The sequence below is a fragment of the Caballeronia sp. LZ001 genome (assembly GCF_031450875.1).
GTDB lineage: Bacteria > Pseudomonadota > Gammaproteobacteria > Burkholderiales > Burkholderiaceae > Caballeronia.
Genome location: NZ_JARTVX010000002.1, coordinates 109,908 through 166,032, shown reverse-complemented (window position 1 = coordinate 166,032; position 56,125 = coordinate 109,908). Strand labels below are relative to the sequence as shown.

At 57.6% G+C, this 56,125-nt stretch carries 60 protein-coding genes (2 of these 60 only partly in view); 34 read left to right on the top strand and 26 right to left on the bottom strand.

What is annotated here, in order from left to right:
- From P9292_RS03255 to P9292_RS03230, 6 genes are all read left to right on the top strand, one after another.
- Positions 1-567, top strand: the 3' portion of a protein-coding gene (locus P9292_RS03255) for a ParA family protein (RefSeq protein ID WP_309958024.1). 549 nt of this gene lie to the left of the window's left edge; 567 of the gene's 1,116 nt are visible here — the last part of the coding sequence; its start codon lies off the left edge, out of view; the stop codon is at positions 565-567.
- Positions 564-1,715: a ParB/RepB/Spo0J family partition protein gene (locus P9292_RS03250; RefSeq protein ID WP_244797330.1), complete on the top strand. Its 1,152-nt coding sequence runs from the start codon at positions 564-566 to the stop codon at positions 1,713-1,715. Before P9292_RS03255 ends, P9292_RS03250 begins: the two co-directional genes overlap by 4 nt.
- Positions 1,716-2,698: 983 nt before the next feature.
- Positions 2,699-3,178 (top strand): hypothetical protein, encoded by a 480-nt coding sequence (locus tag P9292_RS03245; protein WP_244797331.1) that lies wholly within the window; start codon positions 2,699-2,701, stop codon positions 3,176-3,178.
- A 157-nt stretch (positions 3,179-3,335) separates the two neighbouring features.
- Positions 3,336-5,918 carry an EAL domain-containing protein gene (locus tag P9292_RS03240; protein WP_244797332.1) on the top strand — a complete coding sequence of 861 codons (2,583 nt, stop codon included), beginning with the start codon at positions 3,336-3,338 and terminating at the stop codon, positions 5,916-5,918.
- Between the two features lie 103 nt (positions 5,919-6,021).
- Complete coding sequence (locus P9292_RS03235) at positions 6,022-8,676, top strand: EAL domain-containing protein (protein ID WP_244797333.1); 2,655 nt, start codon at positions 6,022-6,024, stop codon at positions 8,674-8,676.
- Between the two features lie 1,598 nt (positions 8,677-10,274).
- On the top strand, positions 10,275-11,765 hold the full coding sequence (locus P9292_RS03230) for a RepB family plasmid replication initiator protein (RefSeq protein WP_244797335.1): 1,491 nt from the start codon (positions 10,275-10,277) through the stop codon (positions 11,763-11,765).
- Between the two features lie 8 nt (positions 11,766-11,773).
- On the opposite strand, the gene P9292_RS03225 is transcribed toward P9292_RS03230, so the two are convergent.
- Positions 11,774-12,991 carry a hypothetical protein gene (locus P9292_RS03225; protein ID WP_244797336.1) on the bottom strand — a complete coding sequence of 406 codons (1,218 nt, stop codon included), beginning with the start codon at positions 12,989-12,991 and terminating at the stop codon, positions 11,774-11,776.
- A 121-nt stretch (positions 12,992-13,112) separates the two neighbouring features.
- Here P9292_RS03225 and P9292_RS03220 point away from each other — a divergent pair, with 121 nt between their 5' ends.
- Positions 13,113-13,331, top strand: a complete 219-nt coding sequence (locus tag P9292_RS03220) for a hypothetical protein (protein WP_244797338.1) — start codon at positions 13,113-13,115, stop codon at positions 13,329-13,331.
- A gap of 28 nt (positions 13,332-13,359) precedes the next feature.
- Here P9292_RS03220 and P9292_RS03215 read toward each other — a convergent pair whose 3' ends face one another.
- The 5 genes from P9292_RS03215 to xseA form a co-directional block, all read right to left on the bottom strand.
- The gene (locus P9292_RS03215; protein WP_244797339.1) at positions 13,360-14,025 is read right to left on the bottom strand and encodes an XRE family transcriptional regulator; all 666 of its coding nucleotides are present in this window, start codon (positions 14,023-14,025) and stop codon (positions 13,360-13,362) included.
- 11 nt (positions 14,026-14,036) lie between these two features.
- Positions 14,037-14,861: an HDOD domain-containing protein gene (locus tag P9292_RS03210; protein WP_244797341.1), complete on the bottom strand. Its 825-nt coding sequence runs from the start codon at positions 14,859-14,861 to the stop codon at positions 14,037-14,039.
- Positions 14,862-14,947: 86 nt separating this feature from the next.
- A complete protein-coding gene (locus P9292_RS03205) occupies positions 14,948-15,919 on the bottom strand; it encodes a 5'-3' exonuclease H3TH domain-containing protein (RefSeq protein WP_244797342.1) in 972 nt (323 codons plus the stop codon).
- Positions 15,916-16,143, bottom strand: coding sequence for an exodeoxyribonuclease VII small subunit (xseB, locus tag P9292_RS03200; RefSeq protein ID WP_244797344.1), 228 nt, complete (start codon positions 16,141-16,143; stop codon positions 15,916-15,918). The genes P9292_RS03205 and xseB overlap by 4 nt, the downstream gene beginning before the upstream one ends.
- Before the next feature lie 14 nt (positions 16,144-16,157).
- Positions 16,158-17,516 carry an exodeoxyribonuclease VII large subunit gene (xseA, locus tag P9292_RS03195; protein WP_244797345.1) on the bottom strand — a complete coding sequence of 453 codons (1,359 nt, stop codon included), beginning with the start codon at positions 17,514-17,516 and terminating at the stop codon, positions 16,158-16,160.
- Between the two features lie 120 nt (positions 17,517-17,636).
- Here xseA and P9292_RS03190 point away from each other — a divergent pair, with 120 nt between their 5' ends.
- From P9292_RS03190 to P9292_RS03140, 11 genes are all read left to right on the top strand, one after another.
- The gene (locus P9292_RS03190; protein ID WP_244797346.1) at positions 17,637-19,010 is read left to right on the top strand and encodes a phosphoadenosine phosphosulfate reductase family protein; all 1,374 of its coding nucleotides are present in this window, start codon (positions 17,637-17,639) and stop codon (positions 19,008-19,010) included.
- Between the two features lie 131 nt (positions 19,011-19,141).
- A complete protein-coding gene (locus tag P9292_RS03185; protein ID WP_309958021.1) occupies positions 19,142-19,756 on the top strand; it encodes a hypothetical protein in 615 nt (204 codons plus the stop codon).
- A gap of 189 nt (positions 19,757-19,945) precedes the next feature.
- Positions 19,946-20,662 carry a hypothetical protein gene (locus tag P9292_RS03180; protein ID WP_244797348.1) on the top strand — a complete coding sequence of 239 codons (717 nt, stop codon included), beginning with the start codon at positions 19,946-19,948 and terminating at the stop codon, positions 20,660-20,662.
- Positions 20,663-20,843: 181 nt separating this feature from the next.
- The gene (locus P9292_RS03175) at positions 20,844-21,605 is read left to right on the top strand and encodes a hypothetical protein (protein ID WP_244797349.1); all 762 of its coding nucleotides are present in this window, start codon (positions 20,844-20,846) and stop codon (positions 21,603-21,605) included.
- Between the two features lie 157 nt (positions 21,606-21,762).
- The gene (locus P9292_RS03170; protein ID WP_244797350.1) at positions 21,763-22,395 is read left to right on the top strand and encodes a hypothetical protein; all 633 of its coding nucleotides are present in this window, start codon (positions 21,763-21,765) and stop codon (positions 22,393-22,395) included.
- 93 nt (positions 22,396-22,488) lie between these two features.
- Positions 22,489-22,905, top strand: a complete 417-nt coding sequence (locus tag P9292_RS03165) for a hypothetical protein (RefSeq protein WP_244797351.1) — start codon at positions 22,489-22,491, stop codon at positions 22,903-22,905.
- Positions 22,906-22,923: 18 nt separating this feature from the next.
- Entirely contained in the window at positions 22,924-23,388 is a 465-nt protein-coding gene (locus tag P9292_RS03160) for a phage protein NinX family protein (protein WP_244797352.1), read from the top strand.
- Between the two features lie 175 nt (positions 23,389-23,563).
- Positions 23,564-24,616, top strand: a complete 1,053-nt coding sequence (locus P9292_RS03155) for a hypothetical protein (protein WP_244797353.1) — start codon at positions 23,564-23,566, stop codon at positions 24,614-24,616.
- A 174-nt stretch (positions 24,617-24,790) separates the two neighbouring features.
- On the top strand, positions 24,791-26,365 hold the full coding sequence (locus P9292_RS03150) for a DNA cytosine methyltransferase (protein ID WP_244797354.1): 1,575 nt from the start codon (positions 24,791-24,793) through the stop codon (positions 26,363-26,365).
- Positions 26,366-26,608: 243 nt separating this feature from the next.
- The gene (locus tag P9292_RS03145; RefSeq protein ID WP_244797355.1) at positions 26,609-27,256 is read left to right on the top strand and encodes a hypothetical protein; all 648 of its coding nucleotides are present in this window, start codon (positions 26,609-26,611) and stop codon (positions 27,254-27,256) included.
- Positions 27,256-27,879, top strand: coding sequence for a hypothetical protein (locus P9292_RS03140; RefSeq protein WP_244797356.1), 624 nt, complete (start codon positions 27,256-27,258; stop codon positions 27,877-27,879). Before P9292_RS03145 ends, P9292_RS03140 begins: the two co-directional genes overlap by 1 nt.
- A 47-nt stretch (positions 27,880-27,926) precedes the next feature.
- Here P9292_RS03140 and P9292_RS03135 read toward each other — a convergent pair whose 3' ends face one another.
- Complete coding sequence (locus P9292_RS03135) at positions 27,927-28,571, bottom strand: DUF6939 family protein (protein ID WP_244797357.1); 645 nt, start codon at positions 28,569-28,571, stop codon at positions 27,927-27,929.
- Positions 28,572-28,688: 117 nt separating this feature from the next.
- Here P9292_RS03135 and P9292_RS03130 point away from each other — a divergent pair, with 117 nt between their 5' ends.
- The 4 genes from P9292_RS03130 to P9292_RS03115 all read left to right on the top strand — a co-directional run bounded on the left by P9292_RS03130 (position 28,689) and on the right by P9292_RS03115 (position 31,057).
- Positions 28,689-29,069 (top strand): hypothetical protein, encoded by a 381-nt coding sequence (locus tag P9292_RS03130; protein ID WP_244797358.1) that lies wholly within the window; start codon positions 28,689-28,691, stop codon positions 29,067-29,069.
- 4 nt (positions 29,070-29,073) lie between these two features.
- A complete protein-coding gene (locus P9292_RS03125; RefSeq protein WP_244797359.1) occupies positions 29,074-29,637 on the top strand; it encodes a hypothetical protein in 564 nt (187 codons plus the stop codon).
- Between the two features lie 103 nt (positions 29,638-29,740).
- A complete protein-coding gene (locus tag P9292_RS03120; protein WP_244797360.1) occupies positions 29,741-30,244 on the top strand; it encodes a hypothetical protein in 504 nt (167 codons plus the stop codon).
- Between the two features lie 138 nt (positions 30,245-30,382).
- Positions 30,383-31,057 (top strand): hypothetical protein, encoded by a 675-nt coding sequence (locus P9292_RS03115; protein ID WP_244797361.1) that lies wholly within the window; start codon positions 30,383-30,385, stop codon positions 31,055-31,057.
- A 104-nt stretch (positions 31,058-31,161) separates the two neighbouring features.
- Here the strand turns inward: P9292_RS03115 and P9292_RS03110 are convergent, their stop codons facing one another.
- The 7 genes from P9292_RS03110 to P9292_RS03080 all read right to left on the bottom strand — a co-directional run bounded on the left by P9292_RS03110 (position 31,162) and on the right by P9292_RS03080 (position 36,056).
- Positions 31,162-31,440, bottom strand: coding sequence for a hypothetical protein (locus tag P9292_RS03110; protein ID WP_309958015.1), 279 nt, complete (start codon positions 31,438-31,440; stop codon positions 31,162-31,164).
- Positions 31,412-32,305, bottom strand: a complete 894-nt coding sequence (locus tag P9292_RS03105) for a hypothetical protein (RefSeq protein ID WP_309958013.1) — start codon at positions 32,303-32,305, stop codon at positions 31,412-31,414. The genes P9292_RS03110 and P9292_RS03105 overlap by 29 nt, the downstream gene beginning before the upstream one ends.
- A 29-nt stretch (positions 32,306-32,334) precedes the next feature.
- Positions 32,335-32,619, bottom strand: a complete 285-nt coding sequence (locus P9292_RS03100; protein ID WP_244797363.1) for a hypothetical protein — start codon at positions 32,617-32,619, stop codon at positions 32,335-32,337.
- Between the two features lie 177 nt (positions 32,620-32,796).
- Positions 32,797-33,081, bottom strand: a complete 285-nt coding sequence (locus P9292_RS03095) for a hypothetical protein (protein ID WP_244797364.1) — start codon at positions 33,079-33,081, stop codon at positions 32,797-32,799.
- A 375-nt stretch (positions 33,082-33,456) separates the two neighbouring features.
- On the bottom strand, positions 33,457-34,083 hold the full coding sequence (locus tag P9292_RS03090; RefSeq protein ID WP_244797365.1) for a hypothetical protein: 627 nt from the start codon (positions 34,081-34,083) through the stop codon (positions 33,457-33,459).
- A 105-nt stretch (positions 34,084-34,188) separates the two neighbouring features.
- A complete protein-coding gene (locus tag P9292_RS03085; RefSeq protein WP_244797366.1) occupies positions 34,189-34,941 on the bottom strand; it encodes a hypothetical protein in 753 nt (250 codons plus the stop codon).
- Between the two features lie 122 nt (positions 34,942-35,063).
- On the bottom strand, positions 35,064-36,056 hold the full coding sequence (locus P9292_RS03080) for a YqaJ viral recombinase family protein (RefSeq protein ID WP_011876205.1): 993 nt from the start codon (positions 36,054-36,056) through the stop codon (positions 35,064-35,066).
- A gap of 312 nt (positions 36,057-36,368) precedes the next feature.
- Here P9292_RS03080 and P9292_RS03075 point away from each other — a divergent pair, with 312 nt between their 5' ends.
- Complete coding sequence (locus tag P9292_RS03075) at positions 36,369-37,088, top strand: hypothetical protein (RefSeq protein WP_244797367.1); 720 nt, start codon at positions 36,369-36,371, stop codon at positions 37,086-37,088.
- Between the two features lie 123 nt (positions 37,089-37,211).
- Positions 37,212-37,478, top strand: coding sequence for a hypothetical protein (locus tag P9292_RS03070; protein WP_014194192.1), 267 nt, complete (start codon positions 37,212-37,214; stop codon positions 37,476-37,478).
- 112 nt (positions 37,479-37,590) lie between these two features.
- Here P9292_RS03070 and P9292_RS03065 read toward each other — a convergent pair whose 3' ends face one another.
- A complete protein-coding gene (locus P9292_RS03065; protein WP_014194193.1) occupies positions 37,591-38,013 on the bottom strand; it encodes a hypothetical protein in 423 nt (140 codons plus the stop codon).
- 28 nt (positions 38,014-38,041) lie between these two features.
- Between P9292_RS03065 and P9292_RS03060 the strand changes: the two genes are divergently transcribed.
- Positions 38,042-38,752 carry a hypothetical protein gene (locus tag P9292_RS03060; protein ID WP_244797368.1) on the top strand — a complete coding sequence of 237 codons (711 nt, stop codon included), beginning with the start codon at positions 38,042-38,044 and terminating at the stop codon, positions 38,750-38,752.
- A 34-nt stretch (positions 38,753-38,786) separates the two neighbouring features.
- On the opposite strand, the gene P9292_RS03055 is transcribed toward P9292_RS03060, so the two are convergent.
- Entirely contained in the window at positions 38,787-39,470 is a 684-nt protein-coding gene (locus tag P9292_RS03055) for a hypothetical protein (protein WP_244797369.1), read from the bottom strand.
- 772 nt (positions 39,471-40,242) lie between these two features.
- Between P9292_RS03055 and P9292_RS03050 the strand changes: the two genes are divergently transcribed.
- Positions 40,243-41,244, top strand: coding sequence for a DUF4238 domain-containing protein (locus P9292_RS03050; RefSeq protein WP_244797370.1), 1,002 nt, complete (start codon positions 40,243-40,245; stop codon positions 41,242-41,244).
- A gap of 538 nt (positions 41,245-41,782) precedes the next feature.
- Here P9292_RS03050 and P9292_RS03045 read toward each other — a convergent pair.
- The 10 genes from P9292_RS03045 to P9292_RS03000 form a co-directional block, all read right to left on the bottom strand.
- Positions 41,783-42,139, bottom strand: a complete 357-nt coding sequence (locus P9292_RS03045; protein WP_309958007.1) for a hypothetical protein — start codon at positions 42,137-42,139, stop codon at positions 41,783-41,785.
- Positions 42,140-42,255: 116 nt separating this feature from the next.
- Complete coding sequence (locus tag P9292_RS03040; RefSeq protein WP_244797372.1) at positions 42,256-43,329, bottom strand: PD-(D/E)XK nuclease family protein; 1,074 nt, start codon at positions 43,327-43,329, stop codon at positions 42,256-42,258.
- 89 nt (positions 43,330-43,418) lie between these two features.
- Positions 43,419-43,895, bottom strand: coding sequence for a hypothetical protein (locus tag P9292_RS03035; RefSeq protein WP_309958004.1), 477 nt, complete (start codon positions 43,893-43,895; stop codon positions 43,419-43,421).
- 18 nt (positions 43,896-43,913) lie between these two features.
- Entirely contained in the window at positions 43,914-44,360 is a 447-nt protein-coding gene (locus tag P9292_RS03030) for a hypothetical protein (RefSeq protein WP_244797374.1), read from the bottom strand.
- Positions 44,361-44,391: 31 nt separating this feature from the next.
- On the bottom strand, positions 44,392-44,952 hold the full coding sequence (locus tag P9292_RS03025; RefSeq protein ID WP_309958002.1) for a hypothetical protein: 561 nt from the start codon (positions 44,950-44,952) through the stop codon (positions 44,392-44,394).
- A gap of 168 nt (positions 44,953-45,120) precedes the next feature.
- A complete protein-coding gene (locus P9292_RS03020) occupies positions 45,121-45,711 on the bottom strand; it encodes an RDD family protein (protein ID WP_244797376.1) in 591 nt (196 codons plus the stop codon).
- Positions 45,712-45,722: 11 nt separating this feature from the next.
- Complete coding sequence (locus P9292_RS03015; RefSeq protein ID WP_244797377.1) at positions 45,723-46,565, bottom strand: DNA/RNA non-specific endonuclease; 843 nt, start codon at positions 46,563-46,565, stop codon at positions 45,723-45,725.
- Positions 46,566-46,575: 10 nt separating this feature from the next.
- Positions 46,576-47,076: a VRR-NUC domain-containing protein gene (locus P9292_RS03010; protein WP_244797702.1), complete on the bottom strand. Its 501-nt coding sequence runs from the start codon at positions 47,074-47,076 to the stop codon at positions 46,576-46,578.
- A 5-nt stretch (positions 47,077-47,081) separates the two neighbouring features.
- Positions 47,082-47,759, bottom strand: coding sequence for a hypothetical protein (locus P9292_RS03005; protein WP_244797378.1), 678 nt, complete (start codon positions 47,757-47,759; stop codon positions 47,082-47,084).
- Positions 47,752-48,774 carry a ParM/StbA family protein gene (locus P9292_RS03000; RefSeq protein ID WP_014194206.1) on the bottom strand — a complete coding sequence of 341 codons (1,023 nt, stop codon included), beginning with the start codon at positions 48,772-48,774 and terminating at the stop codon, positions 47,752-47,754. The genes P9292_RS03005 and P9292_RS03000 overlap by 8 nt, the downstream gene beginning before the upstream one ends.
- A 238-nt stretch (positions 48,775-49,012) precedes the next feature.
- On the opposite strand from P9292_RS03000, the gene P9292_RS02995 reads away from it, so the two are divergent.
- The 8 genes from P9292_RS02995 to P9292_RS02960 all read left to right on the top strand — a co-directional run.
- Complete coding sequence (locus tag P9292_RS02995; RefSeq protein WP_238551665.1) at positions 49,013-49,534, top strand: hypothetical protein; 522 nt, start codon at positions 49,013-49,015, stop codon at positions 49,532-49,534.
- Between the two features lie 1,886 nt (positions 49,535-51,420).
- The gene (locus P9292_RS02990; protein WP_244797379.1) at positions 51,421-51,720 is read left to right on the top strand and encodes a hypothetical protein; all 300 of its coding nucleotides are present in this window, start codon (positions 51,421-51,423) and stop codon (positions 51,718-51,720) included.
- A 26-nt stretch (positions 51,721-51,746) separates the two neighbouring features.
- The gene (locus tag P9292_RS02985) at positions 51,747-53,546 is read left to right on the top strand and encodes a UvrD-helicase domain-containing protein (protein ID WP_244797380.1); all 1,800 of its coding nucleotides are present in this window, start codon (positions 51,747-51,749) and stop codon (positions 53,544-53,546) included.
- 59 nt (positions 53,547-53,605) lie between these two features.
- Positions 53,606-54,058, top strand: coding sequence for a hypothetical protein (locus P9292_RS02980; protein WP_244797381.1), 453 nt, complete (start codon positions 53,606-53,608; stop codon positions 54,056-54,058).
- Positions 54,059-54,203: 145 nt separating this feature from the next.
- Positions 54,204-54,815 (top strand): hypothetical protein, encoded by a 612-nt coding sequence (locus P9292_RS02975; protein ID WP_244797382.1) that lies wholly within the window; start codon positions 54,204-54,206, stop codon positions 54,813-54,815.
- Between the two features lie 71 nt (positions 54,816-54,886).
- The gene (locus P9292_RS02970; RefSeq protein ID WP_244797383.1) at positions 54,887-55,240 is read left to right on the top strand and encodes a hypothetical protein; all 354 of its coding nucleotides are present in this window, start codon (positions 54,887-54,889) and stop codon (positions 55,238-55,240) included.
- A gap of 150 nt (positions 55,241-55,390) precedes the next feature.
- Positions 55,391-55,930, top strand: a complete 540-nt coding sequence (locus P9292_RS02965) for a hypothetical protein (protein WP_244797384.1) — start codon at positions 55,391-55,393, stop codon at positions 55,928-55,930.
- Positions 55,931-56,023: 93 nt separating this feature from the next.
- Positions 56,024-56,125, top strand: the 5' portion of a protein-coding gene (locus P9292_RS02960; protein ID WP_244797385.1) for a hypothetical protein. Its footprint extends 468 nt past the window's final position; the window shows 102 of its 570 coding nt (coding positions 1-102); the start codon lies at positions 56,024-56,026; its stop codon lies beyond the right edge, outside the window.

Below are 56,125 nucleotides of genomic sequence, written 5' to 3'. Positions count from 1 at the left end.
CCCCACCTGATTCCGGCCGAGGACTCGCTGGATGACATGGACGCTGCGCTACGCAGCGCCAACGGTTCGGACTTCCGCTACTCATTGTTCTTTGAACAGGCTCGCGCAGGGGAGATCCCCCACTGCGACCTTTCGGGGTATGACGTGATCATCATCGATAATGCGCCGGCCTCTCTGCTCTCGCGCAATTCGATGGTCGCAGCGGACTTTCTGATTTGTCCCATCCGCATGGACAAATTTTCGTATCGCGCCCTTTCTCGTCTGGCCTACAAGCTGAACGAGTTCGCAAAAGACTTCAAGCGAGCGCCTGAAATTGTCGCTATCCCGACAATGTACGTAAAAAACCGTCCCCGAATCGAGCGCAATCTGTCGCAGCTCGTCGCATTGTTCCCGGGCAAAGTGACTGAGAGCCGGCTGTTCTATTCCGAGGACTATTCCAAGAGTCTCGATGAAGGAATTCCTTTGTCTATGTGGCGCCCAGGAACCGACAATTCTCTCGGTGCAATGCGCGACGTGTTTGATGAGTTTGTCGCGAGAATTCGCGCGTTTACGGAGGGCACGAAATGAAGCAGTCTCGAAGGCTAGGTTATGATCCGCAGCCAGGCAGCAACGGCGAAGATCAGCCTAAGCATATCCAGGGCGTCAGAGTAGCCGAACTCCCGCCCACGAACATTGATCGCTCAATGTCCGAGATCCTTCGGGAAAAGGGTATCGCGGTCGATGGCGCTGCCGGTGCTGCGACGCCCGCGCCCACGATGCCCTCCCCTGCCGTGAACGGCTCGGCGCTGGAACGTTCCGACGCTCCGCAGAGCGCGGCGCCCCACGCTACCTCCGTGTCCCCCGCTCGGCCCCAAGCGAAGGGAGTAGGCCGTGCGACCACACCTGACGTGGCTCCCAAGGCCTTAAATGCGGCGGTACTGCTGGCGCTGGAGATGATTGATCCGTCCCCATATCAGCCACGGATCATCTTCGATGAGGAGGCCCTCGCCTCTCTCGCAGATACGATCTCCGACTCCGGCTTAAACAATCCAGTCATCGTTCGCCTTAAATCTGACGGGCGATATGAATTGATCGCCGGTGAGCGCCGGCTGCTCGCCCATAAATTGTTGCGCCTTCCCACGATCGCCGCATTCGTGCGCGAGCTCAGTGATGCAGACGCCGCGATCATGGCCACAACGGATAACGACGCTCGCGAGGATCTGGCTGACTTTGAGCGAGGGCGCAGTTACAAGAGGCTGCTCGACGACAAGGTAGTCGAAAACCAGCGCGAACTCGCGCGACGCGTCGGACGAAGCATGGCCACCGTCAGCCGTTGCCTCGCTTACTTCAAGCTCCCGTCCGAAGTCGTTGAGATGCTCACGGTCAATCCTCTCTTGGTCGGTACGAAGGTCGTTGCCGATTTGGTATCGTTTGCCGAGCAGGGTTACCGGCCTCAGGTTATCGAGGCGGTGTCGAAGATCGAGAAGACCAAGCTGTCGCAAGAGAGCGCGCTCAATTGGCTCAAGACGGAGGTGCGGCGGATGAAGAATCCGAGCGTCGTGCTCGCGCCTCGCAGTCTGCATATCGGCGGCAAGTCGGTTGCCGAGGTCAAGGTGGACGGACGAAAGCTAATCCTTCAATGCCCTAAGGATGTGAACCCGGAGACGCTTCTGAAGGCCATCGAGAAGATGCTTACTGGCGCCGACTTGGTCGACCTGACGCCCACATCCGAGTAGCTCTCACTTTTCACCGTGAAAACCCGCCCGAGGCGGGTTTTTTTTCGGCGGTGACATGCTCCAGAGTTTTCACCGTGAAAAATGAAATCCAGCACTTCCGCAACGGCCGACGAGACGGCGCGCACGTTGCGCCGAAGTTTTCACCGTGAAAACGCGTTCGGCAGCGACCGCGAGCGCACGGCCGACAGATCGCTCACACACACGTAGGTCAAACGCGGTACGAGCTCGCTCGCAAGATCAAACCCGCCACGCGAGATGTTATTGCCCAGTCGCCGCCGCGAACCATAGCAGCTTCCTTCGGCGCATTCGTCGCGAATGCGCTGATATGGGATGCGACGACCAATGAGCACAACGCAATGAGCATTGCGCATTGCGCATTGCTCATTACCCATTGCTGATTGCTCATTGCCCGATCTGCCACGGCCGCCCAGATCGCTCGCCGACGCCATTGTCTGTCGTGAGCGAACGTTTTCACGGTGAAAAGCCGCCTGTCCAGAAAAGGTGCTCGCGAGCATTTTCACCGTGAAAACGCAATGTCCTGCGCCCGGCGTACGATCGGGTTCGTCGCACGCAGCGCAGACTAACACCGCATGGAGACGGATGTTCCGTTTTCACCGCGAAAATTGAAAAGATGCGGGACGACAGAGGAGTGTTTTCACCGTGAAAATATCGCCACGATCTCGTTCGCTAGCAAAAGTAGAGGGCACCACCTCCGTTGAAATCAAGTTTTCACGGTGAAAAACCTTCTTTACCTTGTCACCACGGTCGGTATGCTGGCGCCGATTTGCGTATCTGCAAGAATGTGAAAACTCCAGATGGTCGGGCAGACTCGATATATAGATACTGACACCATATTGCTACGTGTTATGTATTGGTATATAACCGCGCTGTGCCTGAATACACTCTGCTGTGTTCCATATCCGGACACCAAGGCAACCCGCAAGTTTGTCTCGGCACTCACCAACCTTTCTGGAGATTCAACCATGTCGGTCGCAATCGTAATCAAGTCGGGAGAAGGTGCTCTTTTTCCGAATCACGATAAGAGCAAGCCCAACGACCCGATTCTCACGGGCTTCCTGAAGATCCCGCTCGACGAGAACAAGAAGAATGTCCTCACTCTCGATGTCGCGGTGTGGACGAAGAACAACGGCAAAGACTACTACTCACTTTCCGTCGGCGGCATTCCTGCCACGATGTTCAAGGAGGAGAAGAAGAAGGACGCCGATTCACCCGACTACGCTGGCAGCTTCGGGCTTGGCCGCGAGATGCGCATATCTGGCTGGCGCAAGCAAAAAGACGGTCGCCCGTACATCAGCATCGCGCTCGTCGAGAAGACCGGCACCCGCGCGGGTCAGGAACAGGCAGCACCTGAGCAGGTACCGACTCCTCCTCAGGAGAACGGGCAGCGTCAACCCGAGCAGGCCGACCAGTCCGAAGGTGTTCCCGGCTTCGACTTCATTTAACCCCCTAAAACACCCCATCGACTTTCGTCGTGGGGTGTTTTTTTGCCCTCTATTCCCGCAATTGCGTCGCAGGACCGCTTCGTATAATTACGTGTGGAGAAATCCAACCAATCGCGAAATTTTGAAGGCTGGGAAGACTCTGGCTGGGAAACGGGAAGTGGAAGACGGCAAAGTACGTAAAAAGGTGCGTGGGAAGAAGCCCAAGCGGATGATCATTGCCGTTGGGTTAATGTCTAGTCTTATCCTGACATCCATCGCAGGCTACGAGGTTTGCGATCGGCGGAACGACGCATACCGCGAAGCTCGATCCGACATTTCTGTCTATTCGGCAACCCTTTCACGACAGGCTGCGGATATCGTACGAAGCCAGCGCGTCGTGATTAACGAAGTAGGGCGCACCCTTCTGCGCAGCGAAGACGCTCATCAAGCACAGGATGAGACTGTGCAACGAGTGCGCGCGATCGCCCTACAGTCGTCAGTAGACAATCTCTTCCTCTACGATGCTGCCAGCAACTTCCTCTTTGACGCGTCCGAAAAGCCCTTGGACTCGCCGCCATATGCCCCGGCACTGGCGTCACTCGTGTCGGAGGGTTTGGTGTTTGAAGGGCCAACGCCAGCTTCTCCAGGACATGTCTCCGCCTCACAGGCCCTCCTGAATCGCTCAGGACGATCTCGCTGGATAGCAACGAGCTGGATTGACTTTTCGCCTTTTGAAAAGACGGTGAGCGCGGTCATCAACGACAAAGGTGTCAAGGTTGCTCTTATCACGGCTGCCGGTCGGCCTTTGATTGCTTCTTCAACCGACGGGATCGACCTGCTAGCCTTCGGTCAGGAGGCTGTCGATGCATGGGGGCGAGGCGTTTCGGACGAGCCTGCCACCGCTATATTCGCCAATGCTCCAGTGCAAAAGATCGTCCGGCAAGTGGGCGGAGCCCCGCTACTACTACATGTCTCTATCGATGATTCTGTTGTCGATGCCCGCTGGATCAGGACGGCGTTCTACATCGCCGGGTTGACTGCGGCCGGTCTGATATTGATCTGGATTCTTGTGTTCTTTGTCCTTCGTCAGGTAGACCGTCTGATTGATCTCGCCAACCGGGCAGAGAAGGGCGAAGCCACGTTTATCGAGATTCTTTCGAAGTTGGGGGATGGGGTGATCTCCACCGACCTCAACGGCCGGATTCGATTCGCAAACCATCGCGCTCTCTCCCTGCTAGGTGACACGACCGGGCTTGGACTAAGCGGGAAGCAGCTTCAATCGCTTTTGCCTCCAGTGGCACGCGATATGTTTGCAGCCTTGGTCTCGAAACAGACAACTGTTTGTCCCGCTGGAATGCATTGGGATGGCCGTCTCTTGGCTGATACCGGCAGAATGGTCGATTCTGAGATCAAGGCGTTCCTCACAGGACGCGTCCAAAAGGACGGTGTCGTAGTGACCATCCACGACGCAACCGAACAGAAGGTTCATGAGGCCCGCCTGATCGACGCCGCGACGGTTGATCCTGTCACCCACCTGTCTAACGTCGTCACCTTCAGCGGTCGCCTCGCAGAATTGTTTAATTCGGCAAAGGATACCGATGCATGTCATGCGGTCCTCGCGGTGCATGTCGATCTCGCCGCCGGTTTGCCGCTCTCGGAAAGCGTTCAGTCTCTCGCCGCCGACCGCCTGCTAACAATCACTCGCGACTCAGATTCGTTGGCATCCGACGGATTGGGACGCTTCTTTATCCTGTTGCGAAACATCGTCGAACCTGTGGATATGGCGCGCGTTGCTCAGAGAATTATCGCTGCCTATGAAGCGCCACTACACTTGGGCAATAGCAAAGTGCAAGTTGCTAGTCGAGTTGGCATTGCACTTTTCCCGTTTGACGGAACCACTGACGATACTTTACTGGCTTCTGCGAATGCCGCCGCGTCTTCTACCGACGTGAGGCCGTATAGATTTGCCAACGACGCGGTCCGCCGTCAACTCGTTCGGTTCCAGAGCCAGGCAGATACGGTCAGTGAAGCAATCAAGAACGGCCATGTCTACGCATTGTACGATCCGCTTATTGAGCTCGAGACGGGCAACGTGATCGGCGCACTCGTTTCTCCGCACATTCGGATGGCGGAGCGCAACGCGCCCCTGGACCGATTCCTCTCAATCATCGAAGAGGCCAACCTCTGCCGATTGGCCGATACGAGCGTCCTCACGGCGGTACAGCAAGACATCGCGACGATCGCTTCGGGGCGAGGTGTGCCACAACTGCTCATCCCGGTACAGCAAGACTGTTTTCTCTCGGGCGAGCTCGTCCATATGTTTTCGTCAATGAATTGGAGCGCTTCACCGACCGCTCGCGTCGGTATCTTCGTCTCAGAATTGTTCCCAAAGAAGAAACTTGACCACGCTCGAGCAACCATTCGCCAACTTCAGAAGGCAGGCTTCACCACCTACCTCGGTGATTTCGGGGTCGGGCTCGCATCTCTGACCGAACTGTTATCGCTTGGCCTCGATGGCGTCATCGTGGACCATTCCATCATCAATGCGGCAGTTGAACAGGACGACGCGTTTGCATTCATGACGGCTCTCACTGCCGCCGCGGCCGCAGGCGAAATATGTGTGATAGCCACCGGAGTCGAAAGTGACGAGACAGCTTCGATGCTGTCGAATATGGGTGTCAACCACGCGACCGGTCCGCTGTTTGGCCGCGCGCTTACAGCAAACGCACTTGCCGACACACAGCCCGTTGGACTCCCCTGAAATTGCGTGTTTTTATACATAACACGTATAATTAATTTTCTTGTTTTCGGATTCGGCCTTCACCGCACGACCAGTTCTGAAGGCCAGTGGAGTGAATACGGCTATGGTTCGCTGGGGCGGTAAAGGATCGAAGAACACGCGAGGGGTCTTCCTGCCTCTCGTGTACGTGGGAGCGGCGATTGCTGCGCTGGTCTTCAGCTTTGTCATCTACGAGATCTATGACGCACGCGCGGACACACAAGATGAAGTTCAGCGCGACCTGAAGGTTTTGTCGTCGGCCGCTGCCTCGCAGTTGAAGGACTACATGGACTCGGTCTCCGACGTGTTGTCGGCCGCGGGAATCTCGGCGCGTCCTGGTCTTCGCGCACCGCAGTCCGGCCCAGACGCTGCCCAGACCCTGGCCGCCGTTCAGAGTACTCAGATCGGCACCCCTGTGTCCTCTTTAGTCGTCGTCGACACTGCCGGGGCGCCGGTCCTCCATACCGGACCCGACCCGGTCCCGTGGTCATTCACCATCGGCAAAATCGCGATCGGTGCTGCTCGTACCGCTCACACCGATCGAATCATTTTGTTGGGACCAGTTCGCTCCGACGTGGATGGTTCTATCGGGGTGTATGCAACCAAGCGCGTCCTTGACGGCTCCGGACAATTGATTGGCGCCGTTATAACACCCCTGACCGTATCGAACGTTGCGTTCGTCGGAAAAGAAGCGATCCGCAAGACGGGCGTGTTCGTCTCCGTCATGTCTCTTGAGGGCAAGCTCATTGCTCGCTTCCCCGACCCCGGCTCGATGAAGAATCTCAAAAGCTACGGTGGCGACGCCGTACACAGAGAAATCTCCACACACGTGTCCGGCTTCGTGACCGCGACCAGCTCCATTGACGGCGTGAAGCGCTTGATGGCCTACGAGCGGGTCGCCGGCTACCCCCTTGCGATTATCACCGGCATGAACGAGCAAGAGATACGAGCTCGCTGGCAGGCAGATGCAGTCCGGTTTATCCTTATTGCCTATCTGTCACTCGCCGTTGTGGTCTTACTCCTCGTCATCATCCACCGTCAACTCAGGCAACTTTCTCGACGCACGGCCGCTGTCGAAGAAAGTGAGCAACGGTTTGATCGCGTGCTTCAGGAGCTAACCGACGCTGTATATGTACGCGACCGAGACGGACAAATCGTAGTAGCGAACAGGAAATTCGGCCTGCTGTTTGGTGCGGGGGACACACGTTCGCTGATTGGCAAAAACGTCGTTGATCTGCTTGCCCACACGACGAAGCAGATGGTCACGGAAGTTAACAACCGCGTGTTGAATTCCCACGGTGCCCCGTTGTCGCTAGAAATAGAAACAGCAACACACGACTCCGTGCTTCCGATTGAGTACACCTTCAGCGCGGTGGACATTTCCGGCCAATCCCACGTCCTGTGCCAGATGCGAGACGTAACGACCCGTCGACAATACGAGGCCCGACTTGTTAAGCAGGCCACCTTTGATGAAATAACAGGACTTCCGAACCGCAGGCTGTACATTGACCGTCTTTCGAATGCCCTCCACCGTTCAAAGCGAGACGGGACGAGGTGCGCGGTCATGTTTATCGATCTCGACCATTTCAAGCGTGTAAACGACACCCTCGGGCATCCATTCGGCGACCAACTGCTGATCGCCGCGGCACAGAGGCTCTCTGGCCTGTTGCGTCCTGGACACACGGTTGCTAGATTTGGCGGTGACGAATTCGTGCTCCTGATGTCCGACTTCACTGACCCGATGGAGTGCCGGATTGTCGCCGAAAGCATCGTCGAAGCATTTGCAGCACCCTTTGAGGTGGCCGCCCGGTCTATCTCCGTAGGCGCGTCGGTAGGGGTCTCGGTCTTCCCTGGTGACGGCACCGAACCGGACATACTTCTCCAGCACGCTGATACTGCGATGTATGAAGCGAAATCAGCTGGTCGGAGCGCGTTTTGTTTTTTCGATCACGACATGAACGCGCGGGTGCACGACATGCTCCGCATCGACGCGCGGATTCGATCCGCACTCGCACGTAATGAGATCAGCGTCCTCTATCAACCGATCATCGATCCTGTCACGCATGAAATCGTCAAAGCCGAAGCGCTTGCAAGGTGGCATTCGCAAGATCTCGGCCACGTCCCGCCGGACAAGTTCATCCCGGTCGCGGAAGAGAACGGGTCGATCGCACAAATCGGAGACTGGGTTCTGCAAGAGGCATGCATGAATGCCGCAAAGTGGTCGCGGGAGTTAACCAGCCCTATCACTGTGAGCGTGAACGTAAGCGCCAAGCAGTTCGATGATCCAACTTTCGTCGATTCCGTGTTCGCCGCCCTCGAGACATCGAAACTGCCCGCTCATCTGCTTGAACTCGAGATCACCGAGCGAGTCCTAATTTCAGACGACGAAACCGCGCTTGAGACTATTAGCGCACTCCGAGAAATTGGCGTTGGCCTCTCGCTCGACGATTTCGGCACCGGTTACTCGTCGCTCAGCTACCTTACGAAATTTCCGTTAAACACAATCAAGATCGATCGCGCGTTTGTACGAGATCTCGAGCATGATGAGCAGACGCAGAATCTCACCCGCGCCATCATCGCGATGGCAAAGAGTCTGGACCTGAAACTCATCGCGGAAGGGGTTGAAACGCAAGAGCAGGCAGACAAGCTTGTTCTCTACGGCTGCGAGTATCTGCAAGGCTTCTACTTCGGTCGTCCGATGACCTCAGGCGAACTCATCGAGCTCAGTAGCAAAAACTGATTGATTGACGCATTTCCTCTTCGCGACGATGGCGTAAGCAGATGTGCCATCTTTAGTACGTCCTGACCAGATTGGGCCGACAGAAAAGCTTCGATGACGGGCGTTCCCCCTGTTTGCAAGGCCGCGCCTGCGAATTGTGCCATGGTTAGTCAGGCCGACCTCGGCAGACACCCAAAACAAGAACTCAAATGTGCCACGGTTAGAGTGGCAGGCTGGCCGCCTCGCTGTCTCGCACCAGCAAATGTGCCACGTTTGGTGCTCCGAACTCGAAGCGCGTGAATGCCGAGCCGGCAAATGTGCCACGTTTAGTAGGCGGACCGTTTCGGGCCCGCACCGAGGCTCTCACACACCCGAAGCAAGCCCTTGTTTCTATTGGGATTAGACGAAATGTGCCATCGTTAGTACGTTCTGTACGATTTGCTCCAAGGGCCGCGCGCAGACGGGAAAACGACAAAAAACATCCCGCGGGGGCGCCCGGCAGCGTTTGAAGGAACGCTGTGCAGGCCGAAATGTGCCATGGTTAGTAGCCGTGGTCCTGTTGACGCCAAGGCTTCAAGGGGAAGTCGACAGGACTGAAAGGCGGAAATGTGCCACGTTTAGATTGCCTCAGCCCACCGCCTAGTTGCGTTTGCAAGCAGAGTCTGGCTATCTGTCATTAAGTTTTCACCGTGAAACAACGGGTAGAACGCATATCTCTTGCGCGGTCGGTCATTCTCGTTTTCACGGTGAAAAAACTAAATCCGTTTGTATTGTTTGTCCGTGTTACCGGAATCTAGCGGCGACTAGGATCGCGCGAATTGTGCCACGGCTAGTCGGTTTTCGGGACTAGCGGCCCTCCCGACGACAGCCAACACCCCAGTGAGTCGCGAAATGTGCCGTCTTTAGTGGGGGGGCATTGCACGACCACGGGCTGACACGCCCCACACAGCGACCAAATGTGCCGTGATTAGTCGCGGCGGCCCAACAGGGGGAAAGTGCCATGCTTAGTGTCTGTACGACCTGGAGAAGCCCGCTGCCACGGTGAAATCGCCGGTTTTCAGCGAATCAGCGGAGTCTGGGACAGGTATCGGTGCCTTCTATAGTGCCAAATGTGCCGCGCTTAGTATGCATGTCGCTACTTGTCCACAACACTGCGGTCCCAACAAAGCCTTACCAGATAAGGCTCCGAAGTAAATGTGCCATGTTTAGTTGCGGCCAACTCTAACGTTGGCACATCTACCTAAACGTGGCACCACGGCTTACTAAGCGCGGCACAGATCTCTACACACGGCACCCTAGATCACTAATCATGGCACGTTCACGACTAACTTCGGCACATCACCACCTGGGCATGGCACCGAGGATGGTCCTATCTATTTGATTTTGCGTAACAATTTCGGTGCGTAATGTTTACTTCAATGTTTTTTCAAAAATATACACAACAAGTTGTTGTACTTTGAAAAAGCCGAACCTTCCAACCGCCCCCTCGCGTTCAGCCTTAGAAATACACCATCGACTAAACGTGGCACATTTCGCACGAAGCTTGGAACCGAGTTTACGTTGACACTTCCCTCGGTTAACCGTAATGTGCCGCAAGCACAGATACGTGGCACATTTCGATGACAGCACAAACTGACCTCGCACTCAGCGAATCGCCCGAGGCGACCGACCTTGACGGGGAGAGCACCTCGCAAGTGAAAACTCGCCGGCAACGTCGCAAGCGTGCTGTCGTGGGTCGGACAGAGAGTTCGCGATCGAAGATGGTGGTCGTGAGGGACGAAGAAGCTGAAACTCGGGTGGAACTGCGTAAGGCGCCGGAGACGATCATCATCCGCAACATGTCGTCCAATGGCGAGATCACATATCTCCAACGCAAAGCATACAACGCGATGGTCCACATCGCGCAGAAGAACAGGAAAGGCGACGAAGTCACCTTCGAGGTATCGGTCGCTGAGTTCGCATCCCTGTGCGGGCAGAACACTCCCAACAGCAGGGACTACCTCAAGCAGATGGCGCGTGAAGTCGCCTCGATCCGTGCAGAGTTTGACTTCAGGGGCGACTCCAAGAGCGGTCGCAGCGGATGGGGCGTCGCAAACATGATTGCCGAGGTCTATATCTCTGACGACGGCCAGTCTATAAAGTTTTCGTTTCCCTCAGAGCTCGCCAAACGTGTCCTCGATCCGGAGATCTACAACCGGATCGACATGAGGATGCAGAATGTCTTCACAAGTCACTCCGCGCTTACCCTGTGGGAGATAACTACGCGATACTGGGGGTCCCCCAACCGCAGGACGTTCCGTGAACATTGGACAACGTGGAGCGTCATTCTCTCCGGGCAGAAGGAGCCGCATGCGCAGTTCCGCGACTTTAACAAGATGCTGGTTCGCGCACTTGACCAAGTCAATGCACATGAATCTCGATTCAAGGTAATTCCGCATCTGTCGAAACAAGGCCGGAAGATGGACGAACTCTGGTTCGTTCTCGAGGACCAAGAACAGCCGCAGTTGCCACTGGATTCTCTACCGGCTATGGTCAGTGAGGAACTGATTAAGCGTCTACGCGCGTTTGGCCTCCAGGACGATGAGGTCTCATCAGTTGCCCTAAGCTATGACGAGGAGTATCTGCTCGCTCAGGCCGACTACACTGACAAACGACTTAAAAAAAAGGACGATCCTGTCACGAGCCCCAAAGCGTTCTTCATGAGCGCCGTTGAAGGCAACTATGCGAAGTCACCGCGCCGTACTGCGCAACCGGCAACGCAGGCTCTTCCTCGGCCACTGGAGAAGCTGCCGGCGAAGCACGATGCAAAACAGGCGTTGAGCACCGTCAAAGATGCATGGAAAAAGGCGAAGCTAGAGGAGATCCGCGCCACGTTTGTCGTGCAGACCGACGAGAAGCAGGCCGAGATCGTCGCCGGTGTTGAAGACGACCTACGGAAGATCGCCATTGCGTGGAAGCAATACAGCAGCAAGGGGATCACCAAACTGGTCGAGACGACCGTCATAGACCTGATCTTCAAGAAAAACGTACCGGAGCCGAGCGCGGAAGAACTGCTCCAGTTTGCGCTTGAGACGGGCAGCCTTACCGCAGGTGCCGCCGCATCCACCTGATCGGTGGATCAGTTCGCGTAGGCTTGCTCACGCGCAGGCCTACGATTTCCCTCCGCGTTGCCGGCAGTGCCTCGTTGGCCCCCCAGATGCAGCTCGCCCTGTTTCTTGACGATCATAAGGAGAGCTTCTGAACTCAGGAACGGATCGTTCTTCAGCATCTGGCGCATGATCAGGGTGCAGATTGAATACGCATCACCGGCCATGATCGGGACGCCGCGAACGTTTTTCCCCTTGCAGTTCACCGACAAGTACAGCTTGCCTGCCTGATTCTCGAGTGCGAACCACTTCTCGTTGTTGGCGCCGTGCCCCTTACCTTCAAACAGGGGTAACCACTGCATCATCGTGGCGAGGACCAACGGAAGCTCCCGGCTCGATAGCTGAATCGATACCTTGTCCTTCCAGTCATATTGACGTTGACCTTTGGATTCCGCCGCCTCGATTCGGACGGTAGCCGTTCCTGATCGCGTGGTGTCCGCCGAGAAGCATGCCGCGGCCTTGCCACCGTAGATATGCTGACTCAGGTAGTCCTTCTCTTGCTGCTGCGGCACGTCTTCGCCTGGGGGCGCAGGGGAATCGTCTCGATCATCCGGCTGCCGCTGGCCGCGGGTCGCCTCGGGGGGCTGTTGGCGCTGTTGTGGCGGCGGGGGAGGACGATTTTGGCCGCTTTGATTGCTGCTGGGTCTAGACGATTGCTGCGTTTGCTGGCGTCGATCTGGTGCGGGCGCGGACGCGCTCCCATCTTGGGCGGCGGGCGTTCGAGGTCCGTGTCGCTGCTGGCGCTCGTGCGCTTGCCCATTTCCCTGACGCTGATTTGGGGATTGTTGCGGCCGGCTCGTGCCGTTGCTTTCCTCCGCCTCCTGCTGAAGAAATTTCGCCATCGTGAGGCGGACGTATCTCGAATCGTCCCCGTCCTCGCCAGCCTCATCCCATTGCTTAAGACGACGGGCGAACTGGGGCCCCTCCCGTTTCCCAATCTCCACAAGTACCTTGAGTGACGGAATCATCATGTTCCGTCTCTGGAGACGCTCTTTCAGGGTGGGCGTGACCGTAAAGAAGATTCCCCGGAGGTAGTGCAGGGCACGTTCATTGTCACGATCGCATTCCGGCACCGCCTTCGTGATGTAGTCGCCTTCGAGATCGTAGACGCCCATCAGCGTATTGCGGTCGGGTGGAGGGATCTTCAACCTGCGAAGATCAGCGGCAAACGCCTCGGTGTTCAGGGACATCCCAGTCTCCATCGTCGGATTTGCAAGAAACGCTAGAATTGAGAGGGCATGCTGGCGTTGCCAGCGGTGCTAGCATTTTGATTGATGGTAGCAAACTGCCAGTATCTTATCAATACGTGTTATGGACGCGATCGACATGACGGACGACAAACCGAACAAGGTGCCGGGTGGATTCCGGTTCAAGCAGAGTACGCTGGCGGATCTGCTGAAACTCGCTGCCTTAGAGACGGTAGCGCGAGGGGAGAAGGTTCACCAACAGACGTTGGTCGAGGAGGCCGTTGATCTCTACGTTCGGAGGCTCAAGGAGAAGCACGGGTTGGAGCGAGGGGAGAGCCGCTGAGGCTGGTTTGTTCTCCCCGAGGCTGGGTTTACCAGATCTCCACGTCCAGAGCTGCGTTAAGCTCTTTCTCAAAGTCGATCAGTTCCTCATGCAGAAGAAAGTCTTGACGTTGTAGAAGCCCAAGGGAGCCCATCACGATAGGGGTCCCCATTTCCATTGCTTCAGCGATTAGACGCACTTCTTTCAAATCGCCGAGGCCTGGCGTGGTCACGCGATTTTTCCATGACAGTAGTTTGCGATAGCTGACATCGACCTTTGTACATGCTTCAGCCAAAGTCTTTGACCAGGTCGCTGCAACGAATTCTTCGACAATGAATTCAGGCGAGCCGAATATGTTTGCTTGAACGACCGAGCGAAGGTAACTGGCTGCCTCGTTCGCTTTCCCTTCTATCTGTGATTTGTCTACTACGAATACGCTGGATGACGATATGAGCCGGTAGTCATGCCATTTGAAAACATCGGCGAGCAGAAAAACACGGAACCCCGAGCAATCAAGAAATTTCGAGATTGCGTTGATTCGCTTCCGAGTCAGGATTTCGTACAGATCATGAGGTTTCTCACGCGTTGGCTCCCCAAAGCAACTCATGAGGAGGTCTGCACTAAGTTCGCACGCAGAAGCCGCGACTTCGAATTCGATGTCGAGCGTCTGAGACTGATCGATTATTGCCTGATACAGGCGAAGTCCTGTTTGCACTGGCAATACCTTTACCCCGAAATCACGATCGAATCGACCGACTTGGCTATCATTTCCCCGCGGCCTTCCACCCATTCCCCAGTCAGCCCAAGCTCGTTGATCATTTTCTTATCAAGCGAAGACATTAAACTCCGTGTTCCAAGACCGGAGATTCTGGTCCAAGCATAAGCCGCAGACACGAATATTATTTTACAAAGCAGACTGCCGTGCATTGATTTTGAATAATACAGGATAGCCTCGCATATGCTCTTCGGAAATCGCCAGCGGGCAAGCAACTCGGCCGAAACCTCATTATGGGTAAATCCTAACACCTCGCGTTCCACCTCAAGTCGGCTCGCCAGATCCAACGGGCTTACAGATTCTCCGATAATCTGCGCCTCGTCGGGCATTTGAAGATGTATGAGAAGCACGCCCAAACCCAGCATCAAACCGGCGGTGAAGGCTTCCTCCACATCGACCGTCCCGTTGAGCCTTGCTAGTTCAAGGGCCATGTACGCGCTTGTAAGGCCGTGGCGCCAATATTGGCCCATTTCCATGCCTTTCACGCGGGGGAAGGCGGCCATGACACCTGTAGTGATAACAGTGGTACGGAGCGTGTGGAGCCCCACAATCTTGATGGCCCGCTCGACGCTCGAGATACGACCCCGTTCCCCATAGAAGCTGGAATTTGCCACCCTGATGACCTTCGCCGACAGGGCCTGATCTTGACGAACCTTTTCGATCACATCCGTGAGTTCGACATTGTCATCTCGGGTCATCTCCACGAGCTCAAGCACCACCTGAGGAATGGTGGGCAGTTTGACAATTTGTTCAAAGACCTTGTCCAAGGCGTTCATATCACGGCTCCAGGTAATGCTCCGGCGATCCAACCCTGCCGGCAAAGCGACGGCGAGTGCGTTAGACGTGATTTTATCTCTACGCGTTAAGATCGGGCCGACAGCGCGGCAACTGCCCGTTGCATCTCCCCAAATCCGAGGTGATCGGTGCTGCGCTCGAACGGCGAGATGAACTCCCCGACGTTCTTGAGAATCGAGCTGAAGGAGAAATGCTCGGCCCAGTCGGTGAACACGATATGGTCCACAGGCTCGCGCGAGACGACAATCTCGGACTCGGTGAGTTTGGGCGCCGCAGCCAGATCCATCAGCTTCATGTTGCGGGCAAAAATCGCGCGGCCTTCAACGGATGCCAGCGAGTTGAGCGTCTTTTTCTTGAGATCAACTTTGCCAGCCTCTGCGTGTGCGTAGAATGCTTCCATTGAACCACCGAATTGCGCAAAGACCTTCAAGGCAGTGGTGATGCCGATTCGCGGTACGCCAGCGATTGTGTCAGACGTATCACCCGCAAGCGCCTTAGCCTCTATATAGGCGCGAGGGTCGCTGGTTCCTACGTGCGCTTCCATATCGCTCGCAGTGGCGATGAACTTGTCTGTCTTCGGATCAAGCCAGCTCAGCCCCTCCTGATAGCCTTGCAGCCACTCTGTGTCGCTGGTCACAAACAAAACTTTGTGACCCATCGAAATCAGGATCAGGGCGAGTTGGTACCCGACGTCATCGGCTTCGGCGCACGGCGCCACGATCTGGGTCAAGCCCAGTTTCTCGGCCATGATGCGCAAGTATGGCTGCTGTTTTTCGTACGCGGCACGAGCGGCACGGGACGACTCGCTCTTTAGACGGTTGCTCTTATAGTCAGCGCAAAGGTCGAATCGCCACTGCGCCCGGCCATCCCAAAGGACGATGGGAAAGAAATCTGGATATTCTCGGATGCGCCTCGAGATCGACCGCAGAGTTCCGCTAATGGCTTGGACCTGCATCCCTTGTGAGGTCAGAGTGTGGCTGTACTGATTCGCGTATCCGACAGAGTTACCGTCGATCAGCATGAAATGAAGGGGTATCATTTGCCCTCCACACCGAGCTTCTGGTTGAGCAACAGACGTACGGCCTCGATTCGTTGCGTGCAGATTGCATAGTTGGCGACAGCCGAATCGACCATTGGAACCAAGGCGTCAATGTCCGGTTCCTGCTGTGACCGCATGGTTTCGGCCGTTTGCTTCAGTTTTGCGTATGCTTCCTTGAACGATGTGGCTTCGGGAGTTCCGGAGTGGGTGGTTGGAGTAGTCATCGGAATCTAGTTTTTCAAGGGTTGGTGACATCTGAGACGATCGAAACCGCGATCCGTCCGTCCGAAAATTCGAGCTCAAGATCAGATAGCGATCTTGCTTGTTCCATACGGCTGACCGCCTTGCCAGCATGGCGTGTGATGACGAAACCGCGCTCAAGTGTTCGCTTTGGCCCCATACCGATCACGGTAGCGAAGGCATTCTGTGCCTCGCGTTTCGCGGTATCGAGTAGGTGATTCGCGGACATGCAGATAGTCTCGAGCGACGATGAGATCCGCTGCTCCGCATGCACAAGCGATGCCTTTGCCGTGGCGGTGACCATCTCGATGTGCGACAGCGACCGAACTTCGGCCAGCTCAAGCCACTTCTGCCCGCCGACCTTGACAGCCTGGATCTGTGCTTCGGTCGCTTCTTGGGCGACCGCAACAGAACGCATGGCAAAGGCTGTGATGAACTGCCAGTCGCGCATGGCGGCCTGCGCATTATTGAAAATGATCGAAGTGATGTAGGCGATGAGCTTCGATGGCGTATGCGCCGAATAGCACGCGACTTCGTCGAGTATCACCGAGTCACGCTCGTGTCCGATGCCAACCATCACAGGCAAAGGCGTACGGCAGATTGCGTTCGCGATGGCGAAATCGTTGAGATGAGCGAGATCGGCGGCCGACCCACCGCCCCGAATAATGACCAAGGCGTCGTAGTGTCGCCCTTGGGCTGCGTCTCTGTTACGGATAAGGGCCGCCCGCATTGCAGACACGATCTCGTCGGGAGCGCCCTTTCCTTGAAAGCGGGCGTGGAAGTACTCAAAAGAGCAAAGTCCCGCATCCTCGAGGATGTCCGCTTGCGACTTGAAATCCCCGAGCCCCGCAGCGTCTTGCGGCGATATCACGGCGATCCGAGCGAACTCGCCCGGCACATTGCGATTTCGGTTCCAGTCGATCACGCCAGAGGCAGCCAGATCAGCCCTGATCTTAGCGAGTTTGCGCTGCATGTCACCAACCGTGAAGGACGGCTCAATATCCTTGACGATCACCGCGAGGCCAAACTGGATGTGGAACGTGGGAGCGACGCGCAGCAGCACCTTCATTCCGGCCTCGAGCTTTGACCCGGTCTCCGCCTCGAACTTGCCGAGGACCGCCTGCTTTGCTCCTGCCCACATGTTCGCACGCACCTTCGCGATCTCCTGACCCGCGTCATCGTGCTCGACGAGATCAAGGTAGACATGTCCCGCTCCGCGTGACGAGGAAAGCGAAGATATTTCGGCAACGACCCATGCCTCATCGGCGTGCTGTTGGATCACGGTGCTGATTTTCTTCAGGAAAAACGAGAGGGATTCGCCTCGCTGTTCTTCGTTCGTGTCGGGGGTCTGGTTCATGCAACTATTATACTGTCGGCGTATGTGTATGTGTTACGTTATCGGTTGTTTCACTTCGGCTGAGATGCATCCCGTTTCATCAGGCCATCGCAAAGGCCTTCATCTCAGGAGTGTCACATCATGGATATGTCCGAAATCAAGCATCTGAGTTCGAAGTTGCCCGGCTGTTACCAGCTGCCCGGGAATCCCGAACGCGACGTGTATATCGTTCCGCTCAGTGGTGGCGCGGATAGCTCTGCTCTGGCGATCATGTTGCGAGCGATGTTTCCGCATGTGTCTTTCGTGTATGTCTTCACCGATACCGGTGCTGAAGAGCCGGAGATCTATACGACACTCGATAAGCTTGAGGAGTTTCTTCAGCAAAAGATCGAGCGGGTTTTCAACGGTAAAGGCCTATACGAACTGATTGAGGAGTGGGGCGGATTTCTCCCATCACCTCGCGATCGTTGGTGCACCTCGGCTTTTAAAGCACGACCGTTCGCTGATTGGGTCAAGAGGTATGCAGGCCAGCAGAAATACATGTTTGTTGGCATCCGTGCTGATGAGCAGAGGCTCGCCTTCACTATGGATGAGGTTTCGACTGAAATGCCATATGTAGACCTTGGCGTGCGGCGCGAAGATGTTTTCAACGTCCTTCAATCGACCATCGGAATCCCGAAGTTCTATGCTCGACGTGTGCGCAGCGGGTGCAGTTGTTGCCCGTTTCAACGTCGTTCGGAACTCGCTGGCCTCCTTCAGGAGAAGCCGATCGAGTTCAGACGCGCGATGAGTTACGAGAAGCTCTCTCAGGAGGACGTGTCCAGGCAACCCGTCGCTGTCTCCTTTTCCGAGGAGAGCGGAGTCGCGGGTAACTGGATGAGTCTTCCGTTGCCATCGGGAGATTCGCTGGCAGGGCGGGCGGGGCGCAAGGACAGTCTGTCGTTGTTCCCCGAAAAAGGCATCTTCGTCGGTGCCGAATTTTTTGTCGACAGCGGGCTCGTTGGTGACGAGTTCATCTGGCATCGTCGCGTCGTCTCGTATTCTTCGTCGCTAGCGGGCATCAAGCGCCAGCTTCAGGAGAGATACAAGCATTTGCTGTCGACATACGAGGCGGTTGACTTCAGCAGCGCCGACGAGGTTAGGGCAAAGGCTCGTTTTGCCGTCTACTACATCCAGGCACCGGGCGATGTCTTCGACCCCGATGGACCCTCGGGAGAAGGGACCTATACCTGGCATGCAGGCGAATCCATGCGACAGATGGAGCACATCATGAGCTGGGCGACCCGTATCCTGCACGCGGAAGGAATGCGGCAGGAAGCGGACCAGTATGCTGGCGCTCGGGAAACGTCATGGGCCTATGAGCAACATCTCGGTGCGGTTGCGGCCCTCCGCAAGGTGAGGGGCGAGACCGGCCAGGTGGTGAACTCGATGTGGTTTGTGCCGAACGAGCCGCAGGCTGTTGACGAGTCTGACCTCGACGAACGGTACATTGCCTGTCCGATGTGCCAGCTTTAAGCAACCATCCACCCGACCCCGTGGCGCGTAGCGCTCCGGGGTCTTTTTTCGTCATCGCTGTGTTTCATTCCCATTGCACGAGGCAAATGCAAGGGCCTTGTTTTTTCTCAACGACATAAACAGGAGCAGGTATGCAAATGTTAGTGCAAGAACGGGTTACTGATTCGGACATGGCGAGCGCTCCGTCCACACTGTTCGTGGTGCGAGAAGTGGAAATCGCTCGCATGGCGCCAAATCGATCACGGATTGCTGGCATCAGACTCCCTGGCGCGATCGTATCGATCGACTATCACTTTAGCTGGAAGTCCTGGACGTTGAGGACCGAACCATTCGAACAACGTGCTACGGATTACGTGCGTTACACGCTACCGCAGGCGGTTGCGGCATTCGAGAAACTGGTCGGTTTGCATCTACCCGACATTCGCGTCATCGAGTATGGGGTTGGGCTATATTCTGCGGCTAGCTCGACGATTTCTGAAAATCCGTGGGCATTGCGTGACGGTGGGACGTACGAGGTCAGGCACCCCTCGAATGGATGCAAGCGATACAGCGCAAAGATCCGACACGATCGCTGTATGGTCGTGCCGCTTGCCCGGAATGGAGAACCGATCACGGATGCGGAGTTCGACCCGCGGTTGTGGACCATCGAGGAGTGGAAATCACTTCGGGAATGTCCGGCTGCCGCGCAGGCACAAACGGGTCTCAGCGTAGGTCCGCTCGGTCTTGATACTACGGCGGCGAACTGACCCATCAGTCAAAATCACTCAGCTGGACCCTCTGTAACCATGCCCGCCAGATCTTCCTTCGTGAACCTGGCGGGCTTTTTGTTTTTTTGTTTTGCCCGAGAGCGACATTGCATATCCATGTGAACCATCACGGAGAACGAGGCGAACGCAAGCGCCTTCCTTTTCCAACGACGCAAGGAGATATGCATCATGATCAAGTTTAAAAGCACCCTTACCGACGCGGCTGGCTTTTCGGGCAGCTACCGTGGCGAGATCGTGCGAGGTGAGGTGAAGACTTCGGGCGTGCTGTGGGACGCCGGTCGCGATGGAGATGCTCACACCGAAGTCTACGATCTCGAGTTCGAGGATGGCCGCAAGTTCAGCATGGCTGGCGACGCATACCGACGGCTGGACGAGCATGGACTCATCCCCAAGTTTGAACTCTTGGCTGCGCTCAACCCACGTTCGGCCGAGGAGGTTGTGTCCATCGTCGAGGAATCGGATACCGTGTTTCGCGGTCTGGTTACGACGGGTGATGCCACGCTGTCGTGCACCGTCTACTCGGTCAGCGATGACCCAGATGACATGCTGTCGGACGCTCAGGAGTGCGGTGACTGGGAGCTGAACGAAGGAAACCCCATTTCGGAGGTGTATTTCGGCGGTGGCGCGGACGAGGACGTGGAAGAGTTGACGATGTCGGAGTTCGTCGACGAGTTGCTGGAGCGCGCAGTAGCTACCGCGAAAAGCCAGGCGATGACGAAGGCTTTGTCTCTCGCCCAGCAAATCGCCCGGTTTTCAAAATGGGGGGAAATCGTTGACGGAAAGCAGTTCCCGGAAAATCGGAACTCCGACGATCTCGAAGACTCCCACCAGACGCTCATGCGGCTGATCGACGAAGCTCGCTCGATCACCAACATCCCGATGTGACGCGATCCAACTAACCACAGCCCATCAGACATCCGTCTGGTGGGCTTTTTTATTTCTCCCCTTGTGCGGTACTGCTGGTTGGCAAGCGACTGGAAGACGAACCGTGCGCCGTGCGACTTGTGTATCAACTGGCGTTGCTCATATCCGATCGCTAGTCAACACTCAAACACGGAGTTATCCCATGAGCAATCAGGAACATCAGAATCTGTCGCAGCGTCGTTCGTTTGTGTTACAGGTGCGGATTTGTACGGAAAGCGCTGTCTCGCCGGACAGCATTGGCGCGGCGGTTCAAACCCTGCTCGACGTGGGCATTGCTGACGCCCATTCGACGCTGGAGGACAAAGAGGGGGGTGACCAGGATGCGGCGCGGTTGGCCACCGACCTCGAATTCGGCCCGATAGAAGTCTGTAGTGCTGTGAAGCCGCGGGGCGCTCTCCCGGCGGACATTGGTTTGTCCGACCAGGAGGTTGTCGACGGTGCAGAACGCATGGCGCGTGTGCTGTTGAAGGCTTGGGGTTTCAAATTCTCCGGCGAGTCTGTTCGGAGTAGCAAGAACCCTCGTTGCTCGTCGGCTTGGAGCGTCGTTTCCGCGATGTTGGAGGAGTTCAACGGCACGGACCTCGTTAGCGCAGTTGATGCTTGTGAGCCCGCGAAGACCCCGGCGAAGGACCTCGACGCCAAACGCGAGGTTGCACAGTCGCAGTTTGAGGCGTACGACTTCGGCACTGGGGTCATGGTGCATGGTCACGATCTGTGGGAAACGGGCGATGCACGGGATTTCACCAAGATTGCCTATCTCGAGTATCCCGAGGACGAGCCGGACGTTGATTCGCATAAGGCAACGTTCCACGTGCGCTTCGACGATCAAGGCAACTTCTCGGAGGCATATGCTCTAGAGGTCGCGTCAGGCAACATGATCGGTGTTCGGATCGCGCATCCCTGAAATCGAAACGGGCGCCGCTCGCCCGGTCGCCTTACTGAAGACCAAAGAACCTGGCCCCGCGTATCGACAGATACCGGGGCTTTTTCTTTCGTTGCGTATGTCCGGTTGAGATTCATACCGACAGGCAAGACCAACTCAACCTATGGAGAAATCGCACATGAACATCAAGGCATCTATCGCGCTTTACAAGGGAATCACGGCTGCCGGCTTCCGATTGTCCAAGGATCAGTCGATGGAAACGCGAAACGGGATCTGCTGGAGCACGATCCTTGTTCTCGGCAAAACGCAAATCTTCGAAGCGAGCAATGAGGGGCGTGGCGGTGCGGACCAGATCCGCGTCTTGCTGGCCGGAGACACCTTGGATCAACGTGTGGTTGCGATGCGGCCGTTCGTCGACAAGCTCTATGCTGTGCCCGAGGTCGCGACCTTTATTCGAACGCGAGTCACCGAGCATCTCGAGTTTTCGCGCCAATGCAAGAGCCCGAATGATATCGGCAGGGACTTCGCAGCAGAAATTGAGGCTGCGAAGGTCGGACCGCTACCGCGAGACGAGGAGACGATAGCAAGCGTCGCTGGTGCGATCGCCGACGCAAAGAAGACCGTTTCGGTCCTGAAACGCGCGGCGCGGGGCAAGATCTGCTGGCTGGAGAAGCAAACCACGCCGGGCGCACAGGATGATGGCTACATCTCGGTGAAGGCTGAAGACAACCCGGCCAATCGGGCTGCCGTCATGAAATTGCACGGCGAAAAGATCGACGTTTTTATAAATGACCTGATCGCTGGACTGTAAATGGCTGTACCTGCAACCCCCGGGTCTCCCGGGGGTTTCGCTTTTCCTGTGCGACATAACCTTTCGCTCGTTCAACCACCCAAGGAGAGGTATATGAAAGTCGCAATCATCATCGAAGGCGGCGCGATCCGTGAAGTTTTGTCGGACATGCAAGGCGCGGAGATCCTCGTCGTCGACCGTGATACAGACGGCTGCGGCAACGAAAACGTCCTCTGTGCAATCGACGGCGGGCCGGCTGCCGTGGACGCCATGCATCAAGCGTTGCCGTGCTCGCAACCCACGCGCGTGCATGGAATCTTTGCTGCCGCGAAAAGCAAGCTCAGCAAGCTGGAGTCTGATAATGCCCGCGAGATCTTGAAGGCGATCTACCCGCCAGCCGCGGGCGAGACGTTCTCGGACGTTGTCGATCGCAAGGGTTGGGGAAATGACACGGAACTGGATGTCCTGAAGGACTTCGTCAGCGAAATGGGCTTGGACGACCAGTTGGTCGACTACGCCAAGACGCGCTAACCAACCAGGAGACTACCGATGCCGGATTCGCATGCAAAAACCACGTCCGTCAAGGTTCGAGATTTGACCGGGCAGACCCTCGATTGGGCGGTAGCTAAGTGCGAAGGTTTGCCGATTACTCACGACCCGATGGGTTTCAAGAGCGGATCGGAAGCCGGGTACTGGATATGGGACAACGCGCCAAAAGGCATGATGGCCAAGATCGGGAGAAACTACACGCCTTCAAACAGTTGGGCACAAGGCGGGCCAATCCTCGATCGCGAGCGTCCGCACCTTTGTCCGATCTTGCTTGATGGGCTTCCTGCGTACGAAGCATGGCCAGACGGTAAGCGCGACGGCCGGCAGTACGGCGAAACCGCACTCATCGCCGCGATGCGTAGTTACGTCGCGAGCAAGCTTGGCGAAGATGTCGATGTGCCTGCCGAACTGGTGAACGACGCGGCCATGGAGCAGCTTCGACGCAACCTATCTGCCTGCCAGTAGCCATCAACCACCCACGCCCGCAGTGCGCCTTTCCGAAGGTGCCTCGCGGGCGTTTTTCATTGGCCTAGCCGGTTTGCCTTCTCATTGTTCGACGAAGCCCTCCTACCTCCAACCGTGTTGCAGAGTCGTGTTTTGCATATCGGACTGCCTACCCAACCCGATAAGGATACTTGACATGAACACGAAAACAGCTCTGAAGGAATATAAGTGGACGAAAGAAGACTCGGCAGTAGCGGACGCTGGAGGCTGGGGACTGTTTGAATCGCTGGGCAACAGTCTGGAACTCCAGTTGCAACGTTGTGATGAAGCTGCTGTTTTTGAGAACGACGAAGCGGTCGCAACGCATGTGCAGACGATGGCCGACCGAGGCGATCCGGTAGCGATCCGCGCGATCCAAGCGCTTGTGGCAGCCGGTAGTTCGGATGTGGTCCGGTTCGGGTTGAAGGTGCCGGACGGGGAAAAATGCATCAAGTCGGTTTTTCAGCCTCAAGCGCAGGAGCAGCCTGTTGAGAAGCCCATGATGCTGACGCCATCCGGCCGATTCATCACGGATGATCGCGGGCGCAAGATTGCCGAGATGTTCCAGCCGGGAGATTCTCCGGCGGAACAGGAGGCAATCAAGCGCCGCTTGGTCGGATCGTTCAATGCGTTGCCTTCGATCGTTGGCGTGCTGATCAGGGCCGACAAGGAGGGCACGTTGACCCGAGCTCTATACAACGAAGGTATCACTGACGCGTACGACGAAGCACTCGGGCAAGCGGTGCAGGCGCTCGGCGCGGAAGGTATAGCCATGGTGGCACATCGTTACGAGCTCGAACCGGAAGTCATACATGCGAAAGCGGCGGGTTCTGTCGCGCCGATCGCCACGGTATCGGAGCAAAGCCAAAAGCAGCAGCACGCGCCCGATGCTCACACTAGCGGCAGCACGACGGATCTGATGGCGCTCGACGATCATGTGCTGATTGGGGAACTCCGACGCCGGGGAATTGTGTTGTCGGCCTGGGGGCTTGCGGACGTTACATCCACAATCGAAAACGACGGCGCAACCGATGCCCTGACGGACGAGCAGTTCGCCCAGCTTGAAGAAAAGCTCTTCGAAAGCGCTGCTAAATCGCTGGAGGATCTGCTTACGAATCGTGGCAACCAGCATATCGCCGACACCTGGGAGATCAATCGCACCCAACTCATCGGAGAGGTGTGCGGATCGCAAGCATCGCCGACCGCGTAATAGACCAACGTAACACCGCCCGCCGTGCACTCCGCAATGAGTGCCGGTGGGCTTTTTTCTTCCGTGGCGCACGTGCCTGGTGCTGCTGCCGACTTTCCCCTCTCTACTTCTGGCGCTTACAGCCCTGCGTTCCGCATATCCGTCTGCTATTAACCCACCCAAAGGAGATTCACCATGAATCCGCAGGAAGAACGGAAAATGCAGGATGTGCAGATCAGCAAGCGCGGCTATACCGAACGTCTGAATCAACTGATCCTGTCTGCGTCCCACGCCGCTGTGGTATCGCTTCAAAACTTCAGGATTGGCGGACAGGTGCTTCGCAGCCGTCTAAATGTTGAAAACACCAGTAAGCTTCGATCGTCAGGCTTGTCGGCGGGCGCGCGATTCACTGCGCACTACGCTCCGGGCATCATCGAGGTCGTTAAGGATGACGCCGGAACAAACGTCATCTCGCCAAAGCGGTTCGTCAAGCGAGATGGCAGTATTGAGATCGGCGGCCGTATTGACTTGCGCTCTCAGCAAGTGTACGAGAACCTTGGCGGTGAGGAGAGCGCGCTCGCCCTATATCTACCGGGACGTGTTGTCTTTCTGCATTTGCCGAGCGTTGCACGAAACTGCGACCGTATTCAGCGATTGCTCGACGCCGTCCAGGCGGGACAGATCAAGACCGTAGGTTTGTACGCGGGGATAGGGACGCTGGAAGCGGCGCTTCACGAAGGCTTTGCCGACGCCGGGCTCGAGAGCACGACGATCTTCGCGAATGATTCATGGGACGAAGCGATCGATTGTCTACTCACCGACAATCCGGCCAGCACGCGCAAGACCAAATCCTTCGCGGGTGGAATCGAGCAGTTCATCGCGTCCGGCATACGTATCCCGGGAACGACGCTGCTGACGATAGGTTTGCCTTGCAAGGGGGCGTCACGCTTAAACCTGCAAACCCGTGACCTTCCAGAAATGCATCCCGTCGCCGGCCATCAGGTCTTGAACGCGGTCATGGCGATTCAGCAACTGGAATTTCCGCCGCTAGTGCTAGTCGAGAACGTGCTCGCATGGACTGACACAGTGTCCTACAGCATGTTATGCCGTGTGTTGAGCGAGCAGGGTTATCAGACCGCTTTGGTCGGGGATACCGACGAGCAAGGGAAGTACTGCGGTTTGAACTCCAACGACTTCGGTGACATCGAGCGACGCGTACGGATGGCGCTGTTGGCGTATCCCGCGGGTATCGATATCAGTTTTGATGGCATGCGAAAATCGGGTCCCTCCACCAGGACGGTTGGCGATATCCGTATGCCTGAAGAACTGATCGATCCGGCGGAGTATGAAAAAGGCGCTCATCTGTCATCCGAGCACAAGGCCGCAAACGGATGGCACATGCGCGTTGCAAACGACGCCGACAACCGCACGTCGTCCTTGTCAGCTGGATGCTGGAAACAGCGCATCGAAGACCCTCGGTTCAAGCATCCCGAAGATCCTTCGAAAACGCGGCTGCCGATGCCTGAAGAACACGCGAGGCTGAAGGGTCACGATCCGAGGCTGGTCAACTCGCTGGCGTCGAACACGCATGCGCACACGGCTCTGGGCAACGGAACGGCGAAGCACTGCTGGGTGGAATTTGCGCGTGTTCTTGGAGAAGAACTTCGGGCAAAAACCACGGATATGGTGAGCTATCTGCGCCGCATCCAGCAAGGGGTCACCGTTATGCTGCATTCTCAGGAACCGGATCTGTTTTCCGCGCTGGCGTAACAACGTTCGGTAGTTCCGCGCACGTAATCTATCAACCTGCAATCCATGACCCGCCGATCGAAAGACGGCGGGTTTTCTCTTTCCCGCGTGACTCTTATTTCGACGGGGCTCGCACCCCGAGTTTGGTGCCGATCCGAAGGGGCCGCGCCACCACGTTTTCTCCTTATGTTTTGGTGTTACGCATTACCTCACATAAGGCGGTCAGGCGCCGAAGCCCCAACTCAAAATCACACGGAGAAGTACATGGTCACTGCTATCCAAAACCACACTGCACAAGCTGTCGTTCGTGATCTCACCATCGTCGGGACATACCCGAGCGGCGAGGCCTATTCCAATACCGTACAAGCGGGCTCCTCTTTTGAGGCGATGATTCGAGTTCTGGCTGACCGGCGCTACGCTGATGACGGCGGCGACCTGGCGATCTCGCGTGTCCTTGATGCGCGCACAGGTTTGCCCGTCGACGGCGTTATGCTGTCTGCCGAGCACGATTTGTTGCCTGAGGCGGAAGCCATCGATCAAGTAATCGAGAAGGTGACTTCGCTCTTGCCGGCGTTGTCATTCGGAGCGTTTGGGGGCAAACACGCCCTCAGCAGCTTCGATGCCCTTCGCGCGTACGCGGAGTATTTTGGACTAGTGCTCTCCGAGGCACCTTTTGCTCTTGAAGGTCTGAGCCATGGTGCCGGTGTTTCGTCGGACGAAGATATGACCTTGGAGTTTGAAGACAGCCAGGGTGTTGTGCACGAATTTGAGCCCGCGCTGGCGCTTCTGGCTTTGGCCGAAGCTGTCCTGGAGCGCGGGATGTGCGCAGCGGCGTTGCAGGTAAAGACGCTCGCTACGGTGGCGCGCAGCTCGCTGAATCTGGCTGCCGTCGATGCACTTGGCGACTACTGATGACGCCACAGGAGATCCCCCTCGGGGATCTCTTTTTTTTTGTCAAAATGAATCAACCGGGGCACGCCCGGGAATCTGATGGTTCCGACCTACCAGTCCATCTCTACCGGTTCCATCTGTTTGACTCGGCCGACCAGATACGCGCCTTCTCCTTCTGCGTACGCTTCGATCAAGAGCCGTTGGGAATGAAACTCTGGAGAGTCATGCCACACTACTTTGTAGGTTGGGATCGTGCATCGCATCCTTCCCGTGAGGTCGGCTATCCAGAACGAGAAGCACGGCTCACCCTCGACGGTCGCGAGCTCGGGTTTTTCGCGGAGTACATAGATGCCGCGGAAATGAAGGCCCGATTGAAGTGTCGCGACGTGATCATGCTGGCCGCTCGCTGCAAAATCCCGCGCGTTGACTCGCTGCCTGCTCACTCTTTGTCCCGTGTTGTCGAAATCGCTTGGAATAGTCCTATACCGATCTTAATCGCACTGCGTTTGTGCGATCGCCATGATTCAGTCAATGGCTGGTCGACGGCATGCCCTTTGAAGCGCGCCCGAAATTGGCGCGTTAGGCTGCATTGTCATGTTCTTCCGCTGTCAAAAGCAAGTCGGTCGTCTGAGGAGCAAGGGTGAGAAGCATAAAAAAACCCCGGGCCGGAAATCGGCACGGGGCGGGGTAGTTAGAGTAGCTGGAATTGCGGAGATGCTTTCCGTTGCTGGCGTGAATCGGCGAGAACCATCTCAGGCGTAACGTCGGGACCGTACAGCAACATTGCCTTCAGGACGAACGCATGGCCCATGGGCCGAGAATCGTCCAGCAACACGTTCGCTAGGCTCAGTCCGATCGTTTGATGGTCGAACCCATCGAAGTCCCACAGAACAATCGTACGATCCCGGGCGAGCCTGACCAATTGATTGAATGCTTCGGTTTGTCGCACAGCGTCGCGATAGAGCGGGAAGTAGACCTTCAGCCGTGCTTCGATGTAGCCCAGCTTCGTCCCGTTCCACCAGCAAAAGACCGGTTTGGCGCCTTTACCTCGCGGGTATCGGTCCGCTCGCATCTTGCCCCAGCCCGCCTTCGCCCATGCCCAGTATGCTTCGTTCGGGTTCCCGTCGGCACCCAACTGATCGGCGTACACCTTGGCGTATTGCCAACCGTTTTCCACTGTCCGCGCGACATGGCCGTCGTACAGATCCGCGGGCCCAAGATAGAACGGCGAGAACGCTCGAGACCAGGAAGTTGCGGATCTGCTGGTGGTGTCTACGACAACCGCGTCAGGCGGTGTACTTCCTCGCTCACGAGGCCCTGTCACTACGATTTTCATATCAATCTCCAGTAAGTTGAACGTGCCCGATGAGATGTGTCACACGCGGGTGGATTTTCTTCATGGTCGGTGTGAGGCATCTCCACACCGTATTGGTCAACTACAGGAGAGATCCAGATGATGAGCAGCAAGGACCTGCTGGTAGGGTCAAATGGAAGCGTTCTGGTCGGGCGTTTGCGGAGGCCTGCCGGGCTGGAGTATTTCGCATACGCGAAAGGAAAGCAGTCGATTTTGATCCGCAAGGATGATGGGCAGATCTTCTCGATCGAGGTGTCGCACGGCAGCTCGCCGATCGAGGTCATTGCAAATCTGGCAGCATCGGAGGCTCCGCTCGAAGCCATTGAGAACATGCGCCGAGAAGGAGTGATCGAGGGAGCAGTGCAATACCTCGGCGAAGATTCTTTCGTCGGCGAATGGGCGCCGCTTGTTCAGACCGTGATTGAAAAGGCTGTCTCGGTTGGCGGGGCTAACAACGAGGTTCTGGTACTGGAGATCTGAAAGAATGCAACTCGAAACCCTTCAACAATTGATGTCCGATCTTGACCTCACGCCAACGACCCTCCAGCCACGTGACATGGTGCCGCTGTTCCCTGATGTAGCGTGTTTCGATGTCACCGTTGAAGTTACCAACAAGAACTTTGTTGTCGGCGATCTGATGAAGAGCGAACGGGTATCCTCAGCCAGTCATCTGCTCGAAGTTCCGAATGAGATCACCAACCGTGCAACGCCGGCCGCAAGCGCGGCCTGGAAAGTTAGACTCAAGACGGGCGTAACGCTGATCATGGTGGGGCGCGTTGAGCCTGCTGGATCGATGTTCAGTTCGCTGCATATCGCTATGGCGGTCCATGTCGTAGAGGACGAGTTGTTTGTCCCCTTCGTTGAGGACTTGGCGGTGGAACGTTGTCGTCGCAGTGCGCTCGGAAGCCTGCAAACGCAGATGGAGCACTACTGCAAGTCGGTGGCAGCACTTCTCGATGGCACGAAAGGAGAACGTGCGTCGTTCATCGTTCGAGAAATCGAAAAATCCTTCTCTAAGGAATTGAGCGCGACTCTGGTCGACCTCTAACATCCATCGACCCCGCGGCACATGAGCTGCGGGGTTTTTCTTTTTCTGTTCTCGCGTGCGGCATCTCCTGAGTGTCACGAATACCAACTTTAGGAGAATCAACATGCAACGTATCCACTGTAAGGCGATTGTGCTCAACGAAACGGAGTATTGGGCCGCGGATATTGTGCGTCGCGCTGGAGGTGCGATCTTTCGGACCTACCTGGTCGATGTGCAGAAGCGGGCGAGGCTTTGCGAGATGCGACCTTCCTATTCCCTTCATCCTCTTTACACGACCCCGCTTGTAGACGACGAAGGTGGGTCACTGGCGGCAGAACTCGCGACTCTAGAAGACTATGACGTGATCTATATGCACTGCGCGAACGTCGATCGGCTACCCGTAGGTGCCGTCTACGACTTTGGTGAGCAGGAAATTCCACCAACCGAAACTCGCGAATCGATGTTCCGCCTTTTCGAGCATCAAGCGCGAGGCAATGTGGTGATCGAGGTGCCGGAAGGAATGGCGCCACAACCTTCGGGGAAGTCCAAGATTCCCGTGCGTTCGACCCCCGCGCCCCTCGTACCCGAGAACTTCACCGCGCAAGCGGAGATGGCGATCGAGATCTAGCGTCGGTCCGACGCCAACTGTTGAGTCACCACCACCCGAGAGAGGCCTGCCTCCTCGGGTGTTTTTGCATCTGCGTGTGGCTCATCTCACCGGTACCAAGGCTTCGCAAGGGCCTTTTCTTCAACCGGGAGATCATCCATGCAAGTTTCAATCAATAACGACCAGCGCCTGTTTGTCATTCCCTCAAGTGGCGGCTATTCGTGCTTCGGCTTCGACAACTGCTACCGGGAGTCACTCGGGCTAGCGTTGGCCATGGGCCTCGATGAAAAGCGGCCGAATGAGGCTGAGATCGGGACACTCGCGCAGTATGAGCAGTATCGCGACCTCTTGAAGCTGGCGTCGCAGCATCCGGGCTTCAAGGCCGCCACGTGGTTCGACATCGAAACGCCGCTGGAGGTACGGGACGCGTTGGAGCGTGCGCGAACGAACGGGGCTCGCCTGCGGATCTTCTACGGAGACAAGGAGACGGGAAGAGACTGGCTGAGCGAGTACGATGTGATCGGTCGTATCGGTCGTTCGATGGGAACGCTGAAAGTCCCGTTGATGATCGCGAACTCCAGCAGCAGTGGTGGGCCGGCGATTCTCGACGCATGCATTGTCAGGATTATCGAAGCTGAGTCGAAAAGGGAGTGGTACCGTCACGTCCGGTATCAGACCCCCGAGTTCGAGCTCCTCCCCGAAGGACATCCGGAGATTGGAGATGACTACGCCGCGGCTGTGAAGGTGAATGGATCACTCCATGCCCGATTCAAGAAGCGTGCGTCGGCCGGACGATGGATAGCCTTTATGAAGGGCGAACGCATGAGCAAGTAACCGTGGTGACCCGTGCCTCTTCGGCACGGGCTTTTTCTTGCGTGCAGAAAAGACAAAGCCCGCGCAGGTGGCGGGCTTGTTTGCTGCTGATCGAGCGACGATGCTTACTTGGATCGACTGTTGAGTTGCTGTTGCCGCATCTTGTACTGACGAACCTGCTGTTCGTATCGGCTCAGTGAGGTCTGATCCGGCTTAGTTTCGTTGTTTCGCCAACGATGAATCGTCATCTTGGTAACACCGAGCGTAATCGCAAGGTCGTTGTCGTTGTCGACCTCGAGATCCTTTGCCCACTGGTTCAGCAGTTCGCTCATTGGAATGTCGAACCGCTTCTGGCGATCGACCGTCTCGGGATCTTCATCTCGCAGCTTGCGAGCCAGTTCCATAATGTCGTCCGGAACCGTCGCGGTGCGGCCGTAGATGTACGACGAGAGCCGTGGGAGACCGATCCCCAACGATGCGGCGAAGTCCTGATTGCGCATGCCGAGTTGCCCACAGATTTCGACCAGCTCTTGTTGCTCCGCGCTGAGGTCCTTCGTACTTGCGGCACCACTCCGCCGCGTACCGAGCGCGATTCTTCAGGGCAGCGTCGATCGCTGCGTCTTCCTCTGGCGTCGAAGGCGGCGCAGCCACACCGGACGCCATGAGGGGATCAAGGTCGAATACGCCGTGATTGTTCAATTTCTGTTCTCCGTTCAGATGCCTTTGGTAGGCCAGGGCCATTTTCGCAGCAGCGATTTGGGAATCTAACTGTTGATCCCGGTCTAGTTGCTCGCTGTCAACGAAGCTGGATTGCTCCAGCTCCTCACCACGATCGCGCATCTCTTCGATCGAATCGTGATTCACGGTAAGTGTGAGTGAATCTCTCACCACTTCCCGACTGACATTGTTCGCGATCGCATAGATCACCGCATAGACCGCGTCGGCCTCTCGTAGCTTTGCAAGCTGCGAGTCGAAGAACACGATCATTACCCGTTGGAGAACGTCTTCCGTATCCCGAAGATCGGCGCCATTCTTCAACGCTCGCACGCGGCAGATCTTGCGTACACGCTCGTCGGCGAACATGACCCTGGCGAGCTTATCAACGAAAGCCCGAGAGCGATTTTTGCCTGCCAAGTACTCGGCGCATAAGCGCTGTAACTCGGAGACTTCGCTCGCTTCCAAGTTCCCAATACCGCCCTCATTGTCGTCATCGACGAGATCGGCCGCCGCCTCGGCAGGAATGTATTCGTCTACTTCTTCAGTCAACATTGAACGGAGTCCGTTGTGATGCGGTATTTCTATGCAGCCGCCCGGTCCACCACCCGATCCAGACGAGGAAGAACAATGCGATGCACTTCGTCAACTGACCCGACAAGGTCAAGCATCAGGTGCATACCCGCGACCAGGATGTCCGACTTCAACTCCGGATAGCGTTGCATTGCGCTTTCCATGCGCTCCTTCACGAGAGAGACCGCTTCGTCGGCTGACTTTCCTTCAAGCTCGAGGGTGATGACCGGATTCTGGTCTTCGCCTACGCCGAGCGCGTCGAGGCCGAGATCGATGGGGCTGTACTCACGATTCATGTGACTGTTCCTTCCAGTGGCCGCATTCTGCCGAGCGGCTCGATAACGATTATACGTACGTTACAACACGTGTCAATAAAGCGAATCTGGCAGAATCGACTCTTAACGCGTATGTATGACTGTGGTGAGGAGGGGTGACACTGATCGACGCGTGTCTCCGCGGCAGGCCGTTTGTCCTTAGGCGGCTGCGACGCTAACGGCGAGCTCCATCTTCGGTATGACGCGGCGGATATCCATGATCGTCTTCGCCGAGCGGCTGACGATCGAGAGGCCTGCGACCAGTACCTCTGCTTGTGCTTCAGGAAAGTCTTGCATAGCCTTTCCCATGCAAACGATTGCCCGCGAACCTGTGCAAGTCGTGCCAAAACGCGGGCAAATCGGAATGCCCTCGTCGCTAATGCAACCCATCGATGCCATACCAATCTGGGTGGCTGAAATAGAAACCCCGAATTCTTGTTGCATGCTATTTCCTTGTTCCGAATCTGTTGTCGCTTGCTTTTTTTGGTCCCCGTGATGACGGCCTGTGCATCACTGTAAGAATTATAGTTACGCGTGTAACAAAAGGTCAACGAAAAAAGCCTTTAAAAACAAAGGATTAGCGAAGACAAAGATTGGTATACGTAAAACATGTTTACGTCTTTTGGTTTTCGTAAGGCACCTACGAAAAGTGGGAATTTACAAGTTACGTTACAGATCAATGACTTATAAACGGGGGTGGATACGACCTGCCCGGAGTTGCGTTTTGTGTTGGCGATTTGTGTAATTTGTAAATAATGCAAATCGCATCACGGCAATAAAACGACCCACCACGCAGGCGCGTGATGGGTCGAACTGTCGTTATAAAAACACATCCTGATGCACGACTTGCTCGTTCAAGGCCGCTTCCTGTTCAGGGAAGAGAGGAAGGGAGAACTCGTCCGGATGTCGGGCTCGGCGTTGGTGTTTCGACTGCCAGTACGCCTGCGCTTCATCCGACGATGGTTCATCACTCACACTCGGTAACGTCGGCGCCACCGGCACCGATTCCGTCGACACCGCCGCGCGAGACGACTTCGAAGAACTAGTCATCTTGCGGGAAGATTTCTTCGGCGGGTAGCTCGTCTTCGTATAGCCCGGCGGTAGGGGGATATCACTCAGGTCGATGTTGGAGGCTTTTGCTACCCGAGCCTCGCGATCTGCCGCGCGAACCATATCGATGGATGACGAGGATCTCCGCTTGCGCGGGCTGTCTATTTCGAGTGAGACAGTCTTCGGTTCATCTCGTGCTTCGTATGGTGCCTGATTGCTCATCGCGAAGCCGAACTTGCCAAAGTGGTGCTTCACGAGGAACGGCCAGATCATGACGAATACGAGCAGCGTCGACACCCACCAGAGTCCCCATTTGGGGTGCGCTGTGATGAAGACTACTGACGCGGATGCTGCGATGTAGAACGACCCGAAGAGAAGCTGACGTTTGAGAGGCATGGCGAACTCCGTTATAGGCTGTACGCTGTCGAGATGGCCAACATCTGCGCGGAAATCGAAAGAAAAACCCGGTCAGCAGGACAACGCTGAACCGGGTCGGGGTAGTTATGCGAGAGACAGAAGTCGCTCCCATTCTGCGGCGATGTCCCACGACTGCACCGCTGCGAAGCGCTGCATCAGTTCGTCGATCGTGAACGCGTGCGTTGGAGAGTCCTGCGTCAAGAGATCGTCGATTTCTGCGTGACCACTCTCGAAGACCTCCAACGTCGTGAACACGTGGTCGAGTTCGTCGTTCGGGAAACCATCGTTATCACGCTGCTGCACGGCGGGGGTGGGAAGGCCGACCTGGTGAGCGATGATCTGGCAACCGTCCTCCAGCTTCGAGCGAATCAGTTCCAACTGCTTCGACGAGATCGCTCCAGCCAAGACAACCGTCTCGCTGACGCGATAGTTGCCCGCGTCGCAGTAGGTGAGATCCAGCCGCGTGTTTTCCCCTTCATAGCGGATGCCCTTGTAATGCTGTTCCCCGAAGGTCGTTTCCACCAGATCGCGAAACTCGGGCGGGAGAGTGGGGGCATCATCGCCGGCCGCGACGTTGTCAAAGTCGACGGTCTGAACGTTCACATTCCCATCTTGCGCGGTGTCGCTGACGCCACCCGATACCGATACAAGGACAAGAGCAGGGGCGAGACTGCCACCGTTCGACATGGCCGACTCCACCACGGCGATCGCGGTTTCCAGCCCACCTGGATCGTTCTGAACCGGGTCGTACAGGTTTTCGTCGATGCCGCTCTTGATATCCTCGAGCTGGGTGTTTGCCGCATCGATGACTTTCTTCAGGGCTTCGTGAAGTTGCATACATACTCCTGGTAGTTTGTTGAGCCGACCCCTTGCGTAAGGCCTGGCGTGGTGTGATGCCGAACAGGCGCAAAGAAAAACGCCTTCCATGGATCTGGAAGGCGTTGTATGGCGGTTGGCAATCAGATGACGAGGTCGATCGACTCCTTGTAGGCACCGAGATCCGGCACATCTGGAACTGCGACAGGCTTCGATGGCTTGATCGTCAAGGCCGTCGGATCGACGTTGTTGAGATCCACATCCTTGGAAACCTTCACGGTTACAGACGAGCTTCCCTTCTTGCGATAGGTATCGAGTTCGGCATCGGTCAGGGTGATGTTCTTGTCCGCGAGGATTTTCGCGTAGTCGACGGTCCCCTTCTTGGAAACACGCGTGACCAGCACGCCGCTCCCTTCCCGCTGGTTCTCGGCCTCGCCGAGCAGGTCGATCAACGCCTTTCGAGCCATTTCTTCTCGCTCCTGGACCTCCTCGAACTCCGCCTTCGTCAGCAGGTACAGGGTGGCCGCGGCTGCCCATTCGTCCGACTCCCACACACCCGACTGAACCCGTAGCCAGAATTCGACTTCGGCCGCTACGATTTCGTCGATGCGAGCCTGATCGCGCGGAACACGAATCAGACAACCGTCTTTTCCGTCGAAGGAGTAGTAGTTCGCGAAGTCCGCTTCAGCAACGAACATCTGATGCTGTAGCTGATCGACATACTCATCCGGCACCACACCGCCGAGCGCAAGTGCATGGGCCTTGTCGCCTGGACACTTGATTTCGGTTGGCTCACCGGAGAACGTGTCGATGCCGTCGAACGATGCGCGGATGAAGGGATGAATAGAGCTTTGTGCTACGAGGGGCGTGACAACATTCCCCGACACCTTTTCGTACGCCGCCCTTGCGAGCGGTTCCAACCGATGACCACGTTCCCGGATACGGGCGAGAATCGGATTGGCTTTCGGATCTGCTCCTTTACCGGTTTTATGTTTGAACAACTCGTAAGCACGAGAGTATTTGGACTTGCCCATGATGATCGGGGCATCGGACGCGCCGATTCCCTGCAATCGCCACGCGAGCCATTCAGGTGAACCCTGAATAGTCTCTGGCCCATTCAGGACTTGCATTGCCATTGGAGATCTCCCACTGAGGTTTGCCGTGCGGACGCACGACGCCAGACATCGCGATTTGCCTAGCTTTGGGAGATGCAGAACGGCCATACAGAAACTGGCGCTTCACTTGGCGTGTTGACTGGCCACGCCGCGGCGCGATATATTTTGGTTATCTCTCGGCTGCCCACCTGAGACAATGGCGACTCGAACGGGTGCTTCAATTTGAGATTCTTTTGCGCGCAATCACGCGTCGCAATTGACCGACCACTCCGGTTCTTCGTGCGGATGGATCGCCATTAAGCGGTATCGCACGACTTTGAACGGGAGCAGTTCATGACCTACGATCTGAGCAAGATCGCCATAGGTGCGCGTCGCGCACTTTCCGAATGCGGGATACCGCTTAGCCAAGGGCACGGGCTCGAGGTCGCCGCGGGCCTTTTCAGTTACGGCACGTACCGGCAATATCTCGAGAAGCCTTATACGTTGCCCGATCCCGGCTATCTGATTGAGCTTCTCACTCAACCTTTCGTCGTGCTCGATCACCGAATGGCCATGCGGCGTCTGGAGGAGATCAAGGAAACCCGCGAGCGCCCGAAGCCGGAACTCGAACAGATTGTGTCGACGTTCGCCATCCACGCGCAGCAGGCGGCGCCGGAAACGACTTTTTTCGACGAGAACGATTTCATTGATCGTCACATTCTGACTGCGCACAAGGCAGCCGTTCTTGTCTGTGAGCCGGTGCGGCAGGTTATGGCCGAGATCGGCGTCGTCTGCACTGTCTACGAAGAGGTCGAGCGCGACTTCTACGAGCTCACATTTTCTCGTGGGCCAGATTGGCGTCTCGAGTACGGCGGACACTTTCGCTCTCCGACATCAAACGGTGGCGAAGCGGAGAACATCCCTGAAGTTGCTTTCCGTGCGACGCTGCTTTTCCCGAGGCTCGCACCGGCTATGTTGGGCAGGGCATGGACCAGGATCAGCGCATGGTCACATTTTCCGAGTGACTGGCGATCAGCCGATCGCGGTGCGCCCACTTACGTCGGCCAGTTCTGATTTTCCCTACGTGGTCCGCTGCGCGCGGATCTGCGTTGCGCGTCACCACGCGCGCAGCGGGACCATCTCGATCGATATCGCAATCTTTGGCGCCGTCGCGGCGTCGAGAAGGAGAGAGCAGCTATGAATCTGCTAGGAACAGTAACCGTAGAATTCGGTGGCAGGAAACACAAGGTGCACGGCAAGGATTTTTCGCTGGAAGAAGATCAGAACCGGCACTTGGGCGAAGGCGACTTTCAGTACGAGGCACTCTTCATCTATTTCGACCCCGACCAACGCTTCAAGATTCTGGTTCAGGCGACAAAGCTCGATGGCAATGTGACCTTGTATGACCCGTCGGTCGAAGGCAATGCCAAGATCGTCGACGATTCGCTCGACGTGTCCGGCTAAAGAGCGGCTCCACTCGCACTGAGCGGTTGCGCGCAATCGCTCCGCTCAAACAATAGCCCCCCAATCTCAAGGATGGGGGGCTTGAAACATCAGTTAATAAATCGACAGCGCGTCAGTCGTTTCGCACGAAAATGCCGGGCAAAATACCCAGCCCGCCAGCTCGCCCTTGTTCACAGTCCTGACACCAGTAGGACTTTTCACCCAACATGTTCAACTGCATGGGGTTGCGCGCGAGCATGAACGCGTCGTGCGCGTCGGGGACAGACACGGCAACCGAGTCGTCGAGATGCGGGAACTTCTTCCACGTAATCGGGAAGGTGCCTTCTGTCCCAGCCCATTGACTGCCGGGAGATTTGACGACTTCGGCAACACCGTCACCCTCGCTGTTCTTGTCCGTGAAATGGTTGAACTTGAGCTTGACAGTCACGCCGATGTCCTGGCCGCCAAACATCTTGCTGGCGGTGTAGACGGCAGGCTTGTCCGAACAGGCGGACAGCGCTAACGCAACGATTGCCAGGCATACGAGTTTAAACATAGGGTTCTCCTGTTGATTGAGTGAATGCATGGAAGAGGTCCAGAAATCCGTGCCTGGAGAAATGCAACACACGATCCAATACTTCAGCGGCCATCCCGGGCTACTATTCGTGCATTTGACGGAGATTGGTGTGGCCTACGACATCGACGAACATCGCTATCGCTTTGCTGTCTGGGCCGCTGGTCGCGCATACGCGCGTGGCGGCAAAGATGGAGCGGGATGCACGGTCTGGATGGCGAAGCGGTTGATTGACAGGTCGGGCTTGGGGGCTGTCCGGAGTGTCCAAGATCTGCCCGAACGGCCAACGGAAATTGATCGTTGGGTATTCACGATGATCGCGCGGGTGCGCCTTGCTTCGCGTGGAGAAACCTACAAGATCCGAAGCGCTGGCGCGCATGAATCGAAAAAGCTGAGATTGAGTTACGGCCGAGCACAGAAGCTCGTCAACATGTATCTGAAGGCGATGCTCGTTTGTGGTGGGCAACAGAGCGATTCGCGCATCCGATTTCTACATCCGCCGATTGATGGTGTGCTACTCGACACGCTGTGTAACGTGACGCCAGGTGATCGAGCAAAGGATTTCCCGACGCTGTTCAGCGCTGCACAAGAAACCGGGAAGAGATGGACCAAGTTTCAGAGGCGCGGCTACGTCGCCTACCTTGACGCAATCAAAGTCTTACAGGGCGACGAGCCGTTGTGGGCGGTGGAGGAGCATTGGTCGCCGGGCCGCGACGAGTAGGTCAGACTCCACACGCCCCACATCAGCGATAGAGTCAGTCACGCTTCACGCTGATCGCGCGGGGCATGCCTTCGACCGCGTTCGCGTCTCGAAGCTGGTCCAGCGTGATCGAAGTGTTTGTCGACGAGGCATATGCCATCGCGCATGAGCCGATCTGGCAGATCTGATTGACCACCAGCAAGTGAGCGGGCGTTGCGGCCTGCTTCGCATCCGCATTTTGGTGATAGCGCAAATCGGCTGCGGCGGCATTAGCGTCTTGCGTGAGGCTGTTCCCGAGGACGAGCGGGTTTGAGCAGTCGCTCAGCAACCAGCAGGAGAGCCCTACGGCGACGCCAGTTCCAAGGACGCTTGTGACGGTACCGGCCGAGATATTGTCGGAGGCCTGTGCGGGCTTGTACTGGTCAGCAGGACCTGCGTAGACCTCCTTGACGGTGTACTGGATCGTCGGATGGTCCGCGCTTACCTTAAAGCCAGACGCTGCGATCGCGCGATTGAGCTTCTCCGCCACGTCCTCGCGACCGTCCAGCGACGAGGCGTGGACCGTGCCGGAGAAATGGATCGGTCCGCCAAAGTTGCGCTGACCGTGGACCGCGAGCACGTGGATATCACCGAGGTCAACCTTGTCGACCTTTCCGGCGGGAGACGTGGCGCAGCCGGAGAGGGTAATTACTGCTGCTCCAGCCAGAGCGACTGAGAATTTTCTTTTGATCTGATTCATGGTCCCTCGGTTTTTGTTCGTAACGCGTATGTATATTTCACACGAAATAGAATCGTTGCGCAAGGTATTTTGTGAGGGGCTGGGTGGCTCGGGCGAAGCGCAGGACGGAAGGGCGGGGAGGCGGCTGACAGACGAAAAAAAACTGGGCTCACGTATGACGTAGAGCCCAGCCTTGAGATGATCGGATGCCGCGGCATCGATCTAGGTGGCAATCCACCGTTTCACAAGACTGGGCTCATCCTCACTCGTTTGTCACCTCTTCAGTATCGTCGATAGCAGTACGACGATTCACGGCTCGGTGAGCCTTGCGACCCCCGCCAAGATGCACCTGGCTGCTATGCTAGGACGTTGTGTCCGGGGGATAGTCATTTGCGCTTGTTCACATGTGGTGAACAACCTGAGGCTTGTATCTCTACAACCCATTCTCCTTTGTTTCCTTGCGGAACACATGTTGTCCAACGCTCGGGAGACACCCGGCTTGCGACTGTTGTCGGTTCTCGTGATTACGGTGGCAAATGAGCCACTTTTATCGAAGACGCAGGCTGTGCATAGCCTTGTCGAGCACTCGGGACAAAAACATGTGGGAGGTTGGGGAAAGATACGCTCAGGCGGCGATGGGGCATTGCGCTAGCCCGTCACCAAAACATGACTACAGGGAGGCGTCGCGCACCTCGGATCAGACCGGTGTCTCCAGTTCTGCATCCGTGAACCTTACGCCTTCGATATGCAGCACATGGATCAATAATCTCGATCATGGAAGGGGCTATGCATCTTGAATACACCGGCGAAGGCAAAAGAAACTGGCGGTGCGCGTAAGCACCACTATGTCCCGCAATGCTATCTGAAGCGATTTACAAGCACAGGCAGCAAAGGCGCTCAGCTTTTCGTGATAGACGCTCAGCAACGGCGTGCTTTCACAACAACGCCGGCAAATATCGCGGCAGAGCGGGATTTCAACCGGGTCGACATCGAAGGGGAAGACCCAAACCTTGTCGAATCCAGCTACGCGGAGTTTGAAGCGAGACTTGCGCCGGCGCTCGTGCGGATTGACAAGCGTGGCGCACTCACTGACGACGCGGATTTATCGCTGGTGCTGGAGCTAATCGCCATTCTCGCAGTGCGCAATCCCAGTCGGCGCGAGAACAAACGAAAATTCCATGAGCAAACGCATCGTCGCGTGATGGAATTGCTGGTAGAGACCCCAGAACGATGGGCGGCACACACGAAAAAGGCGATAGAGGCGGGCGCGATCGAAGCGCCGGGGCTGGGCTATGAAGAGGTACGAGATTTTGTTCAGCGGGGAGAGTTTACCCTCGACGTTGAAACGACACAGCATGTGCGGGAGGAGCTGAAATCTCTCACGACCGTCTACGAGTTGCTCCACCGCCGCAATTGGGTCGTCGTGAAGGCGGGAGCGTTGTCGGGCGGCTTTGTCACTTCGGACCACCCCGTGACGCTGTGCTGGGACGACGAAGAGATGGAGAGCAGTTTCTATCCTCCAGGCTTCGCGTCGCGCCGCACGACGATTTTTTGCCCACTGTCCAGACAGGTTGCCATCCGCGGTTCTTTTGACGGCCGGCAGGGTGCGGTCGAGGTGCCGCCTGAAATTGTGGCCTCCATCAATCTGCGCACGATCTTGTACGCTGGAAGGCAGATCTACGCCGAGAACGACAGCTTCCAGTTCATGAGTGAAGAGGGGAAGATGCGGCCGGGGCGTGAGTTGCTTGATCTGTTGCGACAGGTCGCCACGCAGGATTCACGTTCGGACGATTGACGACGGACCATGGCGATTTCACCGTGAAACGCAAAGTGGACGCATCGAGGTCGCCCTCTTGTTCGGTGCGAAGTGGACAACAAAAAGCCCCACGACCGCACGAGTGCGGCTGTGAGGCCGGGAGGGTAATGCAGTTCGTCTCTACTTCATCGACACGACGTACGTGACTACCCCGTACGCGATTAGAGACATCTGGAGATAAATGACGAGTTGAACGCGGACGGGTTGTGCGGAGACGGCTCTCATTGACTCGCGCAGATGGCAAGCGATGAAAACGACGAGCAGCAATGCGTTGAAGGCGACAGATACGACCATTGCCAGACCACGGACGAGCGAGATTGCCATAGCAATCAGTTGGAACAGAAGGTAAAGCAAGGGGATTCCCCATATAAACGAGACCCGGCGGGCGCCGGAGAAACCCACGCTCATTGAGCGTGGACAGCGGCCCAGGTTTTATCTCCTGCGCCGTGGTTCGTATAGCGCCGCGGAGCACTGGATTGACCCGCCTTGACTCAAACTCGCTTATGATATTTTCGACTTACGCATCGCCAGTTAATGCCGTTTGGTTATAACTGGGCATGTACTGGCCACACCCCATGACCCAACGGCCTTCCTGCTCAAGGTCATACTCCGAAAACGCCCGGCCTCCTGCGGAGCATTTAGTCTCGTTAGCAATGGCACTTTCGAGGCGGATGATTTCCGTCTGGTTCAACGGGCGTATCTCGATAGGGTTCTCCTCCCGATGGCGCTGAAACCATGCGTGATACTCGCGGGTGCCGTGCTTGTTGAGCCACCGGACATGCTCGTGCATGGCCTTGTCAGACTCGAACCCCAGCGCTGCCGCTTCGTTGCTAACCGTGACGATCTCTTTCTCTGACTTGAGCCGATGTTGCATAACACTCTCCTGGTTGAAATTGAACATGCGAGAGCGATATGCGGAACACCGGCGAAGAACTTGGTGAGAAAGAGCAGTATAGAGTTCGCATCGCCGGCGAAGCGTAATGGCTCCGGTTAGCCCTCGACAACGTCGGCGGGAGTAGGCATGGGCAGGGCGTGCGCGTCCTGAGCGGGTTTGTCCACGCAGGCCTTCAGGATGGCCTCGGCTTTGCGCATCGATCTCACGGTCTTCACGATGTCGATAGTCCCGTCAGCGTTGGCGACGGCAAACGGGATGAGTAAGGCCACCGTCATAGTGGTGCCTCTTCCGAGACGCCGAGGGCGCTGGGTTTCAACGCCGATCCTTCTTCCGGCGGCGAGCACTTCCTTCTGCCATCGAGTGCGCAGCGCAGCAACGTCGCCTCCCCGGGGGACCGAAACCTTGAAGCACAAGTCGAGTCGACCATCCTCAGCTTCGATTTGCAGGTGTAGCTTGCATCCGTCTTCCCGCGGTTTCCCCTCATGCCAGATGAAGGCATAGAAACCGCCGCTTGGATTGGGAACATATCGCCAGTTCGCTTCCGGAAACTCGACTTGCAGGGCCATGAAAAATCCCATCCGCGCATTCCGTGACCAACTAAGGGGCGGGGTTGAGCGGAAGCTCTGCACTTCAGATTCGATACGACGGAGACGGCGATAGAAATCCTCCGCAATATCGCTCGCTTCGCGTGCGGCACGGCCTGCGGAGCCTTCCAGAAGGCCCAATAAATCGAGACGGCTCAGCACGTGATAGCCGGAAGCGCGCACCCGCGTGTATTCGGCTTGGTTGCCTGTCTGAAGGTAGATCAGAACGAGCGGCTTGTCGTCTCTGCCGAAGCCAAGTTTCTCAAGCCGGCGGCGGTAGATACTGAGCTGGTCCGAGTGCTCCGTCGTGCCGACCTTGTCTTCGATCAGGAAGGCAATGGTGTCGTTCACCACGCAAAGGATGTCGATGCCCTTAAACTGGCGCCGCACCTTAACGGTTCGGATGTCCAGACGGGGGGGAGCGCCAGAATTTCTGGCGAACATCAGTTCGAGGAACTCACGACCAAGGGCGTGGATTTCCGGACGACCATGCCAGTGGCTGGGGGCAGCGTGGGCCAGCAGCCAGCAGAGAAACGCGTCCTGAGATAGTTCGGAGGGAGCAAAGTCGAAGAGATTGGGATGCACACGTACTCCGCCGATCATAGAGGAAAGCGCAATGTTACCGGCACAGTAAGAAAACCCCGGCCAGCAATGCTGAACCGGGGTAGGGAGAGTTATTGCAGCTGGCATGCCCCACCGGTTCGCTTGCCGGTCAAGGTAACCCACAGAACCGCGGCGGACAAGGTCGCGGCCGTGCCATCCAGAAGTGGCTTCAACGCGTTGCGATGGCTCGCAATTTGAGGGTCGAGCAGGCCAGAAATGTCGGGCTGCTTCGCCAGCTCGGCGCGAATGTCGTTCGAAGCACGGCACACGACGGCGGCAAGCGCGCTCAATTTGCTGAGGAGCGTTACCGAATTGTCCGCGACAACCGGGTCCGCGACGCCGATCGCGTTCGCCACGGCCTCGATCGTCACCGCACATTGCTCCGCGATAAGAAGTACGTGGCCGATGCAGTCGAGATTGAGTTCCAATGTGTCGCAAGGAACCGTTTCGGCCGGCGGCCGTTGTGGTTTCATCGTCATGATTGCTCCGTTCAGAAAGAAGGCACCAAACCTGGGGGATTGGCTGGGCAATCCAGTGATGACGTACACCAGGTGATACCAGTGAACTTACGCCTTCAGAAGGAGGCGGCTGGCCGTGAACCAGCGGAGCCGCGCCAGAAAGTAAATGGCGTAGGCATGCCGCATTCGACGGCGCACCAATGGGTTCGCGCCGTCGGTCGGCAGCAGCAGTGGCACGCCGAAGCGTTCGGACGCGACTTCGGCGACGGCGGCCGACCTGGAGACACCGTCGTGGCAATGAATTGCCAGTTCGTCTATTCCGGCCCTTGCCTGCTGCTCGATGAACCGGACAATTCGCAGGGCTTGCGCCAACCCCATCAGCTTGAAGTCGCCATACCGGCTGTCGATATCGTGAAACGCTTCCGCGTGGATCGCGCGCCAGCCAGCGTCGAAGTCCGGTGGCTCCGTTCCAGGATTCCGGATCGACACCAGCGCGCCGTTGGGATTGGAGTCGCGATAGGCAATATCGCGCCAGTTGAAGAAGGAAATTTTCATAGTGCGGATTGAGAGTTGTGAAAGGGCGGTCTCACGTTTCGACGACGCAAAGCGCCTTCTCCTGTTGTGCCATCGAGAGAAGTCGATCCAGTTCCGCGGCGATCATCGCGCCAGCGCGAGTGAGTAGTTCGACGCGCTCGGCGGTCGTACACGTAGCCGGATCTGCCGGCAGGCTGCCGCTGTAGAGCCGACGTTCACCGACTTCGCGTCGAAGGTCGGGGATGCGGGCCCATGGCCATGGGTCTGCCATAGTGCAGTCATCGTCGCCGCCATCGAGCGTGAAAAGCTGTTCGGTGGCCGCATAGCAGGCTGCGGCCATCGCAAGTTCCCCATCGTCTGTCGCAATACACGAAAGGCCATCGTCGGCAATCAACCGAGCGTGCGCTTCCGCTATCAAATTAATCCCAGTCATTCTTGTGCTCCCGACATCGAGCCTTGCAAACCCGATACCTATTGCCGCCCCGGTCGGCGCGGGGCAGCGCGGTTTTATCGAATCCCGTCGCCGCACAGGTTGAGTCACCTGGCGCGCAGGCTTCTCTCGAACGTCATGCAGTAAGTGCCCGCTTTGAAGCGCGACGACGATTGCGTCCACGTGCTCCTCAAGCGTGAGTGCCAGCCGAAGGCCCGCTTTCTCCTTTGTCAGGTCAATGCTTCGGAACATTGAGACGCGGTCCAGACGAGTTCTCGATGCTCAGATCTTCCCGACTGCGCGCTCACCTCGTTGGCGAATCTATCGCTCGCTCGGGTCATGAGAGGCTCCTCAGGCAGGCTTGCGTGCGCGCCATGCGGCCCAGCTCGCTTTCGAAACGACGTTCGTAGCGGGTATGAAATCGTGAAGGAACTGACCGCGGGAGGTGACAACCGGGATGGCGAGGAGAAGCACGGCCGCTGCGGCGAGGACAATCGGCGAGCCAATGAAGAGCAGACTAAGGATAGTCATCACTTTCATCGAGCTACGGAGAAGAACTTCGCCGAGACGCGCATCTCGCTCCTTCGCACTGGTGGTCTTCAGGCAAAAGAGCCATTTGCCGGGAGTGCACCTGAATTTCTTCCACGAGAAGAGGGCGTCATAGAGCCACCAAGCCGCGGGAAGGGTCGCGAACGCGTATGGCGCCATCCCGCGTGCAATCGCCTGATACCAGGCGAAACGAAGTTGGTCGAGTGGCACGTTGTGAAAGAGCATCTGCAATTGCCCCAACGCGGGCTGATCTTTCACAAGGATCGCGACGGCTGCCGCACCGATGGTTGTGATCGCGGCACCGGCCGACAGCACGAACGCGTCAGCAGCAGTCGCGAGGAGTCGGCGCGCAATAACGCCGAGTCGGGAGAGAACTTGGTCTTTCTTGATCATTTGACTTTCCTTTAACGGAGGAGATGCTGGATCGAACGAGTGATCGACTTCAGGGCATGCTCCTCGGAGCCATAGCCTTGAGACGAGTAGCCGCGTGTTGTTGGGCGAGGCAAGGGCATTGCGTCCCGCTTTGCTGCGTCAGACATACCGGGGAAAAAGTTGATGCCTGCGACCTGTTCCAGTTCTGCAATCGACATAACGGAGTAGTCGTCGACGGGTTCGTTGTCAGCCAGGTAGGCCGCGCCTCGACCAGTCCTGGTGTCGACAACGATCTTGAAGATGTGTGTCGGGACGAGTACACGCCCGTTTAGTTGACGAACCGTGCCGCCCGAAAACAGGGGTCCCGTGATCGTGTAGATGTCGCCGCGTTTTTCCGCGAGACGCCTGACGCTCTTCTCAATATCGGCCCAGAGGTGTCGGTTGAGAATGGCGTTTTGAGCGACCACGTTCCCGAGGCTGAAGGATTCGAGTTGCGCCGAAGGGGTGGCCATATCGCCGCTGGGCGCGAGATGCCCCCGATCGAGTCCGCGCTGGTGCGCGTAATCAGCAAGCTCGGCGCGATCATCTGACTCAAGCCGCTCCTCCGCGTGAAACGAATTCACGCGGTCAATTTCGCGAGCGGCTTTCACGCGATCAGCGGTCAGATGTTCGGCGGACCACAACGCGGTGCGGCTGATGCCCGAGTGCACCACGGCGAATTGCTGAAAGCAAAGCGCCTTCGTCTTTTGCGCCAGTTTCGCGTTGGTGATGACCGGGGCGGTGCCATGGAGGTAGCTGTCGGCGCAGTTCGTCTGATACGCGTTGGCCGTCAAGGAAGCAGCCGCGAGGACGGCGCCAAGGAAAAATGTCTTCACAAGTCGATCCTTATTTGGGGCTGTAGACCGGACAGAGGAGAGGCTTCAGACTGAGGCGGTTCGGGATGAAGTTGCGCAACTGAGTCGGATCATCAACCCAGCCGGCGACACCGCCGCCTGACGCCACATTCCGCAGGAAGGCCCATTGATCGTCCGTCGGCGTGTTGCCCGGCCTCTTGACTTCGACGGCCAGAAAGCGACCGTCTTTCAGTTGGCCGATGATGTCCGAGACGCCCGCCTCGGAAAACTTGACGAAGCGTTGGTTCTCGCCTTCGCCGAACACTGCCGCTCCGGTGTTCATGCGCATGCACCATGCAATAGCGGGGTGGCGCTCGAGCAGCTCGAGGCATGCAAGCAGCACGTCTGTCTCGCGGATCGTCGGAAGCTCGCTCCGAACTGCCGCTTTCACTTGCGCGACCGATGGCTTGGAGGCTGTCTCTGTAGGGACGGTCGGTTTCCCGCGCCGTCCCTGGAGCGCCGCGAACTCGGCTTCTGTGAACCGGATGCCCATGTCGCTCAACTGAACATGTTGTCCAACCCGTCCATCGCAGAGAGCGTCTCTGCGTCCAGCTCGGACAGGTTAGGCATCTGGATCGGCTGCTGGTCACCGCCACCGACGCTCGCGCCGATTCCGGTGGTCGCTGCCATTGGCGCCGCGGCGATAGCTGCCGGTTCGCCGCCCGTGATGAGATGAATCGGCTGGTTCGGCGCGCGATGCGCTTCTTCTGCTACCGGGAGAACCGGCGGTCGTGGGGCGGCGTTGGCGATCTGCGAGGAAACGGATATAGCTTCCGGCGCCTGCGGAACTTCGACAGACGGCGGCAACGACTGTGCTTGTGCCGACGAGTCGGAGAGGGCGGGCCGCGGAGTGGGCCTCGCGTTGATCGAACGCTGTCGAACAACCTTGGTACCACGAGCACGAGAGGGCGCTTTCTTCGGCTGACGAGCCTGAGCTACCGCTTCAATGAGACCGCCCGGACCTTCAAGCGCCTCATTGATTGCCTCATCAAGCGTCCCGGCTTCCCGGTGCTTGATGAACCATTGGTAGACGATGCCCCGCATGAGCGGAGTCTCCGTGCGGAACGGCATCTCCGCAAGGAACTCCAGCAATCCGGGGCAACCGTCCTCTCGGATCACCAGGTTGAATCGACGCTCTGCCTCGAGGGCGTCGAAAACCCGGATGAGCTTAGACATTCACCGATTCCTGTTGCGAGCGCATCGCGCGGCGCAGGGCGATGCCCATGCCATAGCGGCAGAAGCCGTTCGCGACCGCCATACGCGGGTTGTCGAGGAGCACGCAGTGCGGCCATTTTTTCGACAGTTCGTCATACAGGAGTGGGGCGCCGCCGCCCGCGAGCAGTACGCCATGCAGCTTGCGCACGTCGGTGGACAGGAGCGAGTCCGCCTTGGAGATGATCTTCTGCGCGACGTGCGAGACGGCTTCGGCGACTTCTTCCGCAATGTCCACGTCCCGACCATACTGAAGAATCGTCTTCGTCCGGATCGCCAGTTCGCACTCGATCAGATTCGAATGAATGTCCTTTGCGTTCAGGATGCGCAGCAGATGCTCGGCCGCGAAGTTCAAGCCTTCGCACGAGCTCGCACCGCGCTCGATGTATTGGCCTTCCAGCATGAGGAGGAAGTCGGTCGTGAAGTGGCCGACCTCGATGACCGCCCAGCTCTTCTTCCGGCCGGCGTCATCCTGCATGTGCGTCTTGACGGGCACCCCCGACTTGTCGAGATAGAAGTCGCAGTAGGCCCCCATCGGTTGCGGCAGTACGCGGATTTCCGCCTGAACGATCTTCAGCGTTTCGGCCTTCAACTGCTCCTGCTGCGAGCCGTACAAGGAAGCCGGCGTACCGATCACGAGGAGCGGGTCAGTCAGGCCCGGGACCCCCTTCGCCGCGAAGCGCTTCATGGTCGAACCGACCAGAGCGAGATATTCCGGCGTGCTCGTCCAGTTGTGAGAAAGGCCCACGGTCGTCCCGGCACTGCCTTGGAGGCGCGCGGTGTCGCCGGTGAAATAGCGGCGACCGGCAACCACGATGGTCTCCGCTTCAGCCTTCCGGGCCGTGGACTCGTCGGTGAGATCGATGGCCGGCGAGACGATCGAGGGGAAGGTCAACGGATAGAACATGCCACTGGCGAATGCCGTCGCCTTGACGGCGCTACGCCCCACGTCGAGGCCGATGATGGTCTGGTTCTGCATGGAAATCCTCTGGTTAAGGGTGCGAAAACGGCTTTTCACGGCGCGCTTTCAATGCGCATTGCGTTATGCGCTATGTGCAATGCGCATTGCTCACTACACATAGCTGATTGCACACTGCGAGTCATTCTAGGATACATAACACGTATTGACAATACACAAAGACACGAAAGACAATCTGGCCGTTATGCCGCCATCCGGCGCATGGTACAGGACCCCCCCAGAGCACGCTTAATACATTGTGGATAAGACCCCCCCGACGATCGCCGAATTAACGGACCTCAAGGAGAAGACGTGCCGAGCAGTTGCGGCAGCGGTCGACTTCATCGCTGACATCGACTCAACCCTCGTTCTGATCGACGGATTGATGTACGTAACCCAACCTTTTAAGAGCGGCAGAATAGGCATCAAATTCATCCAAAACAACGGGAAACTGCGCCCGCAAGTTCGCATCTTTACGCGCCTGAGAAACGGGAAGTGGATTTCGGACTACGTGACTCACAAAGGGCTCGTTCGACGGGTCAAGAAATCTCGCGAGTTCGAGGCGAACCACCAATACCTGCGGACTCTCTGCGAGCACATCACCACGCTGATCCAGATTCGGCAGGACATGATTGATCGCCTGAAGCACGCTGACCTGTCGTTCACGAACACGCTCAAAGCGCGCTCCCGGTACGTGGGCGACACATCTGCGGTGATCGGAGCCATGCACGAGAAGACGATGACCCGGTTCGAAGGCGATATGGACATGGACGACGAATAGGCGGAGTGATCGCTTTGCAAGTCAGGAGCCCTGGTGCCGAGTGGTGCCGGGGCTTTTCTTTATGCGCGGCGAGCGGGCGGCCATGCGGAGGATCGGGCGGGGCGGATCGTGGGCTTGGCGTAGGGGGAGCCGACTGATTGGCCATGCGAGATCACGGGCGCGGTGATCGTTGGGCGCTGCTCGATGCGCAGTTGACCAGGCGGCAATGCGAGGGACTGGGCTGGGCGGGGCCGAGGCTTTGCCCGGGTGTGGTGGACTGTTGGCCATGCGGAAGATCGGGCTGAGTGCCGGGCTCTGCTCCGCATGAGGGAAGTGGGCTCTTCTGCGACCGGAGGATCGGGCGTTGGTGGCTGCGGCTTGACGATGGTGGTCGTGGTTCTCTCGCTGGGGCGGCCGTCGTCCCTTTGGTCCCTTCTTCTCTCTGTGTGTTTCTGTGTGGGGGCCGGTCGTGCCGATGGTGCAGGTGCGGGTTGGATGGATGTGGATTGTGCAATCCATGTTTAGTGACCGGTTGCCCTGCGGTGGCCTGAGTGTGGTGATCGAGTGGCATGCGGTAGCTCTCGGTGTAGTCGTCTCGGCGGCGCATTGACCGCCGATGCCTTTGCTGTCGCCGGCGCCATGCGCGGCCCGGGACGGGGTTTATGGTTCTGCCGAGGGGATAACTATTTGTCCACCGCCGCTCTGATCTGCCTGTGTGACCTCTGGGTTTTCTGCCCGGCTCCGGCGGGCTATGGTCTCGCCGTGGGCATAACCATTTGTCCGCTTGCCCGTGGCGCCAGTGAGAGATCGGCCTCCGCGTTTTGCCGGTGTGCGCACTGTGCTCTCCTGGGTGAAGTGGATTTGTCTGCCCTCTTTCTTGTCCGGTGCTCTTCCTGCGGAACAACTCGCCCGACGTAGACGACTGCCCGGGATCACTGCACGTCTGGGGCGGGGAGCTGGATGCGCGGAGGCCCGGTGCGATGGGATCGATGGGATGGAATGGATGGAGATGGGGCGGTGGTGCTGCCAACGTGTTGAAGAGACAGGTGTGGGTTGGCGGAGTGATCGCTTGGCCATGCGAGGGAATGGGCGCAGTGAGACTTCTGCTGGCGGGAGATCGGGTGGAGTGTCGTGTCTGCGAGCGGGGGATAGCGGAGTGATGTTGCGGCTGGCGTGGGACTGGGCGGAGTCGGTGTTTTGTCGACGGGAGATCGGGCGAGGTGGTTGTGCGGCTGAGGGAATAGCGGAGTCTGGGATCGGCTGGCGGCATGGGCGGAGTGAGTGTATCGGCGGGCGGGGGATCGGGCTGAGCGGGATGTGCGCTGGCGAGGGATTGGGCGAGGTGAAATTGAGCGCGGTCGAGGATGGGGTAGCGGTGTGCCGACGCGGGTGGGGAGGGTGAGGTGAAGGTGTTCGCTGGCGAGGGATTGAGCGGGGTGATCGATTCGCGTGCGGGGGATCGGGTGAAGTGGCGATCGGGCTGGATGGGTGGAGTGAGCGGTTGGTATGCGGAGGCTTGGTGCGGAGCGAGTGATGCGCTCGGCGTAGGTGGAGTGAATCTTGGGCGGACATGATTCGGAGTGGGCGTTGGCGCCTGGGCGGCGGACGGTTTTGGGCTGCGGCGCCGGGATAAATGGTTGGCCCGGCGAGGACCTATAGGGCGCTACCTTGGGGGTAAATGGTTGGCCCTACACCGATCCTCTATGCGGAGTGAATTGGGGATAAATGCTTGGCCCCGTCTCCCTGCGCTTCCCACTTCCGCTCGCCGAAGCGTTACCCTATACGTGGCGACCCCGGATAAATGGTTGGCCTGTCGCTCGCTTAACACGTATGTATAATTTCCTTGCTCGTACACGATACTACGGGTATCATGAAGTCATAAATGGTTGGACACGAAGGAGTCCGCGATGAACACGAAACTGAAGGTTGGGATGACGGTGGCAGGCGCAGCGGTGATCGCTGGTGCGATCGCTTCGGCTGCGGTGCTGAACCACATGCCCCTCGTGAAGTGGGCGCTCGTCGCAGTGGGCTTCCTGATGATGATGCCCCTGTGGGCGCTGTTCAGTGGCGTCACGCCGTCGGCGCCGAAGAAGGCAGAGCCGGATCTGTTCTCCAAGAACCTGAACTATGTGCCGGACGACGTGAACCACGACAACCTGTGGCGGCCCGTCGGCGGCGACCGTAGCGGTTTCGACGATCACCTGTAATCCGAAGAACGACAAGAGATTCCGAGATGAGTGCAACGAGCGAACAACTGAAGGCGGTGGAGAGCACGGTTCATCGACTGATCGTGCAAGCCTACGCAGGTGCGGGCAAGACTTTCACGCTGGTGGAGTTCGCTCTGGCCAACCCCCATGACCGTATCCTCTATCTCGCCTACAACAAGGCGATCCAGGAGGAAGCATCGGCCAAGTTCCCCTCGAACGTCGAATGCCGGACCACGCATTCACTCGCCTGGCACTTCGGCCGCCGCTTCAAGGACGCGGGCAAGCTGGGCAATCTGCGCCCGAGCGATCTGATGCGCGCCTTCGACCTGAAGGTGGGCTTCGCCCGCGTGCTTCTCACCACGATCGAGAACTTCCTGTTCTCCGCTGACAGCGAGTTTGGCGAAGCGCACGTGCCGTCGACTGTTGCGGAGAAGGACGTACCGATGGTCGTGAAGTGGGGCGTGTACGTCTGGGCGGCGATGCAGGACCTCGAGCGCAAGGACGTGCCGATGCCGCATGACGGCTACCTCAAGCTGTTCCAACTCTCGGGCCCGGATCTCTCGCGCCGCTACGAAATCATCCTGTTCGATGAGGCACAGGACGCAAACCCGGTGACGACGGCGATCGTCGCAGCGCAGGACTGCCGCCTGGTGATGGTCGGCGACAAGTACCAGTCGATCTACGCTTTCCGGGGTGCCGTGAATGCGATGGAGCGGATCGAAGCGGACGAGACCGTATATCTGACGGAAAGCCGTCGCTTCGGCGCCGGCGTCGCGACGCTCGCTACCATGCTGCTGACGCACTTCCGTGGCGAGAACCACCCGGTGCGCAGCGCCTTCCCGGAGCACGAGACCCTCTATACCGTTGACCGCACCCAGCCGTACGCGGTGATCGGTCGCACGAATGCACGGCTGTTCGGCACCGCGGTGGCGCTGCTCGGCCTGCGTCGCATGCACTTCGTCGGTGGCGTGGAGAACTACCCGTTCGACAAGCTCGTCGACGTGTGGCACCTGATGGACAACAAGCCTGCGATGGTCAATGACCAGATGTTCAAGACGTTCGGCTCGTTCGGTGCGCTGGAGGACTATGCAACGAAGGCGGACGACAAGGAGATTCTCTCCCTGATCGGTGTGGTCAAGGAATATCGCAACAAGGTGCCGGAGCTCGTTCAGAAGATCAAGGACGAAGCAGTCGAGCGCCAAGAGGATGCAGACGTGTGCCTGTCGACCGCGCATCGTTCGAAGGGTCTGGAGTTCGATCAGGTGGTGCTGCTCGACGACTTCGAGGATTTTGTCACGGACACGGGTGACTTTCTCGTGCTCGACACGCCAGAGCTTGTACAGGAACTTAATCTCCTGTATGTGGCTGTGACTCGCGCGGAGCGCGTGCTGGAACTGAACCACCAGATGCGCGAGATCGTCGAAGCCCTCTCGGTGCGCGACCCCGAAGCGCAGTCGATCCTGAGTGCGAGCGTCACCGCGCAGGGTGCGGGTACGGTTGGCCTTTTGCCGGGTTTTGATTTCGCGCCGCGTATCAATACGCGTGATGAATCCAAATTGCGTCCGGAAGAACAGCGGCTCGTTACGTCGGGCGCGCAAGTCGCGGGCGGCGCAGTGGGCGTGGGTTCTGACATCGAAAGCATGGTGGAAAACGCCATCCTTCGCCAAGGCCTGTTGCAGGTTGCGCGGCTGGCAAAAGAACTCGGCTATGAGCGCAACGCGATGACCAACGTGATCGTCGAGATGATCCGCAAGGGTCGGCTCGCAGAAGTGCTGTTCGTCAGCAGCCCGGAAGTTGCCGCCCGCCTGCACGAAATGACGTTCTGATGCACGGCCAGCAACTCGGTGCTGCGTGAGTTGCTGGCGTCACAACACGGGGAATACGCATGTTCGAAATCAACATCTACGGCGAGCCGCCGTCGGCCGAGAAGATCCGCCAGTTGAAGGGATCGTTCGACGACAGCGCCGCCTTCACCGTTTTCATGATGGTCCCGATCCCGGGCGTCGACATTCTCGCGGGCCTCGCCACCTACGCGATCGAGGAAACCGTGCGCGGCACCGATTTCTGGGATGCCGACGGTGCGATCGAAAGCGACTGGTCCATGTCGATGATCACCCAGCGGTATGTCGAGAAGGTCCGGGTGCAGCATCGGCAGCTCGTACGCGTCGAGGTCGACGCGCTCAAACGTCACCTCGCGATCGAACTGCCAGCGCGAGAAGCAGCATCGGCCGCAGCGTCGGCCGTCGCGGATGTGCTCATCGCCAAAGGCAAGGAGGCAATCGGTGGCGCCGCCGGCGACGCGATGCTGAAGGGGATCAAGGGGTTCTTCGGCAAGTGACCGCGACGGGCTCCGATTTAAGAATTCGCTTCACAGGCCGTTAAACCGCACGTGTCGATCAGCCCCTCTCGACAGCACGGTGTGCAACGCGCGAGGGAATCGTCGGGCGATCGCACGCCAGACCAAAAACATGGAGAGAAAACCGTTGAAATTTCTGCGCAAACAACTGTCATTGGCCGTCAGCCTGGGGCTGCTCGCCGTATGCGCCTCCGCGTCAGCGCAACCGCGCTCAGTGGATGCACGTCAGCTCGATGTCGCTGGCGTCAAAACGGGGATGGACTACAACGAGGCGCTGACCGCCGCCTCCAACTACCTGCACGTGCCGAAGAGCCAGTTCAAGCCGGACCAGTATCCCGGCGTCAACCAGGTGACCGGGAAGCGGGACCCCGCATGGTTCACCTACGACAACAACGGCGCAAAGCTGACCGTCTACTTCGAGGGGCGGGTTCCTGTCGACAAGGCCCGGCCGTTGGTCGTGTGGCTGGTGCGATACGAGGTACCGTGGTCGCAGGACAACGCCGCAGCCATGGTCAACTCAGCTTCGCAGAAATACGGCGTTGCATCGAACGCTCCCAATACGCTGCCGATGCAGTGGTGCGATAACCCCAGCCCCAACACCGGCTTGGGTTGCCCGAAAAACATGAGCGACGCCTGGGTGGAACTGACACAGACCGCGGTCGCGCTGACTGATACGTCGTGGCAACAGGCGCGTTTCAGATTCGTGGATGCGAAAAAGAAAGTAGCGCCGGCGTTCTGATCCTCCCGGCGGACGCATCTTAGGCAATTGCGTGTAGCGCACGTCGCGCTGGCGCAGAGGAGCAATTCAAGGTGAAACGAAACGCGGCAAACTCGAACTCAGACGGCTCTGCACCGTGTCAGGCGCACCACCTAGCCAACGCATACACGGAGGCGACGGAAGTCGTCGGCGGCCTCTTCGTGGTCAGGATGAGCGATGGCGGTTGGAGCATCGCGGACGGTCCGGGGACGACACTCTCGGCGCCCGATGAAATCGAATGCGCGGGATGGCATCTGCCCGTGCGCTTTGCGTCGAAGGAAGCCGCCGTCGGCGCGATCGGGTCCGGTCCGGACGCCTGGTTCGACATCGAGATCGACGGGCCGTGGGTGTTGCACTGTGTCGAGCGCGGTGCCGTTATCTCCGAGGCTTACCGACGCGCACATTGACCTGACAGGAAAGAGCGTTGTGGGGAAAACCGTCTCGGTCACACTCCCGTTGGGCGTATGGGCCGACACGTCAATGCTCCGCAACGTGTGTCTCAACGGGTTCGCACGGTGGCACATTGATCACCTCGACCCATCACCGGAGATCCAGCAGTGTCTGAATTTTCCATGGCGTTAGCCGCTCGCGTTCAGTGGGCGCTGCATCGCGTAAGCGTGGTTGCGGAGAACCAGAGGGCCGCTCAGACTCATTTGTCTCGCGCGCTCAATGGCGCGAAGACCTGCGGCGACAATGCCGCCTGGACGGACGAAAATCTGGCGTGTCCGGCGCTTCTCGCCGACGTGCCCGATCTTCGAGGGGCTTTTACGCAAGCGTTCGACCGCGTACGCGAACAGCGGCAAAAGCGGCGCACGCGGGATGGCCTCACGGAAGAGCTCACCGTCATGGCCGAAGAAGCGAGCCGCGGTTGTGGCCAGTCCTACGAGCTGTTCGTGAAGCGATTTTCAGCGGATGTCGATGACCTCCTCGAGCTCGTTGAATCGCCTTACCAATCGATAGCGCTTGAAGTAGCCGTTTCCAAGGGCTACGCCACGCCGGCGGAGCGCGAAAAGATGCAGGAAGACATCGAGAGTGACGGCGGCTGTTCGTTGACTGGAATTGATCCGCATTACTGTCCCTGCGGCAGGCATGAATAAGTCGTGTGAAACGTTGCAATTGAGTACGTCAATTCGTACAATTGGCGTATCAATACGTGTTATGTATCTTCGCAGATTCGGAGTCGAAAAACGATGATTCAGTACAGCGCGATCGAGGTGGCGAATCCGGGAGAAACGCCGATGGAAGATCGGCTTGATGAGCCGCGTCGCTTTGTCGACATGGGCAACGGGCTT

What these genes read in the sequence shown, in the direction of transcription:
- P9292_RS03250 (WP_244797330.1), top strand. Translation starts at nt 564, where the DNA reads ATGAAGCAGTCTCGAAGGCTAGGTTATGATCCGCAGCCAGGCAGCAAC.
- P9292_RS03245 (WP_244797331.1), top strand. Translation starts at nt 2,699, where the DNA reads ATGTCGGTCGCAATCGTAATCAAGTCGGGAGAAGGTGCTCTTTTTCCG.
- P9292_RS03235 (WP_244797333.1), top strand. Translation starts at nt 6,022, where the DNA reads ATGGTTCGCTGGGGCGGTAAAGGATCGAAGAACACGCGAGGGGTCTTC.
- P9292_RS03230 (WP_244797335.1), top strand. Translation starts at nt 10,275, where the DNA reads ATGACAGCACAAACTGACCTCGCACTCAGCGAATCGCCCGAGGCGACC.
- P9292_RS03225 (WP_244797336.1), bottom strand. Translation starts at nt 12,991, where the DNA reads ATGTCCCTGAACACCGAGGCGTTTGCCGCTGATCTTCGCAGGTTGAAG.
- P9292_RS03220 (WP_244797338.1), top strand. Translation starts at nt 13,113, where the DNA reads ATGGACGCGATCGACATGACGGACGACAAACCGAACAAGGTGCCGGGT.
- P9292_RS03210 (WP_244797341.1), bottom strand. Translation starts at nt 14,861, where the DNA reads ATGAACGCCTTGGACAAGGTCTTTGAACAAATTGTCAAACTGCCCACC.
- P9292_RS03205 (WP_244797342.1), bottom strand. Translation starts at nt 15,919, where the DNA reads ATGATACCCCTTCATTTCATGCTGATCGACGGTAACTCTGTCGGATAC.
- xseB (WP_244797344.1), bottom strand. Translation starts at nt 16,143, where the DNA reads ATGACTACTCCAACCACCCACTCCGGAACTCCCGAAGCCACATCGTTC.
- xseA (WP_244797345.1), bottom strand. Translation starts at nt 17,516, where the DNA reads ATGAACCAGACCCCCGACACGAACGAAGAACAGCGAGGCGAATCCCTC.
- P9292_RS03190 (WP_244797346.1), top strand. Translation starts at nt 17,637, where the DNA reads ATGGATATGTCCGAAATCAAGCATCTGAGTTCGAAGTTGCCCGGCTGT.
- P9292_RS03185 (WP_309958021.1), top strand. Translation starts at nt 19,142, where the DNA reads ATGCAAATGTTAGTGCAAGAACGGGTTACTGATTCGGACATGGCGAGC.
- P9292_RS03180 (WP_244797348.1), top strand. Translation starts at nt 19,946, where the DNA reads ATGATCAAGTTTAAAAGCACCCTTACCGACGCGGCTGGCTTTTCGGGC.
- P9292_RS03175 (WP_244797349.1), top strand. Translation starts at nt 20,844, where the DNA reads ATGAGCAATCAGGAACATCAGAATCTGTCGCAGCGTCGTTCGTTTGTG.
- P9292_RS03170 (WP_244797350.1), top strand. Translation starts at nt 21,763, where the DNA reads ATGAACATCAAGGCATCTATCGCGCTTTACAAGGGAATCACGGCTGCC.
- P9292_RS03165 (WP_244797351.1), top strand. Translation starts at nt 22,489, where the DNA reads ATGAAAGTCGCAATCATCATCGAAGGCGGCGCGATCCGTGAAGTTTTG.
- P9292_RS03160 (WP_244797352.1), top strand. Translation starts at nt 22,924, where the DNA reads ATGCCGGATTCGCATGCAAAAACCACGTCCGTCAAGGTTCGAGATTTG.
- P9292_RS03155 (WP_244797353.1), top strand. Translation starts at nt 23,564, where the DNA reads ATGAACACGAAAACAGCTCTGAAGGAATATAAGTGGACGAAAGAAGAC.
- P9292_RS03150 (WP_244797354.1), top strand. Translation starts at nt 24,791, where the DNA reads ATGAATCCGCAGGAAGAACGGAAAATGCAGGATGTGCAGATCAGCAAG.
- P9292_RS03145 (WP_244797355.1), top strand. Translation starts at nt 26,609, where the DNA reads ATGGTCACTGCTATCCAAAACCACACTGCACAAGCTGTCGTTCGTGAT.
- P9292_RS03140 (WP_244797356.1), top strand. Translation starts at nt 27,256, where the DNA reads ATGACGCCACAGGAGATCCCCCTCGGGGATCTCTTTTTTTTTGTCAAA.
- P9292_RS03135 (WP_244797357.1), bottom strand. Translation starts at nt 28,571, where the DNA reads ATGAAAATCGTAGTGACAGGGCCTCGTGAGCGAGGAAGTACACCGCCT.
- P9292_RS03130 (WP_244797358.1), top strand. Translation starts at nt 28,689, where the DNA reads ATGATGAGCAGCAAGGACCTGCTGGTAGGGTCAAATGGAAGCGTTCTG.
- P9292_RS03125 (WP_244797359.1), top strand. Translation starts at nt 29,074, where the DNA reads ATGCAACTCGAAACCCTTCAACAATTGATGTCCGATCTTGACCTCACG.
- P9292_RS03120 (WP_244797360.1), top strand. Translation starts at nt 29,741, where the DNA reads ATGCAACGTATCCACTGTAAGGCGATTGTGCTCAACGAAACGGAGTAT.
- P9292_RS03115 (WP_244797361.1), top strand. Translation starts at nt 30,383, where the DNA reads ATGCAAGTTTCAATCAATAACGACCAGCGCCTGTTTGTCATTCCCTCA.
- P9292_RS03110 (WP_309958015.1), bottom strand. Translation starts at nt 31,440, where the DNA reads ATGGAACTGGCTCGCAAGCTGCGAGATGAAGATCCCGAGACGGTCGAT.
- P9292_RS03105 (WP_309958013.1), bottom strand. Translation starts at nt 32,305, where the DNA reads ATGTTGACTGAAGAAGTAGACGAATACATTCCTGCCGAGGCGGCGGCC.
- P9292_RS03100 (WP_244797363.1), bottom strand. Translation starts at nt 32,619, where the DNA reads ATGAATCGTGAGTACAGCCCCATCGATCTCGGCCTCGACGCGCTCGGC.
- P9292_RS03095 (WP_244797364.1), bottom strand. Translation starts at nt 33,081, where the DNA reads ATGCAACAAGAATTCGGGGTTTCTATTTCAGCCACCCAGATTGGTATG.
- P9292_RS03090 (WP_244797365.1), bottom strand. Translation starts at nt 34,083, where the DNA reads ATGCCTCTCAAACGTCAGCTTCTCTTCGGGTCGTTCTACATCGCAGCA.
- P9292_RS03085 (WP_244797366.1), bottom strand. Translation starts at nt 34,941, where the DNA reads ATGCAACTTCACGAAGCCCTGAAGAAAGTCATCGATGCGGCAAACACC.
- P9292_RS03080 (WP_011876205.1), bottom strand. Translation starts at nt 36,056, where the DNA reads ATGGCAATGCAAGTCCTGAATGGGCCAGAGACTATTCAGGGTTCACCT.
- P9292_RS03075 (WP_244797367.1), top strand. Translation starts at nt 36,369, where the DNA reads ATGACCTACGATCTGAGCAAGATCGCCATAGGTGCGCGTCGCGCACTT.
- P9292_RS03070 (WP_014194192.1), top strand. Translation starts at nt 37,212, where the DNA reads ATGAATCTGCTAGGAACAGTAACCGTAGAATTCGGTGGCAGGAAACAC.
- P9292_RS03065 (WP_014194193.1), bottom strand. Translation starts at nt 38,013, where the DNA reads ATGTTTAAACTCGTATGCCTGGCAATCGTTGCGTTAGCGCTGTCCGCC.
- P9292_RS03060 (WP_244797368.1), top strand. Translation starts at nt 38,042, where the DNA reads ATGGAAGAGGTCCAGAAATCCGTGCCTGGAGAAATGCAACACACGATC.
- P9292_RS03055 (WP_244797369.1), bottom strand. Translation starts at nt 39,470, where the DNA reads ATGAATCAGATCAAAAGAAAATTCTCAGTCGCTCTGGCTGGAGCAGCA.
- P9292_RS03045 (WP_309958007.1), bottom strand. Translation starts at nt 42,139, where the DNA reads ATGCAACATCGGCTCAAGTCAGAGAAAGAGATCGTCACGGTTAGCAAC.
- P9292_RS03030 (WP_244797374.1), bottom strand. Translation starts at nt 44,360, where the DNA reads ATGAAAATTTCCTTCTTCAACTGGCGCGATATTGCCTATCGCGACTCC.
- P9292_RS03020 (WP_244797376.1), bottom strand. Translation starts at nt 45,711, where the DNA reads ATGATCAAGAAAGACCAAGTTCTCTCCCGACTCGGCGTTATTGCGCGC.
- P9292_RS03010 (WP_244797702.1), bottom strand. Translation starts at nt 47,076, where the DNA reads ATGGGCATCCGGTTCACAGAAGCCGAGTTCGCGGCGCTCCAGGGACGG.
- P9292_RS03005 (WP_244797378.1), bottom strand. Translation starts at nt 47,759, where the DNA reads ATGTCTAAGCTCATCCGGGTTTTCGACGCCCTCGAGGCAGAGCGTCGA.
- P9292_RS03000 (WP_014194206.1), bottom strand. Translation starts at nt 48,774, where the DNA reads ATGCAGAACCAGACCATCATCGGCCTCGACGTGGGGCGTAGCGCCGTC.
- P9292_RS02990 (WP_244797379.1), top strand. Translation starts at nt 51,421, where the DNA reads ATGAACACGAAACTGAAGGTTGGGATGACGGTGGCAGGCGCAGCGGTG.
- P9292_RS02985 (WP_244797380.1), top strand. Translation starts at nt 51,747, where the DNA reads ATGAGTGCAACGAGCGAACAACTGAAGGCGGTGGAGAGCACGGTTCAT.
- P9292_RS02980 (WP_244797381.1), top strand. Translation starts at nt 53,606, where the DNA reads ATGTTCGAAATCAACATCTACGGCGAGCCGCCGTCGGCCGAGAAGATC.